The 57,115-nt window shown below is 69.7% G+C and carries 52 protein-coding genes and 1 pseudogene (1 of these 53 cut by a window edge); 15 read left to right on the forward strand and 38 right to left on the reverse strand.

The features are described 5' to 3' along the window. From ACFWV2_RS27205 to ACFWV2_RS27345, 29 genes and pseudogenes are all read right to left on the reverse strand, one after another. A pseudogene (locus ACFWV2_RS27205) lies at window positions 1-471 on the reverse strand (IS5 family transposase); the annotation flags it as partial. Window positions 472-516: 45 nt separating this feature from the next. After that, a complete protein-coding gene (locus ACFWV2_RS27210) occupies window positions 517-1,458 on the reverse strand; it encodes a replication-relaxation family protein (protein ID WP_384408715.1) in 942 nt (313 codons plus the stop codon). Window positions 1,459-1,474: 16 nt separating this feature from the next. Then, window positions 1,475-3,649 carry an ATP/GTP-binding protein gene (locus tag ACFWV2_RS27215; RefSeq protein WP_384408717.1) on the reverse strand — a complete coding sequence of 725 codons (2,175 nt, stop codon included), beginning with the start codon at window positions 3,647-3,649 and terminating at the stop codon, window positions 1,475-1,477. Continuing rightward, entirely contained in the window at window positions 3,646-4,107 is a 462-nt protein-coding gene (locus ACFWV2_RS27220; RefSeq protein ID WP_384408719.1) for a hypothetical protein, read from the reverse strand. Before ACFWV2_RS27220 ends, ACFWV2_RS27215 begins: the two co-directional genes overlap by 4 nt. Before the next feature lie 1,040 nt (window positions 4,108-5,147). Beyond that, entirely contained in the window at window positions 5,148-5,339 is a 192-nt protein-coding gene (locus tag ACFWV2_RS27225; protein ID WP_384408721.1) for a hypothetical protein, read from the reverse strand. Next, a complete protein-coding gene (locus tag ACFWV2_RS27230; protein ID WP_384408723.1) occupies window positions 5,336-6,631 on the reverse strand; it encodes a PIN domain-containing protein in 1,296 nt (431 codons plus the stop codon). Before ACFWV2_RS27230 ends, ACFWV2_RS27225 begins: the two co-directional genes overlap by 4 nt. Window positions 6,632-6,799: 168 nt before the next feature. After that, a complete protein-coding gene (locus ACFWV2_RS27235) occupies window positions 6,800-7,963 on the reverse strand; it encodes a C40 family peptidase (protein WP_384408725.1) in 1,164 nt (387 codons plus the stop codon). Next, window positions 7,960-10,386: a hypothetical protein gene (locus ACFWV2_RS27240; protein WP_384408727.1), complete on the reverse strand. Its 2,427-nt coding sequence runs from the start codon at window positions 10,384-10,386 to the stop codon at window positions 7,960-7,962. The genes ACFWV2_RS27235 and ACFWV2_RS27240 overlap by 4 nt, the downstream gene beginning before the upstream one ends. After that, entirely contained in the window at window positions 10,383-12,926 is a 2,544-nt protein-coding gene (locus ACFWV2_RS27245; RefSeq protein WP_384408729.1) for an ATP-binding protein, read from the reverse strand. The genes ACFWV2_RS27240 and ACFWV2_RS27245 overlap by 4 nt, the downstream gene beginning before the upstream one ends. Window positions 12,927-12,940: 14 nt before the next feature. Continuing rightward, window positions 12,941-13,567 carry a hypothetical protein gene (locus tag ACFWV2_RS27250; protein WP_384408731.1) on the reverse strand — a complete coding sequence of 209 codons (627 nt, stop codon included), beginning with the start codon at window positions 13,565-13,567 and terminating at the stop codon, window positions 12,941-12,943. Further along, window positions 13,564-13,848 (reverse strand): hypothetical protein, encoded by a 285-nt coding sequence (locus tag ACFWV2_RS27255; RefSeq protein WP_384408733.1) that lies wholly within the window; start codon window positions 13,846-13,848, stop codon window positions 13,564-13,566. Before ACFWV2_RS27255 ends, ACFWV2_RS27250 begins: the two co-directional genes overlap by 4 nt. Before the next feature lie 13 nt (window positions 13,849-13,861). Then, the gene (locus ACFWV2_RS27260; RefSeq protein ID WP_384408735.1) at window positions 13,862-14,974 is read right to left on the reverse strand and encodes a conjugal transfer protein; all 1,113 of its coding nucleotides are present in this window, start codon (window positions 14,972-14,974) and stop codon (window positions 13,862-13,864) included. Then, window positions 14,971-15,240: a hypothetical protein gene (locus ACFWV2_RS27265; RefSeq protein WP_384408737.1), complete on the reverse strand. Its 270-nt coding sequence runs from the start codon at window positions 15,238-15,240 to the stop codon at window positions 14,971-14,973. Before ACFWV2_RS27265 ends, ACFWV2_RS27260 begins: the two co-directional genes overlap by 4 nt. A 50-nt stretch (window positions 15,241-15,290) precedes the next feature. Beyond that, window positions 15,291-16,181, reverse strand: a complete 891-nt coding sequence (locus ACFWV2_RS27270; RefSeq protein ID WP_384408739.1) for a hypothetical protein — start codon at window positions 16,179-16,181, stop codon at window positions 15,291-15,293. A gap of 512 nt (window positions 16,182-16,693) precedes the next feature. Next, window positions 16,694-18,373: a DUF2637 domain-containing protein gene (locus ACFWV2_RS27275; protein ID WP_384408741.1), complete on the reverse strand. Its 1,680-nt coding sequence runs from the start codon at window positions 18,371-18,373 to the stop codon at window positions 16,694-16,696. Between the two features lie 303 nt (window positions 18,374-18,676). Next, on the reverse strand, window positions 18,677-20,008 hold the full coding sequence (locus tag ACFWV2_RS27280) for a plasmid partitioning protein (RefSeq protein WP_384408743.1): 1,332 nt from the start codon (window positions 20,006-20,008) through the stop codon (window positions 18,677-18,679). Then, window positions 20,005-21,153 carry a ParA family protein gene (locus ACFWV2_RS27285; protein WP_384408745.1) on the reverse strand — a complete coding sequence of 383 codons (1,149 nt, stop codon included), beginning with the start codon at window positions 21,151-21,153 and terminating at the stop codon, window positions 20,005-20,007. The genes ACFWV2_RS27280 and ACFWV2_RS27285 overlap by 4 nt, the downstream gene beginning before the upstream one ends. A gap of 9 nt (window positions 21,154-21,162) precedes the next feature. Beyond that, the gene (locus ACFWV2_RS27290) at window positions 21,163-21,576 is read right to left on the reverse strand and encodes a restriction endonuclease (protein ID WP_384408933.1); all 414 of its coding nucleotides are present in this window, start codon (window positions 21,574-21,576) and stop codon (window positions 21,163-21,165) included. Continuing rightward, window positions 21,576-21,812 carry a hypothetical protein gene (locus tag ACFWV2_RS27295; protein WP_384408935.1) on the reverse strand — a complete coding sequence of 79 codons (237 nt, stop codon included), beginning with the start codon at window positions 21,810-21,812 and terminating at the stop codon, window positions 21,576-21,578. The genes ACFWV2_RS27290 and ACFWV2_RS27295 overlap by 1 nt, the downstream gene beginning before the upstream one ends. 671 nt (window positions 21,813-22,483) lie before the next feature. Further along, the gene (locus ACFWV2_RS27300) at window positions 22,484-23,176 is read right to left on the reverse strand and encodes a helicase associated domain-containing protein (RefSeq protein ID WP_384408747.1); all 693 of its coding nucleotides are present in this window, start codon (window positions 23,174-23,176) and stop codon (window positions 22,484-22,486) included. Then, window positions 23,134-24,900 carry a DEAD/DEAH box helicase family protein gene (locus ACFWV2_RS27305; protein ID WP_384408749.1) on the reverse strand — a complete coding sequence of 589 codons (1,767 nt, stop codon included), beginning with the start codon at window positions 24,898-24,900 and terminating at the stop codon, window positions 23,134-23,136. Before ACFWV2_RS27305 ends, ACFWV2_RS27300 begins: the two co-directional genes overlap by 43 nt. Further along, window positions 24,897-25,157, reverse strand: a complete 261-nt coding sequence (locus ACFWV2_RS27310; protein ID WP_384408751.1) for a hypothetical protein — start codon at window positions 25,155-25,157, stop codon at window positions 24,897-24,899. Before ACFWV2_RS27310 ends, ACFWV2_RS27305 begins: the two co-directional genes overlap by 4 nt. Then, window positions 25,154-25,501: a hypothetical protein gene (locus ACFWV2_RS27315; protein WP_384408753.1), complete on the reverse strand. Its 348-nt coding sequence runs from the start codon at window positions 25,499-25,501 to the stop codon at window positions 25,154-25,156. The genes ACFWV2_RS27310 and ACFWV2_RS27315 overlap by 4 nt, the downstream gene beginning before the upstream one ends. Before the next feature lie 202 nt (window positions 25,502-25,703). Beyond that, complete coding sequence (locus ACFWV2_RS27320; RefSeq protein WP_384408755.1) at window positions 25,704-26,075, reverse strand: DUF192 domain-containing protein; 372 nt, start codon at window positions 26,073-26,075, stop codon at window positions 25,704-25,706. Window positions 26,076-26,088: 13 nt separating this feature from the next. Then, entirely contained in the window at window positions 26,089-26,889 is an 801-nt protein-coding gene (locus tag ACFWV2_RS27325) for a hypothetical protein (RefSeq protein ID WP_384408757.1), read from the reverse strand. Further along, complete coding sequence (locus ACFWV2_RS27330; protein ID WP_384408759.1) at window positions 26,886-27,137, reverse strand: hypothetical protein; 252 nt, start codon at window positions 27,135-27,137, stop codon at window positions 26,886-26,888. The genes ACFWV2_RS27325 and ACFWV2_RS27330 overlap by 4 nt, the downstream gene beginning before the upstream one ends. Beyond that, window positions 27,134-28,900, reverse strand: coding sequence for a Mucin-19 (locus ACFWV2_RS27335; RefSeq protein WP_384408761.1), 1,767 nt, complete (start codon window positions 28,898-28,900; stop codon window positions 27,134-27,136). The genes ACFWV2_RS27330 and ACFWV2_RS27335 overlap by 4 nt, the downstream gene beginning before the upstream one ends. Before the next feature lie 18 nt (window positions 28,901-28,918). After that, window positions 28,919-29,341, reverse strand: coding sequence for a hypothetical protein (locus tag ACFWV2_RS27340; RefSeq protein WP_384408763.1), 423 nt, complete (start codon window positions 29,339-29,341; stop codon window positions 28,919-28,921). A 55-nt stretch (window positions 29,342-29,396) separates the two neighbouring features. Continuing rightward, complete coding sequence (locus ACFWV2_RS27345; RefSeq protein ID WP_384408765.1) at window positions 29,397-29,813, reverse strand: hypothetical protein; 417 nt, start codon at window positions 29,811-29,813, stop codon at window positions 29,397-29,399. 183 nt (window positions 29,814-29,996) lie between these two features. Here ACFWV2_RS27345 and ACFWV2_RS27350 point away from each other — a divergent pair, with 183 nt between their 5' ends. Further along, entirely contained in the window at window positions 29,997-30,818 is an 822-nt protein-coding gene (locus ACFWV2_RS27350) for a hypothetical protein (RefSeq protein WP_384408767.1), read from the forward strand. A gap of 583 nt (window positions 30,819-31,401) precedes the next feature. Here the strand turns inward: ACFWV2_RS27350 and lexA are convergent. From lexA to ACFWV2_RS27365, 3 genes are all read right to left on the reverse strand, one after another. Then, window positions 31,402-32,088: a transcriptional repressor LexA gene (gene lexA / locus ACFWV2_RS27355; RefSeq protein ID WP_384408769.1), complete on the reverse strand. Its 687-nt coding sequence runs from the start codon at window positions 32,086-32,088 to the stop codon at window positions 31,402-31,404. Between the two features lie 652 nt (window positions 32,089-32,740). Continuing rightward, on the reverse strand, window positions 32,741-33,631 hold the full coding sequence (locus ACFWV2_RS27360) for a hypothetical protein (RefSeq protein ID WP_384408771.1): 891 nt from the start codon (window positions 33,629-33,631) through the stop codon (window positions 32,741-32,743). 100 nt (window positions 33,632-33,731) lie between these two features. After that, entirely contained in the window at window positions 33,732-34,739 is a 1,008-nt protein-coding gene (locus tag ACFWV2_RS27365) for a hypothetical protein (protein WP_384408773.1), read from the reverse strand. A gap of 310 nt (window positions 34,740-35,049) precedes the next feature. On the opposite strand from ACFWV2_RS27365, the gene ACFWV2_RS27370 reads away from it, so the two are divergent. The 3 genes from ACFWV2_RS27370 (at window position 35,050) to ACFWV2_RS27380 (ending at window position 37,941) form a co-directional block, all read left to right on the forward strand. After that, window positions 35,050-37,035, forward strand: a complete 1,986-nt coding sequence (locus tag ACFWV2_RS27370) for a hypothetical protein (RefSeq protein ID WP_384408775.1) — start codon at window positions 35,050-35,052, stop codon at window positions 37,033-37,035. A 105-nt stretch (window positions 37,036-37,140) separates the two neighbouring features. Then, the gene (locus ACFWV2_RS27375; RefSeq protein ID WP_384408777.1) at window positions 37,141-37,416 is read left to right on the forward strand and encodes a hypothetical protein; all 276 of its coding nucleotides are present in this window, start codon (window positions 37,141-37,143) and stop codon (window positions 37,414-37,416) included. Between the two features lie 105 nt (window positions 37,417-37,521). After that, window positions 37,522-37,941 carry a hypothetical protein gene (locus tag ACFWV2_RS27380; RefSeq protein WP_384408779.1) on the forward strand — a complete coding sequence of 140 codons (420 nt, stop codon included), beginning with the start codon at window positions 37,522-37,524 and terminating at the stop codon, window positions 37,939-37,941. 281 nt (window positions 37,942-38,222) lie between these two features. On the opposite strand, the gene ACFWV2_RS27385 is transcribed toward ACFWV2_RS27380, so the two are convergent. Continuing rightward, on the reverse strand, window positions 38,223-38,906 hold the full coding sequence (locus ACFWV2_RS27385) for a hypothetical protein (protein ID WP_384408781.1): 684 nt from the start codon (window positions 38,904-38,906) through the stop codon (window positions 38,223-38,225). Between the two features lie 2,044 nt (window positions 38,907-40,950). On the opposite strand from ACFWV2_RS27385, the gene ACFWV2_RS27390 reads away from it, so the two are divergent. Then, window positions 40,951-41,412 (forward strand): hypothetical protein, encoded by a 462-nt coding sequence (locus ACFWV2_RS27390; protein WP_384408783.1) that lies wholly within the window; start codon window positions 40,951-40,953, stop codon window positions 41,410-41,412. 20 nt (window positions 41,413-41,432) lie between these two features. Here ACFWV2_RS27390 and ACFWV2_RS27395 read toward each other — a convergent pair whose 3' ends face one another. From ACFWV2_RS27395 to ACFWV2_RS27415, 5 genes are all read right to left on the reverse strand, one after another. Beyond that, window positions 41,433-41,876 carry a hypothetical protein gene (locus ACFWV2_RS27395; protein ID WP_384408785.1) on the reverse strand — a complete coding sequence of 148 codons (444 nt, stop codon included), beginning with the start codon at window positions 41,874-41,876 and terminating at the stop codon, window positions 41,433-41,435. 8 nt (window positions 41,877-41,884) lie between these two features. Then, complete coding sequence (gene dnaB, locus ACFWV2_RS27400) at window positions 41,885-43,324, reverse strand: replicative DNA helicase (protein ID WP_384408786.1); 1,440 nt, start codon at window positions 43,322-43,324, stop codon at window positions 41,885-41,887. Between the two features lie 83 nt (window positions 43,325-43,407). Next, entirely contained in the window at window positions 43,408-44,511 is a 1,104-nt protein-coding gene (locus tag ACFWV2_RS27405) for a hypothetical protein (protein ID WP_384408789.1), read from the reverse strand. 678 nt (window positions 44,512-45,189) lie between these two features. Beyond that, on the reverse strand, window positions 45,190-45,765 hold the full coding sequence (locus ACFWV2_RS27410; protein WP_384408791.1) for an AAA family ATPase: 576 nt from the start codon (window positions 45,763-45,765) through the stop codon (window positions 45,190-45,192). Next, window positions 45,762-46,520, reverse strand: a complete 759-nt coding sequence (locus ACFWV2_RS27415) for a GntR family transcriptional regulator (RefSeq protein ID WP_384408793.1) — start codon at window positions 46,518-46,520, stop codon at window positions 45,762-45,764. Before ACFWV2_RS27415 ends, ACFWV2_RS27410 begins: the two co-directional genes overlap by 4 nt. Window positions 46,521-46,838: 318 nt before the next feature. On the opposite strand from ACFWV2_RS27415, the gene ACFWV2_RS27420 reads away from it, so the two are divergent. The 10 genes from ACFWV2_RS27420 to ACFWV2_RS27465 form a co-directional block, all read left to right on the forward strand. After that, window positions 46,839-47,678 carry a hypothetical protein gene (locus ACFWV2_RS27420; RefSeq protein WP_384408795.1) on the forward strand — a complete coding sequence of 280 codons (840 nt, stop codon included), beginning with the start codon at window positions 46,839-46,841 and terminating at the stop codon, window positions 47,676-47,678. Window positions 47,679-47,781: 103 nt separating this feature from the next. Then, entirely contained in the window at window positions 47,782-48,204 is a 423-nt protein-coding gene (locus ACFWV2_RS27425; protein ID WP_384408797.1) for a hypothetical protein, read from the forward strand. Between the two features lie 145 nt (window positions 48,205-48,349). Further along, window positions 48,350-48,787, forward strand: a complete 438-nt coding sequence (locus ACFWV2_RS27430; RefSeq protein WP_384408799.1) for a hypothetical protein — start codon at window positions 48,350-48,352, stop codon at window positions 48,785-48,787. 79 nt (window positions 48,788-48,866) lie between these two features. Further along, window positions 48,867-49,058 (forward strand): hypothetical protein, encoded by a 192-nt coding sequence (locus ACFWV2_RS27435; RefSeq protein WP_384408801.1) that lies wholly within the window; start codon window positions 48,867-48,869, stop codon window positions 49,056-49,058. Window positions 49,059-49,263: 205 nt separating this feature from the next. Further along, window positions 49,264-51,009, forward strand: a complete 1,746-nt coding sequence (locus ACFWV2_RS27440; protein WP_384408802.1) for a DUF2637 domain-containing protein — start codon at window positions 49,264-49,266, stop codon at window positions 51,007-51,009. Between the two features lie 187 nt (window positions 51,010-51,196). Continuing rightward, complete coding sequence (locus ACFWV2_RS27445) at window positions 51,197-51,715, forward strand: hypothetical protein (protein ID WP_384408803.1); 519 nt, start codon at window positions 51,197-51,199, stop codon at window positions 51,713-51,715. Further along, complete coding sequence (locus tag ACFWV2_RS27450; protein WP_384408806.1) at window positions 51,712-51,951, forward strand: carbohydrate ABC transporter; 240 nt, start codon at window positions 51,712-51,714, stop codon at window positions 51,949-51,951. The genes ACFWV2_RS27445 and ACFWV2_RS27450 overlap by 4 nt, the downstream gene beginning before the upstream one ends. A gap of 153 nt (window positions 51,952-52,104) precedes the next feature. After that, window positions 52,105-54,921, forward strand: a complete 2,817-nt coding sequence (locus ACFWV2_RS27455; RefSeq protein WP_384408807.1) for a hypothetical protein — start codon at window positions 52,105-52,107, stop codon at window positions 54,919-54,921. 35 nt (window positions 54,922-54,956) lie between these two features. Then, window positions 54,957-55,346, forward strand: a complete 390-nt coding sequence (locus ACFWV2_RS27460; protein ID WP_384408809.1) for a conjugal transfer protein TraB — start codon at window positions 54,957-54,959, stop codon at window positions 55,344-55,346. A 91-nt stretch (window positions 55,347-55,437) separates the two neighbouring features. Then, window positions 55,438-57,115, forward strand: the 5' portion of a protein-coding gene (locus ACFWV2_RS27465) for a chromosome segregation protein ParM (protein WP_384408811.1). Its footprint extends 476 nt past the window's final position; 1,678 of the gene's 2,154 nt are visible here — the first part of the coding sequence; the start codon lies at window positions 55,438-55,440; its stop codon lies beyond the right edge, outside the window.

The following is a 57,115-nucleotide window of genomic DNA, read 5'->3' on the forward strand; positions in this document are numbered from 1 at the left end:
CCAGGGGCAGGCCCCGGCCGTCGCAAGCGAGATGGATCTTCGTGGTCAGCCCGCCGCGGGACCGGCCGAGCGCCTGGTCAGCCGACGGATGTGCCGGATCTTCCAGTTCGTCCCCCGCCTCCGCCCCCTTTTGCGGGCACCGGCGGCGTGCTGGTGGGCCCGGCTGATCGTGGAGTCGACCGACACGGTCCACTCCACGGCTCCGACGGAGTCGTCACGGACCTGGACCTGTTCGAGCAGACGGGCCCAGGTGCCGTCCGCTTCCCAGCGGGCGAACCGTTCATAGGCCGTCTGCCACGGCCCGTAGCGTTCCGGCAGGTCACGCCACGGAGCACCGGTCCGCAACCGCCACAACACCCCGTTGATCACCTGCCGGTGATCCCGCCACGGCCGCCCACGACCGTCAACACCCGGCAACAACGGCGCTATCCGACCCCACGCCGCATCCGTCAGCTCACCACGACCCACCACAAGATCAATTATCAGACAGGGCCTAGGAGTAGCCCTGAACGCGTCTCAGGCAACTGCTGCAGCAGGTGCCCGGATCCAGGCGTCGACCGGTTCGGCCGGGCCGAGGACGGGCGTGAAGACGGTTTCGAAGGGGCCGCGGGCACGGAGCTGGTCGAGGGTGGTGGCGCCGGCCCGCAGCGGGCTGGAGGCGAGTGCCGGGTCGCTGGCGGCGAGACTGCGCAGGTCGGCGATTCGGCGGGCGAGGCGGTCTTCGGAGGCTCCGGTCAGGACGAGCAGGAGCCGGGGGAACGCCGGGTATCGGTAGCGCCAGGCCGGCATGGCGGCCTGGCGCCGGGGCCCGCGTTGGCCCTTGGCCGTCTGTGGCTGGGGCGCGTACTCGTGGTAGGCGGCGTAGGCGTGGAGTTTCTGGGCGAGGCGGGCGATCGTCATCTGGGTCCGGTCGACCTCGACGAAGAAGGTGAGCAGGGTGCGCTGCTTGCCGGCGGTGTGGACGTAGTTGAGGACGGCGTCCGGTACAAGGCACAGTTCCTCCCCCGGCCGGGCTTCGTCGCGGTAGTAGTGGGCGATCTCGGGCGACCAGTCCAAGGGGCCGCACTCGTGACCGAGGCGGAGGGCGTGCTCGACGAACGCCGCGCCGGATTCGACCACCGCGAGGGTGTGCTCCTGGAGCGGGCCGAGGGCGGCCTCTTGGCTCATCCGGTACGCGCGAGGCTGGAGCAGGCCCACGGCTTCGACGGCCTGGGCCCCCTTCTCCGTCAGCCACCACAGCAGTTGGGTCTGCCCGGCGCTGCGGCGCCCTACGGCCTCGGCGAAGCCGGCCTGGCGGAGGGTGTGGAGCTGGCGGCGCAGGAACTCGGAGCGGGTGTGGTGCGGGGTGACGAGGCGGTGAAGCTGCATGGTTGAGACCAGACGGTGCTGGTAGAGGACCTGGGCGGCCTGCTGGGCGACCTGGCCCAGCCCGGTGGGGGCGGAGTGTGGATAGGGCATGGGTGCTCGCCTTGTTCTAGTCGATGACGCTGGTGGGGTCGCTGGCACTCGGGCCGCCGGGGCGCCGGCCGGTGTGGTGGGCGAGGACGACGGCGTCGAGCTCTTCCAGGTCGGCGAGGATGTCGCCGAGCGGGCGGCGATTGAGGTTGCTGTCGATCGCCTTGTCGAGGTCGGGGATGCCGCCCGGGTTGTCGTAGTGCGCGAAGACCTCGTCCACGGGCAGACCGCGGACCCGGAAGGGCGTGGTCCGGGCGCCGTTGAGGTTCACGGACATCACGTAGTGATACTTCGGGAGTTCGGTGATCGTCTCTGGGCTGACGTGCCCATTCCAGCGCTTCGCGACGAACGCGGCCTCGTCGTAGTCCGCGGCGCAGGTGCTCAGCCAGCTCTGGTTCTGCAGCAGGGCCTGGCGGGTGATGGCAGAGAGGCGCAGCGCCATCTGGGTCATGCCGATGAAGCGGACCTCGTACTTGCGTAGCTGCTCGGCGATGGCGGCGAGGAAGCCCTTGCTGCTGCTGTCGAGGGCGGTGAGTTCGTCGCCCCAGGCCCAGAAGGTCTTGCGCCCCTCGCGCGGGGTGTCCTGGCGCGAGAGGCCTGCGCGATGCAGGTCGTGGATGAGGAGACAGCTGACCAGGGCGTCGCTCTCGCTGCCGGACGGGCAGACGAACACCACCTTCGAGGTGTCCATCGCGTGCCGGACGTCGTACGCGGAGCGCGGGCTGCCGAAGAACCCCTGCAGGGACTGGGAGGTGTCGAGGCGGTCGATCGCGTAGGTGACGGTGGGCACCGCGTCCGGTCCCAGTTTGGGGAAGGTGTTCTCCCAGTACGCGCGGACGCGGTCCGGGAGCTTGGGCAGGAGCCGCTCGCGCCAGTCCTCGTCGGTGAGCCAGGTGCGCAGCTGGAAGAGGGTGCACTGTGCCTCGAGGTGGTCGGCCTGGACGGCCTGGAGGTTGAGCAGCGCCAGGGCCTGGGAGGCACGGGCCAGGATCGTCCGGGCGCGAGGTGCGTTGTCGCCCCAGTCCTGCGCCGCGGCGATGCCCTCGGTGACGGAGCGGACGATGTCCTGGACGTCGGAGAGGGTGCGGCCCTCCATCGACAGCGGGTTCCAGGAGACGACCGGTTGGTCCGGGGCGGCCTTGGCCAAGTCGATCTCCCAGAGCCGGTCGGCGATCTCCGGGTGCGCGAGGTAGGGCTTGGCCCGGGCCCAGCCCTCGCCGTGCGGGTCGAGGAACCAGCAGCCGTAACCGGAGTGCGCCATCGCGATGCACTGCACGAGGGCCTCCTCGGTCTTGCCGTGTCCGGCCTTGCCGAGCTGGAGGCCGAAGAGGAGGTCCTGCACGCGGGCGGCAGCGATCCGCTCGCGGCCGTCGGGGTAGACGACGGCGCCGAGCGGGATCAGGTCGCGCTGCCCGGTGTAGACGGGGAGGTCCGCCGGAGCCGGCGGGACCAGGCCGCCGGAGCGGACCACGCTGGACGCGGTGCACTTCACCGTCGGCGGCTTGAGCCATCCGGCCAGCTCGGGCACCGTCAGCCACTGCCGACGGACCGGCGCGAACTCCCCGCTCGCGAAGCGGCGCTCGAACCGGCCGATCGACCAGCTGCGGGGCCGGTGGACCTTGAGGTAGTTCTCCCCCGAGGTCATCGACAGCGCCGCAATCAACTGGTGCATCCGCGCCAGGGCCAGCTGCGGATGGGCGGCCTCGGTACGCAGCAGGATCTGCACGGCGAACACCGCCCCCTCGGCGGGTTCGAGCTTGCCGACGCCGTCGCGCAGGTCGGTCTGCCGCGGGATTCGCTCGGAGCGGCTGGAGGCGCGGGCGCCGCCGGACCAGGCGGAGGTCGTCGAGCCCCAGAAGCCGCCTCCGCCCAAGCCGCCGGTCAGGCGCTCGCCGTACGCGGACGGGCCCCGGCGGGCGGCCCGCGCCATCAGGCGGCGCCGGCGGCGGGCCAGGCGCCGTTCACCGACCGGCACTAGGTCGAAGACCGCCTCCGCCTTCTCCCCGTCCTCGGTGCGCACGGAGGCCATGGCGGCGGCCAGCTGCTGGAGCGGGTCCGGGCTCAGACCGAGGGAAGCGAGGGCTTTGTAGTCGGGCAGCCCCAGGGCGAGCTCGGCACGCTGCACATACCGGCGCGCTCTGGGGTAGGCAGCGGACGCCTGCGCCGTCTTGGAGAGGGAGATGACGGCGGTCACGGCGTTCCTCCCGGGCCGTTTAAACGGACAGGGCGGATGTCGGCCTGGCCGTGCTGGGTGCGGATCTCGACCTCGGCGAAGCCGGGCATGTTCAGGATCGCGGCCGCGGCGGCGGGGCCTTCGATGTAGCAGCGCATCTTTCCCTCCACGGCGGTGTACCGCAGGCGCACCGCGGATCCGCGGGCCGGGACACCGTCGGTGGCGTAGTGCACGCGCCCAAGCTGGCGGGCCCAGCGGCCGACTTCGCCTTCACCGGGGTCGAAGGTGGCGGTCGGGATCACCTCGACCTGAACCCGGTCGGCGAGCGCTCCCCGAACGAGTGCCGCGCGCCGGATCGTCCACCACACCCAGACCGCAGCCCCAAGAACGCCGAGGGCGACGAGGTACGGCGTGGCCGCGCTCAAGACGGCCTGGAGCTGGGCGAGGAGCTCGTCGACCGGCAGGCCCGGGAGACTCATGTCGGCCGGGCCGAGGTCGACCGGAACGGGGCGGTGTGGTGCACGGTTCCTCCAGGATGGTGGGAAGAGGCCTTTCACCTGGACCAAGTAAGAGCTCACGGCCAATCCAGACACCATGCCTGAACGCTTTGCCATCCCTTGACGATTGAGGAGTATCCGCCTGCTTTGCTGTCCCGTCTCAGCGAAGCCAGTCGTTGAGACGGCCGCACCAAAGCAGAGCCACTTACCCCTGACCTGCGGCGACTGGATTGGATGAGTCGGGTCGGTGGACGACTGGGTTCGCTGAGACGGGACACCTGAGGAGGTCACTGGAGGCTTGCCATGAACGGCACGCTGTCCAGATGACCTACGACTTCACACGGCACATGGACGAGATCGCCACGTGGTACCACAGTGTCCTGAGCGACCTCTACCCCGCTGGCCCCGACCGGGACGCGAAGAGGCTGCTCCTGGCCCATCACCAGGAGTTCGCCACGCTGGCCGCCAACGACCCGTCCCCCACCATCGGCGCCGCCGCCGTGCAGTGGGCCAGGGCCATAGTGGTCCTGGCCGACGCCGAGCGAGACCTCGGTCGACCGGGATGGCAGCCTGAGTGGACCGAGGTGTACGAGTACTACGTCTCCGGCAATGACCCCGTCCTCGGGCCTTCGGCCCCGCAGGGCCCGAGTGAACTCCGCCCCCTCTTGGTGAATTGGCGGTGCAGAACAACGGCCAAGCAGACCGGGTGCGCGGCCGGACCGCGGTCTACCGGAAGACGACGCACCCGATCCTCCCCAAGTCCCCCACCCGCACACCGGGGGCAACTGGTCGTTCCTCCTCACCCTCGCGATGCCCGGCGACTTGAAGGAACGCCGACAGGAGTCCAACCAGCTCAGGAGCCGCACCGACGCCGAGCAGGCGTCGCGCAGCGCCCGGCGGACGTAGCCGTCGCCGACCCGGAGAAGTCTGTCTGTGTGCAGCCCCCCGGCCGGGCGAGGATAACCCCGGTCGAGACTGCCACTGCGCCCTTCCGCGCGCCGTCGGCGCCGATCAGCAGCCGATCAGCGCCGTCCGCTGTGGGCGGCGGCCCACTGCGCCCCGTCGGCGTCGAGGAGGGCGTCCACGGCCGTCACGAGCGCCGCGCGGCCGTGGACGGAAGCAGGGTCTGGAGTCCGGGGGAGCTCGGCAAGGCCGTGGGGGGCCTCCTGGGGGGCAATCTGGCCGGTGCCGGCACCGGCCAGACGTCTTGTCACTCCTCTTCGTCCTCTGGAGCGTCCTCGAGGGGCGCAGGGCCGTGGAGGTCTTTCGCCTCAACCTCCAGGCCGCTGGAGTCTGTCCAGTCGCGGTGTGCCCGCATGCTTTCGATGAGTTCCTGCCGGTCGGCGGGCGACATCGTCATGGCCTCGAGGACAGCCAGGACAGTCAGGCCCAATTGCTCCTTGCGGCTCGCGAAGTGCTTGTTCTGGAGGAGCTCGAGGGCGCTGCTCTTCTCCACCGGGACGAGGCGCGGCGGCCAGGTCACCTTTGCTGCGTCCTCCACCGGCACGGGCGTCGTCTCGCGGAGGATGTGGATCAGCTTTCCTTCCGGGTTTCGCGGGACGATGAGTCGGGTGTCCCAGTAGCACGCGCCCAGGTTGAGACGATTTCCGGTGACCACAGGCCCGGCGATCTTCCAGCTGACCGTAGCGACGAAGTAGGTCTCCGCGCCGAGCCGGTATGCCTTCAAGTCGGTCACGTCCGCGAGCTCGACCAGCGAGGCCCTCCCATCCACCCAGCCCTTAGCCAGTTCGACCGTGCCGGCCTGGGTCATGGTCTGGAAGTCTCCCCGGGAAGGAGTAATGCCCCAGTACTTGGTGAGCATCCACTGCACGAAGTCGGCGCCCCTCTCCGCCAGCAGCGAGCGCACGTCCGGCTCGTCAGGCGCCTCGACCTCGACCTGAGGGGCGACCAGGTCGAGGACTTCGTCGAGGTTCGTCAGGTGCCTGAACCGGTCACCCAAGCCCTCGACGTCAGCGTCCATCGGCGAGGGGTACGCCCCGGTGCCCTTGGTGAAGTCGGTGTGGTTCTCGCTGACGAAGTAGACGGTCTCCTTGGGGTGATTCTGCGCATACTCGACGGCGGTCAGCCAGATCGCTACGTCCCGTGCGCCGACCTTCACGCCCTTGGTGACGTCGCCCTTGCGCCGGGCCGGGTGAAGGACATTGGCCTCGCGGTACATGCCTTCGCGGAGCGCGTTCTCGCTCGTCGGGAGCACTTCCAAGATCTCGCGGTACTTCACACGCCAGAGAGCGCGTACGCCCTCCGGGTCGGCCGCGCCTAGTTCCGGCTCCGTCCTGTAGCTCTTGCGTTGCAGCTGGGCCAGCGCGGAGGCCGCCGCCTCGTGCGCGCTGTTGTACTCGAGAGCCTTCTGGGCCACGAGCTCCTCGACGACCATCCACGGGGCGCCGACCCGCTCCGTCTTGGTCCGCGCGATGGCCCGCAGGAGCTCCGCCTTGCTGTCCTCGAGGCCCATGCCGCGTATGACGCAGCTATCCAGAATGATCAAGTTCTCGCCTTAACTCTCGCGGTACGAACAGCAACGAGTAGCACCCCGAGACGGCACCGTGCACGCAAGTTCCCGGTTCCCACCGGCCGATACGGCAAGGGCCCCCGGGGCGGGCATCCCCGGGACCCGCGAGGGCCCCCCGAGGACGTGCGAGCGGAAACGGCCGTTTCAGCCGATGACGCGCACGACGAGCAGGATCGGGCCCAGGTTGGCCTGCTTGACGACCTCCACGACGCGGCCTGGTTTCGGCGCGTGCACCACGTATCCGTAGCCGATCGCCATGGCGACGTGTTCGGGGCGGGAGGCGGAGCCGACAGCGAAGAGTAGGTCGCCCGGCTGGATGGCGCTGGTCGGGACCACGTGGCCGTCGCGGATCTGTGTGTATGTGGTGCGGGTGATCTCCTTGCCGGCCACTCCGTACGCACGTTGCATCAGGGAGGAGCAGTCGCACCTCTCGGAGGGATCGCTGCCGTGAGGGTTCGTGCAGCTGCCGCCCCACTGGTACATCGTGCCCAGCTGGCCGAGGGCCCAGCGGATCGCGGTCTGTACCTGCATCGGCGCGGCGGCCGGGAGCTGGTAGCCCTCCGGTAGCGAGCCGGGCGGAAACTGCCCGAAGTCCACATTGCCGCTGCCCGGCCCGGCGCACTCCCCCGTGCCGACGCCGCCGCGGCGGCTGGGCTGTCCCGGCATCGGACCGATTGGAGTTGCGCCGAGGGTGGGGGCGATGGCCTGTTGGAGTGCGGTCGCGAGAGGCTCGTGCTTGGCGTACGCGTCAGGGAAGCCGGACCGCTGGACCTTCTGCGCAGCCACGGTGACGGGCATCTGCTCCCAGTCCTTGAGCTTCACCAGCCTGTCGTAGAACTTCCCGGAAGAGTAGACGGGGTCCATGAGTTGCTCGCGGGTCCCCCAGCCCTGCGAGGGCCGCTGCTGGAACAAGCCGAGCGAGTCGCGATCGCCGTGGTCGAGGTTGATCAGGGTGGACTCCTGGAGGGCGGTGGCAAGGGCGACGACCTGGCCGCGGGCCGGCACCCGCTTCTGAACGCCGGTCGCGACGATGACCTTGGCGTTGGGAATCTGCTTCTTGGGCTCGGAGAGGCCGGGCACGTTCACATCCCCGCTCCCGGCGAGCATCTCCTCGACCTTGCGAGCTGTCTCGGCTGTGTCCGGGTCGAGGCCGGGCTGGCCGCCGGGGCAGCTGGCTGCCGCTGCGGCGGCCTCGGCCTCGCTCTGGCCGAGGCCAGCCACATGGGCTCCGACTGCGGCGAGCAGGACAAGCGCCAGGCCGAGCAGGCCTGCGACGCCGGCCAGCCACCCCTTGAACTTCTTCTTCACGAGCGGCCCTGCCGACGGCGCCGGATGTTCAACTCCCGCTCCTCGTTACGGCTGAGGGAGGCGTCACTGGGCCGCCGCGGGGGCAAGGGCTCGGCGGGTGCCGGTGGTCGGGCACTGTCCGTACGCGCCGGGCCGTCCCCGTACGCCGTGCCCTCCCCGTACGCCGTGCCCTCCCCGTACGCCGGGCCCGCCCCGTAGGGGGCCTGCGCGGGGTGCCCCATCACCTGCGGTGCCTGCGGGGTGGGCTGATCCGGGACAACGTCCCGCGACGGCGGCCGAGTGGGCGGGGTGGGGGGGCGGGCCGGAGGCCGAGTGGGCGGGGTCGTCACAGGGCCAGTGGGCGTGGTCACCGGCGGCCGAGTGGGCGGGGTCCATGGGGGGCGGGCCGGAGGCCGAGTGGGAGGGACCGAAGGCTCAGTAGGCGGTGGCGGCGGGTCGTTGGGCTGCGGCAGTGCCGGGTCCAGGTTGCCCGCGTTGCCGAGCTGGGGCTGGGGCTGGGGCTGGGGCTGGGGCTGGTGGCCGGATCGGGCGGGCCGACGGCCGCTGCTTTTGACCCCGGTCTGGAGCCGGTTCATCAGCGCGACGGTGCTGACGCCGGAGCTCGTGGCGTAGCCGAGGGCAGCGATCGGATTGCCCGAGGCGATGGAGACACCGACCATCGCGGTGCTGACCGCTCCGCGGGTGACATTGCGGGCGATCGACTGGTTCTTCGCCACCGGAGTAGAGGACGGAGTGAAGACGGAGCCGTGGGTCCCGCCGATCCGGGCCGAGGACATCTTGGCTCGGAAGTTCGCGGCGGCCTGCTTCGACTTGACCGTGAGGGCCTTGCGCTTCTTGATCGCGCCGATGCACACGATGTCCACGGCGAGGAAGCGCAGGGTGAGTTCGTTGCCCCAGTCCTGCTGAACGGGGTCGAGGACGGCCTGGATGATCAGGATGAGGACGGCGAGGCCGATGATGGAGGCGAGGAGCTGTCCTAGGGAGTGCAGGACGGATGCGGCCCAGTCCCACAGGTAGCCGCGGCCGGCGCCGGGCAGCAAGCCGGCCACGAGGGCGGGTTCGGCCCGTACGGCGTCCCAGGCGATACGGCACTGTGCGACGAGGAAGCTGCCGGCGAGACCGGCGATCAGAACAGTGACGATCAGAGCTGCGACGAGAAGGAACATCGCGCCGCCTACCTTGTCCATCGACGCCCGCTTCGCGGCCTGTACATCGCCCTGGACGCAGTCCTTCTCGAACTGCTCCATCGGCGGATCCCCGAAGTGGTCGACGGCCCACTGCTTGGCCACGGGCAGGGTCCAGTCGGTGATCGTCGCACCGGAGGGGTCGATCCACGCCCGGTACTGGTTGAGCTTCTTCAGCCGGTCCATCTGCTGGTTCATGGCCCGCTCGACAGCGAGCTGCGAGATCTTGCTGTCGCTGTACTTCCTGGAGCAGTCACCTTCGAAGACACGGCCGTACTGGAGCAGCATGGCCGGCTTCACGATGAAGGCGTCCGTCAACGCGTTCGTGAGCGGGCGGGAGAGCGCACGGGAGCTGGCCGACTCCTCGTCGCCAGGGGCCTTCTCCTTGGGACCGGGGTTGGCGTCGAGGATGACGTCGGCGACTTCGAGAGCCAAACCACGGGCGGCAGCGATGGCGCCGTCCTGCTCCCCCAGCAGGAGTTGCGGGGGTGAGGACAGCAGCGTGGCGGTGAGCGCGGCGATCAGGATGGACAGCGCCGCGTCCCCCCATCCCTTGGCCCGGTCCCCGAAGAAGATGTGGACGACGGTGATCAGGGCGCACACCGACAGGAACAGGGACGGCAGGCCCATGTGCAGGATGACCTGGGTGTGCAGGGAGTTGGCGACGGACAGCACCGGTGCCAGGAGCAGCTTGGCGAGGCCGAAGCCGAGGGCCCAGACGATGAGCCAGCAGCAGAAAGCGATGACCCATTTGGTGATCATGAAAGCCAGCTCGGTGATCAGGTTCTGGATGCCCAGGTCCCAGTCGGTCAGGCCGCCGGTGTCCGACTTCACGGTGTAGGCCGAGATCGGCAGGTTCCGCTCGTCGGTGACGTTGAAGACAGCCAGGACGCCGCCTTCGTCGGGCAGGAGCTTGTGCAGGCGCTCCTCCTCGGCTTTGAGGTAGGCCTCCTGCATGTCCTCCGAGACGCGCTTGTTGAGGTCGGCAATGATCTTTTCGATCTCGGCGAGCTCCTCCTCGGTGGGCGTACGCGCCCCGGGCGGGTTCGGCCCACGGGGGCTGGTCGTCGGAGGGCTCGTGGGCGTCGGGGTCGCGGACGGGCTCGGCTCGGCGAGCGCCGGCAGCGAAGTGAGCATGGTGAAGGCGGTAGCGGCGAGCGCCGCCACGAACAGGACGAGTCGCAGGCGGACGGTGCCGAGCAGACGCAGCCGCTTCCAGGGGGCGTGCAGGGTCCTCATGCCGCCGCCTGCTGGCTGGTCGGGGTGGTGTGGATGACCCGCTCGATCGCACGGTCGAGGGGGATGAGGACCCGCATGAGGCCGATGCGGCCGGCCAGGTCGCGGTAGAGGCACTCCCCCGCGCGGGCCCGGCGCTGTTCGTCGGGCAGGCCGAGTGGCGAGAGGCCACCGGTCACCAGGTCCAGGAGGTCGGTGTCGGTGGGATCGACTCCGAGAAATTCGAGGCTGCGTGCGGCCAGGGGGCGGCTGGTCTGCCGGAAGACGAAGCGGTGCGGGATGAGGCCACGGACGATGGTGCCCTTCTCACTGTCGGCCGGGCCGATGTCGTCAGCGTCGTGCGAGCCGACGTACGCGGCGGCGTTGCGCTTGCGGCCGTCGCGCAGCAGCTCCAGGAGCAACTCCAGGCCCTCGTCGCTGGAGGTGAGCCACCAGCACTCGTCGAAGACGGTGACCGCGAACTCGTCCCGGCTGCGCATTGCGGTCTCGCGGGAGACCGCGGCGATCAGGTACATCAGCGCCCGGCCCAAAACCTTCTCGAACTCCAGGCGCTGGATCCGGTGCTCGCTCGCGAGCTCGGACTTCTTCGGCAGGGCGAGCGAGGACACCAGGAAGACCACGCTGTCGGCGCGGTGGGTGTCGACGACTGGCAGCGTCTCGTCGAACACCACCCGCGCCAGGTCCTTCCGGGCGACCGAGGCGAGCTTGCGGGCCAGGCCCTGCGCGGCCGCGTCCCCGGCGCCGCGCGCGGTGAGCTCCTCCATCAGGGCGCGCATCGACGGCTCCGGCCGGGCCAGGACAGCCTGGACGGCCTCCGACAGGGCGACGCCCTCGAGGTCCATCGGCCTTACCCCGAGGAGGAGGGTGAGGAAGGATTCGGTGAAACGGGCTGCGACCTGCGGGCTGTTCTCCTTGTAGAGGCGCAGCGGGTCGAGGGAGACCTCGGCGGTGTGGTCGATGCGGATCAGCTGGGTGGTGCCGGGGCAGGCCTTCGCGAAGCGGGCCCATTCCTGGTCGGTGGTGCGGTCGACGATGACGGCGCGGCCGCGGCTGCCGGGCCGGCCGAGCTGGTGGCCGCGGGCGAGGACGTTGTAGACGGCGCCCTTCATTCCGACGGACTTGCCTGCGCCGAGCTCGCCGAGCCAGGCCATCGACGCGGACGCGTTCTCGCGGGGGCCGCGGGCGGGGTCGATCAGGACGGGGCGGGCGCCGCCGGAGGCGACCTGGAGGCCGTACAGGCCGCCGCGCTCGTCGCCGAGCTGGGAGCCGCACCAGGGCATGGCCATCGCGAAGTCGCGCGCGAGGAGGATCTGCGCGTAGCCGGCCATGACGCGGGGGGTGCGGCATCCGGGGAGCATCGCCTGCCAGAGGCTGGCCTGCTCGCCTGCGGGCCGGGAGAAGGTGTAGTCGGTGGAGCCGAAGTCGGAGGCGAGGGCGGCGGCGCGGTCCATGGCGTCGTCGGGGCTGTCGCCCCACACGGCGAGGGTGACCATGGCGCGGATCTCGACCTCGCGCCGGTTCGCTGTGAGCCTCTCGTGGTACTCCTCGTTGTCGGCCTGGTTCCGGGCGACGGCCGCTGGCGGGCCGGCCGGGTCGCCTTCGTACTCGGCGGCCTGTGCCTTGAGGTGCCGGGCGCGCTTGCGGACCTTCGGCTCGGCCTTCGAGCCGGGCACGGTGACCAGCCGGGCGGTCCAGTCGACGGGGTAGGCCAGGTCGTCGAGTTGCTGAAGGTAGGCAGCCCCGGGCAGCGCGAACGCTTCGGGCATTTCTGAGAGGGCCAGGAGCGCCTGGTAGGAGTCGCCCCACTCGCTGGAGACCTGGAGGAAGCGCCGTGTGAACGGGTTGGCCGGCAGCGCGGGGCCGGAGTTGAAGTCGGCGCCGCCCTCGCCGACGAGGATCTCCCCCAGCGCCGCGATGTTCCGGCCGCGGCCGCGGACCGGGGTCTCGGTGCTGTCAGGGAGGAACGGCTCGACAAGTCCGCGGCGCGCGCTGTGGCCGTAGATCCACAGGATCTCCGCCTCGGACGCCGGCCGCATCGACACTCCGCTCGGCCACTGAGCCTGGATCCGCTGGGCCTGCTCCAGTCGCCGCTGCACCTCTGTGTCGGTGACGGCGGCGGGCATCAGGCCGAGCTGCAGGGAGACTTCCGCCTTCGCCGCCCGGAACGCGGACATCACCGCGTCCTTCTGCGACAGCGGCGGCAGCGGGAGCGCGAGCCAGTCGGTGCGGCCGGTCAGCTCCATGGCCTCCAGCTGGTCCAGGACCGCATGCCCGAGGCTCGCGTAGCGCGGCGCGCGCGCCAGGTCGATGTCGTCGACCATGGCGCGCACCACTGCGGTCGGGTCGATCTGCGGGCACAGCGACAGCAGCATCGGCTCGCCGGTGAGCGCCTTGAACAGGCCTTCCAGAGCCTTGAGACGACGCTTCTTCACGACGGCCGGGGCGTGGGAGTAGTTGGTCGCGGCAACGCGCCACACCGCCCAGACAGTGCCGTGGGTGGTGAAGATCAGGTTCTGCTGGACGTGCCGGATCGGCAGGCGCATCGTCAGTTCTCCAGTCAGGTGCGGGTCGTGGGGGCTCGGCGGGCGAGGAGGGCCTGCACCCCCGAGGCCACTGGCGCGGCGGGCGCCGAAGGCCTGGCGGGTGCCGGCGGCTCGGCGACGGGCCTCGCGGGCCAGGGCCGGATCTGTTTCGGCAGGGGCTCAGGTTCGGCGGCGGCAGGCGTCGCCGGGACGGTGGCTTCGGCGGCCTGTTCGCCGCTGGGCAGGTGGATGCGGGTGTCGCCGCGGGTGGGCCGGGCCGGCCGGTAGGTGCGGCCGCGGAGCTGGCCGCGCCGTGGCGCAGCCAGCATCAGGACGATGCTCAGCAGGGCGGCCGCGGGGTTGCGGCCGTCGATGTGCAGGTGGCGCAGTACGAACGCGACCACGGCGGGCAGGACCAGGAGGGCGGCAACGTCGAGCCAGCCGTGGCCGCCCCACAGCGGGCGGGTCAGGATCAGGGCGGCCACGGTGCCGACGATCCCGGCGAGCTGGGTCAGGGTGTAGGGGCCGCCGGGCAGCCGGATCCCCCGGCCGCCGTTGACGTCCCGGATCACGCCGTGGACCAGGGGCGCGCGCCGCGCCTTGGTGTAGCAGCGGCCGATGAGCTCGACGTCCAGCTCGCTCTCGGCGCCGTGTGCGCTCACTGGTCCATCCGGGACAGGCTGTTGCCGCTGTTGTAGTTGGTGATGTCCTCGGTGGTCTTGTCCTTGAGCGCGCCCATGTTCGAGGACAGGCCCCAGACGATGCCGGCGAAGATGACGGCCATGATCGTCGGGCCGGGCGCCTTGGTCTTCCAACCGACGACGATCACGAAGATCCCGCACAGGACCGGGATGGCCACGTTGAAGATCAGGCTCTTGATGTCGTTGCCGAGGCCGGTGCCGGTCTGGATCCAGCCTGCGGCCAGCGTGATGGTGCCAGGCATGCTCGTGCTCCTTCTAGGAGGTGGGGGTGGTGGCCGGACCCGGTGTGCCGGAGGCGACCGGGTCCGGAGGCGGCGGGGTGAGGGCGGGGGCGCCGTCGAGGCTGGCGATCTCCCAGCGGCCGGCGCGGGCCTTGAGGGTGAGGGCGTAGGTGAGCGGGAGGCGCACCCCGTCCCGGCCGGTGGCCCGGAGGGTGACGAGCAGGCGCAGGGTGGTCCCGTCGCCGGGGACGGAGACGACCAGCTCGCCGCCGGACTCGCCCTCGGCGGCGAACTGGTCCACCGCGATGCCCGCATACGGCGCCGGGGACGGCGCGGTCAGGCGGGTGCCGGGGGCCAGGTAGCGGTCGAGCTCGGCGCCGGCCTTCGTGAGGTAGGCGGTCAGGAAGCTGGTGACGGCCTGGGTCCGCGGGTCGGTGGGCAGCGCCGGGTGCATCGCGCCGTAGACCAGCTCGGGGGTCGTGGCCCTCTCGGGTGCGGCAACTTCAGCCGGCAGCGCGAGCGCGGTGTACGCGGTCGCTCCCCCGCCGCCGGGCGCCGTGGCCACGGGCACCTGGAAGTAGCGCAGCGCGCCGGTCGTGGTCGCAGGGCTTGCGGAGACGCCCGGTTGCATGGGCGGCGTGGCCGAAGGCGTCGCACCAGTGACGCGGGCTGCGACTGTGACCGACCAGACCGAGGTGTCGATCTGGCGGAGCCGGACGACGGTCAGCTGCTCGCCCCGGCGCCCGTTGGAGACGCCGTCGAGCTGGAGGTTGCCGGCCGGCGGGTAGTAGGCGGCGAGCTCGGGCTCGTCGCCGCGCCCGGCGGACAGATAAGCGGCGAGGAAGAGGCTCGCGAAGCCCGCCGCGCCCTGTCCGCCGCTCGCGGCCGGTGTGGACGGTGCGGTCTTCGATGCCCGGGTCGCGGACGTCGTGGGGACCGAGAGGTAGGCGAGCGTGCCCAGCAGCGGGCCGAGCGCGATCAGGGCCCAGACGAGCCAGCGCAGCAACGCAGTGGAGTTGGCCTGGGCGCCGGTCGACCAGCCGCCGACCCATCCGGCCTCCTGCTCGGCCTCGGCTTCACGGACGGCCGGCGTGTGCGGGTCGGCTGATGGGGCAGGCTGCCGACGGCCGGTGGGGGCGGGGCTCATGCCGTGCCTCCCACCGCGCGCAGGGTGTGGCCGGCCAGCTCCGCGATCCGGTTGCGGAGTTCCGCTTCGGGTCGGCGGCTCAGCGCGGCGAGCGAGGCGAGAACGGGCTCGGCATCCTCGTCGAGGAAGGCGCGGAGCTTGTCGTGGGTGCCGGTGTCGAAGGGGTGGGCGACGAGGGCGGCGCCAAGGTGGATGAGCAGACGCTGGGCGCGGGTGACGCGCTCCTCATCGGCGTCCAGCGACGTCGAGGCGGCGGGTGTGGTCAAGACGCATCTCCAAAGGGGGGAGCGGACGGTGGCCGGGGCGGGGGTCCGGTTCATGCCGCGGCCTGGGGCCGGAGGGAAGCCGCGAGGCGGGCCCTGGCCCGCGAGCGCCGGCGCTGCCAGGCGCCGTCCGTGCACCCGGCGCGGGCGGCGGCCTCGGCGTCCGGGATGCCGCCGCTGATGTGGTGCCAGGCCAGTGCCTGCGCGTCCGCGGTGGACAGCGCGCCGTCGCGCATCGCGTCGAGGAGGAGCTCCAGGAGCTCCAGCCGAGCCGGGGCGGTCGCGGCGTCTTCGGCCGGGCCCGCGTGGAGGCCGGCTTCCATAGCGGCCGCGCGCACGATGCGGGCGCGGGCGATCTCGTACGGGCCCGGCGAACGGTCGGCGATCTGCTCCGCAGCCGCGAGGTCCTCCCCCACCGGGCCCTGCTCGGCGGCGAGCTCGGCCAGGACCTGGCGCAGGGTGTCGAGCGCCAGGTTGGCGGCGGGCCGGCCGGGGCGGAGATGGATGCGGCCGGAGCGTGCGACTTCGTAGAGAGCGGTCACGGTCACGTGACCGACGGCGTCGCGGGTGCGGCCGCCGGTGGCACGGACCTGTCCGCGGGTGATGCGGACGGCGGCGGGGAGCATCGCCTGGACGATGACGCGGCCGGCGAGGACGGCCGATCGGTCACGGCCAGCGGCGCGCTGGAGGAGGGCACGCAGGACGGCATCGGTCAGCGCATCGGTCACGCCGCCGGTCGGACGGAGCGCGGCAATGAGCTGCTCGGGCGTCAGGGAGCCAGCCCAGGAATCGGTCACGGCCGCGATGTCGTCGACGAGGTGGCCATCGGTCACCCAGTCGGTCACCGCCTGGCGGAGGGTGGGGTCCGCGCACAGAGCGGCCCAGTCGGCATCCAGCCGGTCGAAGTACCCGCCGCCGGTGGCGCGGTGCGAAGCGTCGTGCACGGCACGTCTCCTTTCGGATCTCGTGCCGTACACACTCCTCAGGCCGGCTTGCCCGAAGGCTTGCCCGCAGCCCTAAAAGCGCAGATGGGGGGCTTGCCCTCAACCTGGGCAAGCCCCCCGTGACCGATTGGGCAAGCCTGACGTGGGCTGGGCAAGCCCCCTTGTGACCGGTCCATGCAACTCTGGGCAAGCCACCCCTGGGGGTGGGCAAGCCCCAGGATTTCGGCGGCAAGGCTTGCCCATGAGGAGGGTGTGCAAGCGGTGCGGGATGGATGACCGATGGCCGCGGACCGGTCATGACCGGTGACCGATGGGGCCCGGATCGGTCACCGGTCACTGGGCCCGGTATCGGTCACGAGCGGGTTTGGCCATCGGTCACGGGCCCCGCATGGGGCGGGTCCGTTCCTCGGTCACGGGGTCGGCCACGCTCGGATCGGTCACGTCCGAACGGCTGTCGGTCCGGTCGGTGCCAGTGGCTGGTGCCGGTCACCGAGCGCTAACCGGAACGTTGGTCAGCTGCTGCCGACGGAGCGGAGGTGTGCCCGGCCCTGCTGCCGGCGCTGCGCCTCCAGGTACTTCTGAGCATCAAGCACGCGACGCTGACCGGTCTTGGGTGAGACCTCCAGTCGCCGGGCAACCTCAGCTCCCGACAGCCGCTTCCCGGACTCTTCGGCCTCCATGAGCCAGGAGGCCACCAGCTCGATCTCCCGCTGGATCGGGGCCGCCTCGGCCGGCTCCTCATCGGCCTGCTGCCGGGGTACTCGCGCGGTTGCCTCACGAGACGCGGTCACGTCGGCCACCCAGTCCTGTCCGTCCGCGCCTGTCGGCGCCGCGAGGACGGGCTGCTCGAAGGAACGGCCCGCGGAGGTAGATGGGCCGGCATCGGTCACTGAGGCCGTCGGCGTGGGAATCGCTCCGGCGGGCAGTGGTGCAGGCTCGACCGACAGCTCCGACAGGCTGCGGATATCGCTGTGTTCCCCGATGAAGGCTTGCGGCTCTTCCGCGTCGGCCGGCTGCTCCTCGTTCGTCGGCGCCGGGGCAGCCGGAACATCGGTCACCGACTCCTCGGCTGCCGGTACAGAGGCCGCGTGCGCCCCCGCTTTGAGCTCTGCTGCCCGGAGCTCGGCGAGCACCGGTTCCAGCAGGTCGTCGGGCAGGAGGTTCCCAGTGTCCTGGTCGGTCAGAGCGTATTCGTACGCGAGGTACGTCCCGAAATGCTCCGCAGACGGGACCGTGCCGTACCGCGCCACGAAGTCCTCTGCGGCCTGGGCCAGGTCGACGAGGGCGGGCTCGGGCGCCGCGCTCCAGGCGTCGCGAGTCGTGTCCGCGAGCTCGGCCGGCAATTCCGCTTCTGTAGCGGGGGCGTCCGCGCCGGGGGGCTGAGCGGTCGAAGGCAGTTCGGTAACCTCGGGCGCCACAGCCAGCAGCTCCGGCTCAGCCTCAGGTTCGCGTACGGATACAGGATCGGGCTCGGGGTGAGAGAGCAGGACCGGACTTAGACCGGCTGCTGTGAGGCCCGCGGCAGCGGTCTGCGCGAGAGGGACGCCGATCCGCGCCAGGCGCAGCGGCATCAGGGCCTCTACCGGAGCCTTCCGCCGCCAGTTCCGCCCGAACCGGGCGTGCAGCCGGGCTTGGTAGATCATCCGCTCCTGCTCCAGCTGGATGACCTGCTCGTACGAACGCAGCTCCCACAGCTTCATGCGGCGCCACAGCTTCAACGTCGGGATCGGTGAGAGCAGCCAGCGTGTGAGGCGGACGCCTTCCATGTGCCGGTCGGCGGTGATGTCCGCGATCCGGCCGACTGCGTGTCGGGCGGCCTCCACTGTGACCACGAACAGAACAGGGATGACCGCGTGCATGCCCACGCCGAGCGGGTCGGGCCAAGCGGCTGCACCGTTGAAGGCGATCGTCGCCGCGGTCAGAAGCCACGCCGTCTGCCGTAGCAGCGGGAAAGGGATCCGTAGCCACGTCAGCAGGAGATCCAGGGCGAGGAGCACGCAGATGCCCGCGTCCACGCCGATAGGGAAGACCAGGGAGAAGGCGCCGAATCCCTTCTTCTCCGCGAGCTCGCGAACGGCGGTGTATGACCCTGCGAACCCGATGCCGGCGATCACCACGGCACCCGCGATGATGATCCCGATGAGGATCCTGTGCGTGCGGGTCAGCAGGATTGGTGAGGTGCCTGTCGTCATGCCCGCCTCCCCTGTATCTGCAGCAACTTGGTTCACACTTTCACGGTCAGTCACCCGGGTAACTGGTTCGACGAAGTACGCCATGCTTCGTCAAGTCTCTGGATCACCAGGTAAGGCGGGAAGTTCGGCTCACGTCCCCCGGATGGCAGGGGACGGCCTGTGCCGACCTGCTCGACATCGGTCGGCACAGGGTGTCTTTTGCACTTGAGGGGACCGGGAAGAGCGCTCATCGTCCGTAGGACGGTTGTTGTCCGCGGACAACAACCGTCGGTGGCGGCGCGAGGGCTCAGCTGCAGCAGGTACTCAGAGTCCTGCCACATCGGAGGGGAACTGACCCAGGGCCTGTTCGATCTGCTCGCGAATGGCGGTGAGCATCTTGTCGGCGGCCTCGCGGTCCACTTCAGCGGCCTCGCGATGAAGGGCGGTGATGTTCTGCAGTCGCGCAGCAAGCTTGGCCGCGTCTCGCGTGTGCCTTTCGAGCACGATCAGGGCTGCGTCCTTGGCTGTGACCGGAGAGGGGTCGCGAGACTCGGCGTCGTCCAGACTCGTAGCTTGCGATGGCACGGAAGGTTCTGGCAGGCCGCTTCCTGCGGGTGTCTGGCTCGTCACCTCAGGATCTGACGGCGCTGCCGGTTTGTTGTCCGCGGACAACAAAGCTCCGGCAGGTGCCTCGTTCTCTGTCGGCGCGGAGGTGGGAGCCGGGGGGAGGTGGAGGTCGTTGTCCGCGGACAACAACGAGTCCTTGGCCGTCCCGTCTTCTTCTGTACCGGCCGGAGAGGGGGCGGCGGGGGAGGGTTCGTTGTCCGCGGACAACAAACTTTCGGCGTTGTTCCGCTCCAGGGCCTGACGGCCGGCGTCGATCAGTTGCTGCTGATTTTCGCGCTGCCGGCTCGCGGCCTCCTTGGTGGACGCGAGGTGCTCCAGCAGAGCCGCAGTGTCCAGCCCCGGGTTCTTATTGAGGTGCCGGGCCAGGAAACGGCCATCCCGTTCGGACACTGTCCCCGAGCTGAGCTGCTCCTGAAGAGGGACCGGTAGCGTCAGCAGAGCCAGCTGGTTGGTCACCCAGGAGCGGTCCTTGCCCAGGCGTTCTGCGGCACGGCTGCGGGCTCCTCGCTCGCCCTCGTTCTCTACACACACATCGACCAGCTGCTCGACGCCGCGAGCCCGCTCGATCACGTCGAAGTCCTCGCGCTCGAGGTTCTCCGCGAGCAGATGGTTGACGAACTCCTCCCTCGAGGAGGCCAGGTCGTCGCGGATCACGAAGTCGAGCTGCTCGATACCCACGTGCAGAGCGCTGCGGTAGCGGCGTTCTCCGTTGAGCAGCACATGCTCGCAGTCGGCGCCGATTACATCCTCGTGCGAGGGCCACTGCCTCAGGTATGCCTCGCGGCTCACAGCGACACAGGCGGCGAGCTGCACCTGGCGCAGTTCTTCGCCGAACCGGGTCATCTCCTCCTTCGTGCCGAAGTTCCGGCGCGGGTTCAAGGGCGTGGGGGAGACCTTGGCCAGGTCGAGCCGGATCAGTTCGTAGGAAGGGATCGTTCCCTCGGTGATCGCCTTAGCCCGCCCGCGGTCGCTGCGCCGCGACCGACCATTGAACGAGGAGCTCTGCCCGACCTTGTCGGCGATGCTCATCCCTTGATCCTCCTTGCGATCTTGCGCATGATCTGGGCCTGCTCGCAGTTTGGCTCGTAGGCGAGCAAGGGTTCCTTGCGGCGAACCGCTTCGCGCTGCTCCTTCAGTTCCGGCACGACGCCGAGGACGGGCTCGTCCATGTTCTGCCAGGACTCAAGGGAGGAGGTGGCGATGAATCCATTGCGTGCGTCGTAGAGGTTGACGACGAATCCGATGACGTCGATTTCAACCTTCAGGTCTTCGCAGAGGTCGTCCACCTGGTCGGCGAGCATGTCGTATGCGTCGCCAGAGGTGTCCTCGGCCTGGACCGGGACGACGAGACCGGACTGGCCGGCCTCTTCTCCTTCGCGGGTCCGGCCGTAGTACAGGGCGGTGTCCATCGTGTACCCGAGGCTCGGGGGACAGTCGATGATGATGAAGTCGAAGTCCTCCTCGACCTGGTTCAACACTCGCTCCAGCGCGATCTCCTTGATACGCACGGCGCGGGTGGTGGCCAGCTTGGCGTCCAGGAGGAAGGCGTCCTTGCAGGCCGGGAGCAGCCACAGCTGCTCCTCGAAGTCGCCGCCCTTTATCGGGACGAAGAGTTCCCTCAGGTCACCTTCGGTGTCGCCGAGCATGTGCTTGGCGAGACTGGGGGCGTCGATCTGCAGCATGGTGTAACCGAGCTGCTTCGTCAGGTGGCCCTGCGGGTCGAAGTCGATCAGCAGGACTTTCGCGCCCATCTCGGCCAGGGCCTGGGCGACGCCGGCGGACACGGAGGTCTTGCCCACCCCGCCCTTCTGATTGCCGAAGACAAGCCGTCGCGCTCCTGTGGTGCGGGGAGCCGGATGGGACGAGGGGTGGGTGTCCAGCCAGTGACGGATCGACTGGGCCATCCCCTGGTTGTAGGAGATGTTGCGCGACGAGCTGGCGGCCTTCAGCTTCTCGTACAGTCCGGCCGGGAGGTAGGTCGAGAAGGAGGCCCCGCCGCTGGTGTCGACTGTGGGGTGGCTCTTCAGCTTGATCCAGGAGGTGACGCCGGCGGTCACGGCGTCCTGGATGTCTTCACTCAATTCCGCGGCGCGCACCTTGAGTTCGCGTCGCAGATCGGTCGGCAGCTTGGCGACTACCTTTTCCCGATCGTCAGGGCTGTAGGGAGCAGTCATGACGCTACCTTAGTACCGTTCGTGTGAGGGATCGCTCGGCACCCGCGGATTGTGTCGACGATTCCTTCGAGGCGCTGGTAGGTGAGGGAGGAGCTCCCACAGGGGAGAGGTGCCACTGGCCCACTCACTCAGCACGGCTCGGTCCACCAGGTGCAGCTGCTGGCTTCGGGCAAACTCCCGCGCCGGGCGAGTGAACCGCCCATTGGTGACGAGGACTACGACATCCCCGCCGTGGACGGGGCGACCCGTCCCGTTGAGTACGTGAAGGTCCGGACTGCCAACCGCGGCGCCGGCTGCACCGTCGCGCCGATGCTTGCACTGAAGGACCCAGCGGCGACCTGCCGGGTCCGTCCCCTTGACGTCGGCGCCGTTGTCGCCGGCGCCACCTACCCGGACGGCGTCGTGGGCCCCGTCGCGGCGCATCAGGTCCCGTACGGCTTCCTCGAACTGACTGTGATGCAGGCCGTCCAGGAAGCGGATGCCCAACCCTCCGGTCGCCTGCGCCGGGCGGCCCACGCGGAGGCGCCGCACCGCGCGGTCTTCGCGAGCAGCAGCGTCAGTGCTCCAGCGGCCAGGACCGCGACGGTGACAGTGGCGATGCTGCCGCCGTGGAGCTGGAGCCATTGCCGGGCCTGCGGGATGAGGACGGGCACGAACACGGCGGCCGCGAGGAGGCCGGCGGTATCAGCCCCTCCTCTGCGACGGTGTACGGGTCGGCGTCCTCGTTGTGGCCGTCGCCGGGCAGGGGTGCGGGTCGGGTTTCGACGTCCGGGCATGCACGGGCCTTCCTGAAGCAGGTCGTCGCGACCACCGGCCACGAAGGGCTGGCGGGTGAGCGGCCGCCTCCCACCGGATGGTGGGAAGCGTGAAGCGTCACCCACCTTCCTCGGGGCGGCTTGCCCGAAGGCTTGCCCAGTCCCCGAAGGGGCGAAGGTGGAGGCTTGCCCACCGGAGGCGTCCGTGGTGCACGCGGCCGCCTCGGGGTGGGCAGGCCCCGTCACTGCGGCCGCTTCGCCACCCAAGTCCCCCATTTTCAGTAACTGGGGGGCGGCTCAGTGGCCGACAAGGCCACGAGAGGCCGCCTGCGGGCCTGTCAGGTGATCGCAGGTCGATCCATACCGGGCGCGCCGAGTTCGGCGACTGGAGGGCCCATTCTTGGCGTCGACTTTCTGTGAATATGCGCGAATTGGCGGGTTGAGCCCTTCAGAGGGGCACGCGAAGCCACAAGCTCCCCTGTGGGGAGTACAAGCTGAGAGTGGGCGGCCTGCCCGATGAGGGAGACCGCCCACTCTCTACGCCCGCGCGCGTGACGGCCGGGCGCTGTTCTCCTTTACGACCAGCGCATGCCCAGAGCCGACAGTTCCTCGACCCGCTGGACCGACAACTTCCCGGCCTTCACCCGCTGCTGGCTGATCCACGCCCCGAGCCGAACGACCGCGCCGTCGACCTCCTCGGTGTGACTGCGCGGTACGTCGAGGTTCCCAACGCGGTCGTGGTACTGGGCGGCCGCCCGCAGGTTGTGCGCCCACATCTCCCCGCGGGTCCGCCTGGCAGCGGCGGGGGCCTGCGTGATGCCGACCGTGGCGAGCATCGCCTGCTGCTCCTCCGACAGCTTGCCGAATCCCTGGCGCTGCGCGGCGGCCCAGCGGCCGAGGTCCTCTCCGTCCTCGACGAGGATGCCAGTGTCCTTCGGGAGCGCACCGCCGGCGCTCACGTGTCGGTGGGCGAGGCGGAAGGCCCTCTGCCAGTCGATGCTCCACTCGGGGCACCAGTCCGGGTCGATCTCCGCGAGGGCGGTGCGGCGCTCGGGTGCGAGCGGCGCTCTCGTCCTGCGGGCGGCCGCGCGCTGGTTCTTGAGCCAGCGGCCTACGGGGTACCCGTCGAGCTCCGCATCCACGGGTGCGGCCAGACCGACGCCGGATTCGGCGGCCCAGGCGGCGGCCGCGGCGAGCCCGCCGTCGAAGCGGGCGTCGAAGAGGCTCAGATCATTCCGAGCTTCTCCAGCTGCACGATCCTGTCGCATGCGAGGGCGCCGGCCTTGTAGTGGCGGCGGCAATCGGCGATCCAGACACCGAGAGGGAAGCCGGCGGGGGACCAGTCGGCGGGGGTCCGGAAGCCGTAGGGGACGCGAAGTTCGTCCTGCTCGGCGCGGTAGCGCTGGGCGGCCTGAAGGCCGCTGCGCCACTGGACTCGCTCGGGGTTGAGGACTCGCAGCTGGACGAAGCTCGCCAGCTGGTGGGCGTCGCGGGGCTTCGAGAACCGCAGGAGTTCGCGGGCCCGGCCGCTCACCGAGGCCTGCTCGTCCTCCGGGGCTCCTTCGCAGTCGGCGGGCCCCGAGCCAGGGGTGTCGGTGCGTGCGGGGCTCGGGTTGCCCGGGTTGGTGAGCTGCTCGATGCGGGCGTCGTGTGCGCGGAGCGCGGCGAGGAGCTTGGCCAGGCCCGCGTACGCGGGTGAGGTGAGCATCGACGCCGTGGTCTCGCCGGTGGCGAGGAAGGCTGGCACCAGGAGGGTGGCCATCTTGCCCTCGCCGGGGTGCATCCGCAGGGCGCGGCCGACGGCCTGGACCAGGTCCGGCATCGAGCCGCGGACGTCGCAGAAGAACACGCCCTCGCACTCCCGGGTGTCGACGCCCTCGCCGAGGACCTTCACGCTGGCGATGAGGGAGAGCCGCGCGTCCTGTCCGCTGTCGGTCAGGCCGGCGGCGAACTGGGTGAGGACGTTGCGCCGGTGGGCCGGCTTGTGGTCGCCGTGCAGCCACTGCGCCCAGACGCCGGTGTCCTCAGGGGGCTCGGGTTCGCCGTCCTGGCGGCGGAGAGCGCGGGCTTTTCCGGGCAGGCCGACGGCGAAGGCCTCGGCCTCGGACACCCGCTGGTGGAAGGAGAGCACGCGGCGCAGTCCCTCCTCCTCGGCGGCCTTGAGGGTTGCTGCCTGCAGGGCGCCGAGGCGCAGGCCTCGGACGGTGTCGGAGTCCTGGCCGGCGGCCAGCATCGCGGCATTGAGCTGGTGGTCCTGTACGTCCACGACCACGACCTGGTACGGCGCGACGATTCCGGCCTCGATCGCGGCGTCCAACGGCAGGCGGTAGGCGACGCGGCCGAACGGGCCGTCAGGGTCATCGGTCATGGAGGCGACGAGCTCTTCACCGCCCTCGACGTCGCCGTCGCCTGCGGTCCAGATGCGGGGGGTGGCGGTCATGTAGAGGCGCGCGGCGGCCGGAATGCGGGCGTTGTCGTGGACGATGGCCCAGGGCTTGCCAGCCCGGCCGCTGGTGCGGTGCGCCTCGTCCACCACGATCAGGTCCCAGGGGGGCAGGCCGGCCTCGTGGGCGGTCTCCAGGATCCCGTTGCCGAGGGAGGCGTACGTAGCGAAGACGGTGACGCTCTCGTGCCCGGCGGTGAGCCGTACCAGGGTGTGTGGGTCGGTGGTGTGCGGAAAGCCGGTCTCGTGGGAGTCGAGGGAGGAGACACCGACGAAGGCGCCGGTGCGGCCGCCGTCCCGCCAGGCGCGGGCCGTCTGGTCCAGGAGGTCCAGGGAGGGGACCAGGACCAGGACGCGCTCGCCGCCGACCTGTTCGGCAGCGCGTACGGCGACGAGGGTCTTGCCGCTGCCCGTGGCCATGATGACCTGCGTGCGCAGGCCGGTGGCCGCGGGCTCGGTGGGGGAGCGGGGGGTGAGTTCTTCGACCGCGCGGGCCAGGGCCTCGCTCTGGTGGGGACGCAGCGGGGGAGCGGTGCGAGTGTCGGTCATGGGCTCGCCTTGCTCTCGGGGTCCGGGCCCTGGGGCCGCGGGGCGGTCGGGGTGGAGGCGCGGTGGGCGTGGTCGGGGCAGAGGTCGCGGCCGTCGCGCAGCCTGCGCCATCCGCGGGCGCGTAGCCAGGCGCGGAGGGCCCGGTGGTGGGGCATCGGGACCGGAGCGAACCATTCGCGGTCGCACGCGGCGTCGCCACCGGCCCTGGTCGTGCCGGTGTAGTCGCACCTGATGGTCGGGATGTTTCCGGCGGTCACGGCCGCAGGTTCCCAGTGGCCCAAATCGCGTATTCCTGGCGGACGTAGCCGCGGGGGTCGGCCGCCCGGGCGGGGTGGTCGGTGGCGAGAGGGCCGGCCGTCGTGCCGTTCGCGGTGTCGAAGGCGATGAGCTTGTCGACGCTCGTCCGGAGCGCGGTCTGCGCCTTGCCGTCGGCGGGGTCGGTGCCCAGGGTCTGCCGGTCGGTGAGGGCCGCGTGGCGCAGCAGCCAGTCCCGGTCGCTGATCCGGCCCGCGCGTCGCAGGCGCATGAGCTCCTCGGTCTCCTTCTGGACGTGTGGGGCGTTGATGTAGGCGGCGTCGAAGGGAGGCGGGTGGTCGGTCATCGGCTGCTCCGTTTCGTCAGGCTCGCGGGGGAGTTGGGGTAGTCCAGGAGTCCGTTGGTCATGCCGGTCTCGGGTGGTCTGGGCGATGCGAGTGCACCGCCACCACAAGTATGCATTCTTTTTAAATGCATTTCAAGAGAATGCATACTTGTGGGTGGAAGGGCCCCGGGCAACGGCCGGGCCGCCACACCTCTACACCTGGCTAGGGGGTGTCCACCCGTGCAGGACCCTGCTGTAGCTCCAGCACGCTCCCAACGCGCAGGCCCCAGGCGGCCATGGCGCCGGCCTCGGCCTCCAGGACATGGCGGGAGCGGAAGCGCGGGAGGCCCAGGCGGTTGGGAGGCATGGTGGTCATCGCGATGACGCGGTGACGCCGGTCCAGGAAGGCGACGTCGATGGCGAACCGCATGCGGAAGGTGTGCACGCTGCCGGCTGGAGTGAGCAGCAGCGCCCCCTCGATCCCATCCCGCCCGAGCAGCCCCCGTGTCCGGGCCCGGTAGGAGGCGGCCACCTCCAGCTCGACCTCCACCGGGCCGCTCCGCAACTGCCCGCTCCCGTCGCGCCACTTCGCCATGCGGCCACCCTAGCTAGGGCTTCCAGGCACGAATCTCCAGGCTCACGATCGCCGTACCGGGCTCGATCCGGTCGTTGTCGACCAGCCACTTCTGCACGGCGGCCGTGACGTCACCGCCAGCCGCGTCGACCCAGGCCTTGAACTCGGCGCCGTCGAACCCTTCCGCGCCCGAGCCCGGGCCGCCGCGGTTGTCGGCGTAGGCCCGCTCCTCGGTTCCATCGCGGCGCTGGACGACGTTACGTCGGACGCCGGGGGAGTCGGCCAGGCGGCCGGCATCGTGTTTGAAGGACCCCCTACGGGCCCGGACCGTGAAGGCGATCTTCCCGCCGCTGGCAGCCGCGTCTTCCACCACGGGCCGCAGCCGACTGGCACCGGAGGCGATGTGCTGCTTGCCGGCCTTGGCCAGGGATGAGGACCAGGTCTTGACCGGCTTTCCGTCGGAGCCGATGACCGCCTTGCCCTTGGCATCCTTGACCGTCTTCTCCGCCCGTAGACGCGTCTTCCCGCGGACGCGGGCCTTGTAGCCCTCGCGGTTCAGGCGCGGCTGGATGTGCCCGGCGGCCAGGGCCTTGAGGCTCGCGATGTTCCGCGGGCCGCCGGCCTGCACCTCTTGGACCACGGCCCGCAGCGCTTCCACCATCGATGCGCCCTTGTTCTTGGTGAAGAACTGGCTGACCAGCGAGGGGTTGCGGCCAAGGATCTCGCCGACCTGCTTCCGGCTGAACCCGGCACGTTCCAGCTCCGAGGTGAGCCGGGCGGCCTCGTTGCGCTGTGCGCCCCGCCCGCCCGCAGCCCTTCTCCTGCGCGGCGTCACGCTGCTGCCTCCTCGTCCTCGTCGCCACATTCGTGGTCGGCGTACGCCGGGCTGTCGTCCTCGAACTGGTCGTCGCCCCCGTCGCCGCAACCGTGGCACTGCCACTCCGCGCTCCACACGACCCCGCCCTCGCGGCCGCAGTCGTGCTCGGAGCGGACGGTGTCCTCGTCCTCCCACGTGGCCTCGCCCGAGGCACCGCAAGCCGGGTGTTCCCACTGGCCTCCCCAGGCCACGTCAGTGCTGCTCACATGCCCTCCGATTCGTAGGCCTGGCGGCCGAGACCTTGCAGGTTGTAGAACTCTTCGTCCGTACGCGGGGTGGTCTGCTCCCAGGGCATGCGGCCCTTCAGGAGGTAGTCGCCCGGCTCCCCGCCGTACTCCCAGTCGACCGGCGCCGAGGTGTAGATGGCGTCAGTCCGGAAGGCCAGGATGCTCCCTGCGGGAAGGTGCAGTGCGCCGGCCTTCACAGGCTTGCCGGTCTGCGGGTCCTTCGAGCTGGTACTCACCGACAGCAGGGCCGCCCGGGCCGCCGACCACACTCCCGCTGCCCACTCCGGGTGGGCGTACTGGTCCCGCGCGAACCCCTGGTTGCGCTCCCACCTGACGTGGGTGTCCGAGATGCCGGTCAGCCGCGCACCGTCCGGCAGGTCGGGCACCTCGCCGCCGGTGTTCAGCTCCAGCGAGCCGGTCGTGATCCGGGGGCGCTGGGCGAACGTGCCGATGCCGTACAGCAGGATGCTGCGCACTGCGCGGGAGGCCAGACGGCAGGCCTGCTTCTGCTGCTCGTCACCGTGGAGTTCGGAGGCGGCCCGCAGGGACTGCCAGGTCTCGCGCAACTTGGTGCTCCAGCTCTTGAGCGGGTCGCCGGACTCCCACAGCAGGCCGTCGAGGATCTCGATCCGCCACGGCGCGATCGGGTTGCGGAGCGCGAGGTTGACCTCGGCGCCGCCCGCCCAGGTGGTGAAGGTCCGGCCGCCCTCGTACGGGTAGTGCCAGGCCCGGTCCCCGGGCGCCGGGGCAGGGAGGAGCCCGACGTGGTTCCAGTCCTTCGGGATCGTCACCCGCACCTGCCAGTGCGACGGCGCGAACAGCGCGTTCGTCTGCTCCTTCTCGGTCATGGCCGCGAATCGGGCGGCGGTGATCCGCTGGGGCACGCCGACACCGGACGACCAGGTGTGCTTGGCGTACGCGAAGGTCCGGTCGACCTCGTACCAGCCGGGCACCCGTTCCGGCAGGCGCGGCGGCGTGATCAGCTCGGTCCGACCCTGCCCGGCGGTGGCGTGCAGCAGCCCGCGGATCTCCTGCGACATGACGGGGAAGCCGTCCGCCCAGCGGGCGCCGGCCTTCGTCGGGATGGTCCGCGACCAGAGGTCCCGCCCGGTCTGCGACGGTGAACCCATGAGGACGACGTCCTCAAAGTGCGGCCGCAGCGCCTTCCACAGCTCGACGAACGCGGCGCGCACCGTCGCCGGGTCGGCGCCCTCAGGGTCGAACCACTCGCCGACCGAGCGGATTTCGGTGTGCTGGTCTCCGCGCTGCCAGCGGCCGACCGGGTTGCGGGGGTGGACGAGGTGGCCTGCCTGCCGGTCCCGGCCGCGCGAGGCCTCCACGGTCCAGCCCTCCGGGAGCGGTCCGTTCAGCCAGGCAGCGACGGCGTCCTTCAGGAACTCGTGCCGCTCCGCGCCCTGGTGCCACGGGTCACCGGCGGTGATGTAGATCCGCTCGACGGTGGCCGGGGCCTCCGCGTAGACGGCGGTGAGGATCTCTGCCACTGAGGCCCGGCCGAGGTTGAGGCGGACGGTGCCGCCCTGCCACACCAGGACGCCGGTCGTGGTGTCGAGAAAGGCCATCCCGCGCGCGGCCTGCTTGAAGTTCGGCCGCTTCGACGCCAGGTCACGCTCCGCGTGGAACCAGCGGTCTCCGGACTGCCCCGCGGGGATCGACGGCAGCGTCCTCTCCTCCCTGTCGGCGGGCGACATCACGGTGGTGGGGGAGGAACCGGCCGAAGCCACGACGGTGGCGGGAGCGGCCTAGGGGTCGGAGTCCTTCTCGGAGGCGGTCTTGGCGACGGGCCCGGTCGGCTGGCCTGCGGGTCGCAGGTCAGGCGCCGGCGTTCCGGCCTGTTCCTTGATCGGCTGTGCGGCCGCCTGCGGCTCCGAAAGATCAACGGCGGGACCGGCCGCCGGAGCGTCCACAGGACCGCTGGGCGCCCCCTGCGGGCCGAGAGAGGGCACGAGAGCCACGACGTCGATCACGGAGACTCCCGCGGACGTGGCGATCCGGTCCGCCTTGGCCTTCTCGAACGCGCCCAGAGCCACGATTCGCTGGTCCCGGCGGGACTCCAGCTTCGCCAGTTCCGCCTGCAGCTTCGCGAGGTCGCGCTGCAGGGGCTTGATCTCGTCCCGCAGCCCGCGCAGCTCTGCCAGGCCACCGCTGTATGCCTTGCTGTCCATCAGAAGGTGTCCTCCATGAATCGGTTGAGGCGATGGCTTGCCGGCCGCCGTGCGGTCAGCTCTGCTTGGCCCTGGCGTCGACGCGGAGCTCATGAAGCGTCTTGCCGGTATCGACGTGGGTGTACTGGCCCCAGCCGTTGATGTCGCTGCCGGTCTGCGCCTTGAGGGCGGGGGAGGGCTGCGCGAACGCGCGCCCGTCCGGGAGCTCGACCCAGCCGTCGGCCGTGACCTTCGCTTCGTGCGTCCGTTGACGTCGGGGCTGGTGGTGCATCAACCGGTCATCGGGCGCGATCAGGCCGGCCTCGAGGAGGAACATCAGGCCGCCAAGCCCCCTCTTGGGGTCGGCGCCCCCGCTGCTCTTCCCCTCGCCCAGGAGCTCGCGGCGCAGCACGTCGTTAGGTGTGTCCACGAGGGGCTCGCTGTGCCTCTGCAGGTAAGCGAACACCTCGTCGTCGATCTCGATCTTCCGCATGAACGCCCTCTCCACTCTTTTGTCTTTGTATTCTGGCGTGCCTAGAGAGCAGAGTGCAAGTGGTTCCACATCCGGGTCATGTGGGAGCAGCGTCCCTGAACGCGGCTGCCCCGCACGACTGTTGCCCGCAGCTCCGCCTCGTGCGCGGTCGGGGACAGACCCGCGTGAAGGAAGGATCTGGGCATGCTTCTCAACTTCGACGACAGCACCCCGTGGGACGCCCTGTACAAGCAGACCGCCGACGAACCGAACGACCTCGTCTCGGAGGTGCGCACCGCTGTCGAGTACGGCATGTGCGATCCCCGGGACTCGGCGGAGATTGCCTGCGCGGCGACGGAGACCGCCGAGGCCGTGGTGGCGGCCCTGTCGAGCCCGTGGTCTCTCTACACCCCGCAGGACGCAGCGACGGTCGCCTCGGCGTTCTTTGTCCAGCTCCAGCAGAACGCCGACGCACTGAAAGAGCTCGGACAGGCGGTCGGACGGATCGTCGAACGCGGCGAGGCCGAGCTGCCCGCCCCGGCCGGCGCCGGACAGCCGGCGAACCTGACCGACGCCCTGGAAGCGCTGCGGTCGGTGTCCGAGCAAATCCACGGCCTGGTCGCCCGGCACGCTTCCACCACCGTACGCGCGCTCCACGACGCTCCCGGCTCGGCTCCGGTGCCGGCTGACGTGCACGAAACCGTGGTGGCCGTCGCGGACCTGCTCGCCGAGCAGCACGACCAGGCGGTGACGCTGACCCGGCGTCACGAGGACGGCACGTACGAAGACTCCGACGACGGGTTCGGGTGCGGCTGCGACGTCACGGTGCTGGCCGACGGCGAAGAGTACAACTTCCACCGTGGCGACTCGGAGTGGTCACTCACCAGGGAGTCGGACGGCCGGAAGCTGTCCGACGGTTCCACGGTCTACAGCGCCTACAAGACCCTGAGCACCTCCTTGAAGACGGCCCATCCGCAGCAGCTCGCCAACGACGTCCTGCACATCATCACGGCCGACCGCACCTGACCAGCAGAAGAGAAGGAGGCGGGGCGGGGCTCACCATCGTGTGAGGAGCCCCGCCCGCCTCCTGGAGCTACACGGGGACGGTGCGGGCAGGGTCACGGGAGATCGGACGCTCCCGACCCCTCGAGTGTCGGACAGCGTGGGCCCCGACCGTCCCACAGCCTGCAGGCCCAACCCCTTGGCATCCGTCCTGTCCTCTACTGCCAGCCGCTGAGGGCCGCGGAGAGCTTCCGGCGCCACTGATCGCGCCGCAGGCCGCCCTGGGCCGCGGGCTGGGCGCGATGACCTGGTCGGTGACGTCGTAGGTGATGCGATAGGCCATGACCTGAGTGGCGAGGTCCATCCATTCCTGTGGCTTGTGCGCGGGGGCCACGGGGGCCGAGGGCGGTGACGAACCACATCGACCTGATCGGGCCCTTGGGAGTCTGGGACACGAGGGCCGTCGAGCCGCTCGGGCGGGGGCTGCTCGTTCGGCTCAGTGTTCGGCCGCGTTCACAGTGTCTCGGCCGAAGCGGGGCAGCATGGTGAGCGGAGTCCGCCTGGGAGTCCTTCGCACGTCGACCAGGCGGACTGCTTTTGTGCCGGGCTACAGCGTGCGCAGGACGGCGACGACTTTGCCGAGAATGACCGCGTTATCGCCCGGGATCGGATCATACGCGGGGTTGTGGGGCATCAACCATACGCGGCCGTCGTCACGACGCAGGCGCTTCACGGTGGCTTCGCCGTCGATCATGGCAGCGACGATGTCACCGTGGTCCGCTGAATCGGCCTGCCTCACGGTGACGATGTCTCCGTCGCAGATCGCCGCGTCGATCATGCTGTCGCCGACCACTTTCAACGCGAAGAGCCGGCCCTCGCCGATCAGCTGCCGCGGCAAGGGAAACACGTCCTCGATCGATTCCTCGGCAAGGATCGGTGCGCCGGCTGCGATCCGGCCGACCAGTGGAACAGCGGCCATGGCCGGGTCGGCCGATGTCGGCGCCTCGGGGTAGTCCTCGGTCCAGCGGGCACGAACACGGTAGGCGCGCGGCCGGTTCGGGTCGCGGTAGAGCACCTCTTTGCGTTCGAGGGCCAGGAGCTGGTGTGCGACGGAGGACGTGCTGCTGAGCTTGACCGCCGCGCCGATCTCTCGCATCGAAGGCGGGTAGCCCTGGCGGCTGACCTCACGCTCGATGAACCTGATGATCGCGACCTGCCGGGGCGTGAGCCCGTCGGAGTCGACGCGGATACCGGGCGGCCGCCCGGGACGACCTGCAGTTTCGGCCACGTACATGTGGTGCTCCCCCCTTGCGGGACCTTGCTTGAGGGGGACAGTAACCCGCCAACCACCACATAGGGAACAGTTAATCGATCACTGGTTGTATGGGCACTTCTCCGCCCGGCAGGCCTGCACACGAAAAACTCCTGCCGTATCGCTGGTTGGCGACTCTGCGGCGATGTGATCACCGAATCAGGTAACCCGGCGGCTATCCCCTGGTCGCTCTGTACGGCGCCGACGACAGGTTCAGCCCGGTGCCGAGCTCCCGAGCGAAGACACAGTCCACCGAATCGCCCTAGCGGGTTCCGGTCAGGAGGCGAGCAGCGAGGGTCGGCCTGACAGCACGAGCCGAGGGAGGAGACTACTCCCGACTTATCAACAACTCTGCACACTTTTACGATTCTTAGGGACTGAGCAGCAGGGATTGTCGCAGATCTGGCCGTCCAGCTTGATCGCCCGGCAGTACTGCAGGTGCTCCTTGCAGCGGTCGGCTCCGGGGGCGGGTGCCGATAGACAGAGTCGCTGCGGCTTACCGGGAACAGCTGTTTCGAATAGGTGCACTGGCCGAGCTCCGCGGTCGGGCTGGGATGTTGCGAAGTGCAGGCACAGCCGTATCCACGCAGCCGTCTGAGCCACACTGCGTTCAGTGCCAAGACCGCGCGGTCTTTCAGGAGTGGACGGCAGGGTGGTGCGGGTCTCCGAATTCCCCGTCGGTGAGCCAGCTGAACTGCGGAGACCGGTATCGGGGCGGTTCCGAGCGCGGTTCGAGGCTGCGCGCGCACAGCGCACCACCGTCGCTGTCCAGGCTCATCCATGTTCCCGTCCAGCGCGGGTGCCGGTTCGTGATCGCCTCACCGCATCCGGCACACAGCACCAGGGGCACGCAGTGCTGGCGCAACAGGTTCGCGAGTGGGACAGGTTCCAGCTCGGGAATGGCGTATTCGCCGTCCCAGTTGTCGAGTACGACCGAGCTGTTCCAGGCCGCTGTGTCGATGGCCTCCATCCAGGCGGTGTCCGGTTCGACGGCGTGAAAGGTCCGCCATCCGAACACGGGGATGCCGGTGCCGTGCGGTTCCGGGGCCTCGCGGAACGCTTCAAGGGTCGCTGCGGTGTAGTCGGGACGGAACTTGCGTACCTCTGCCTCGATGACGGGCCGGATTGCCGAGTGCAGAAGGTCCAGGGCGGCCAGAACGTTCTCGCTCATCCGGTCCTGCCCTTCGGTGCCGGCCTGGTGCCAGGCGCAGACCAGCATTCGTTCCAGCGGCCCGGCCACGAAGATGGCCTGCTCGATCGCTCCTCCGCCGTCGCTGCCCGGGACAACCTGGTGCCGCATCCGCGCCCCGTCTACACTGCCGATCCACTCCACGGTGACGCCGTCCAGAAACGCTTTCACGGCGTCCGCGGGTGTCGCGTATGTGGCATCCAGGTGCAGGATCTCCGAGACGTAGTCCTCAGGGTCCTCCCAGTCCTCGTCCCGGTCAGGGGTCGGAAGCACGCTCGACGGCTGTCGGTGGGCCCGCAGGGAGGATGTCCGGTCCGTCTTCCGCTTCTTCGGCATAGTCGCTGGGCTTCCTCGGTCTCGAGCGTTGACTTCTTCGCCGGCCGCTCCGGCCGTGCGGCATGGCGGGCGTTCTGGCAGCTCTCCCAAACTCCCGGGCTCAGGTGGGTTCGGTGCTCGTCGTCTCGGTGTCTTCGTCGGCCGGGTCGGGTGCCGTGTGGAGGAAGAAGGGGCCGCCGAGGTCGGACAGGAACGTCGGCCGGGTCGTGCGTGCGAGGACCTGCTGCCGGTACCGGACTCCTGTCCCGTACCGAGCGTGATCCACACCCTGAGGGTTCGTGTCCCACTCCTTCACGTGTTGGAGGACGTCGGCGAGGAGGCGGGCATCGGGGCCTTCCGTCTCTGCGGTCTGCAGCGCCTTCAGCATGGTCACGCTGGTGGGAAACGCGATCCAGGTGTTGGGCTTGGCCTCGGTGACGCTGGTGGCCAGCCGGACCAGCGTGGCGTCCAGCGGATCGTCTCGCCAGGCCTGCGAACTCCGGGTGGTGCCGCTCGTCAGCCACGTGTGCAGGAGATCGCACTCGCGCGCGTTGAGTCCCACGGCCGAGGTGTTGAGCAGGTGGTGGAAGAAGCGGATCAGAAGATCTCGGCGCCTAGGTGTCTCGCGGCGGTCGAAGAGGCAGTGCCGGCACAGCCACCCCATCATGGGGAACCCGCCGTTGCGGGGCTTCTTCAACGGCCGCATCCGCCCGATCTCGTCACCCGGCTTGATCGGGTCTGCGCACAGTCCGCAGGCCTGGGCGACCAGCGCCTTCTTCACGCACCGCGGGACGGGCAGTTGTCCCACGCCCGTCGGCCTGTCGAACCGGGAGCGCCGGGCCTGCACGGGTTCTTCCGAGGGCTCCCGGAGCCAGGAGTCGAGCACCCGGAGCGCCTCGCGCAGGTCGTGCTCGTCCAGGTCCCGAAGTTCGTTCAGGCCGATGGCGCGTGCCACCTTCTGCTGAGGGGCGGGGCGCTGACGGATCGCCTGACGCATCGCGAGCCCCTTCTCCAGGAGATCGCAGAGCCGCTTGCGGCGGAGCCCGTCGAGATCGATGCCGAGGAGGAGGTCGATGCCCAGGTCGAAGCTGCCCTGTCCGAACTCAGCGTCGTCGCTGCCGTCGCTCACACGTACCTCCCGAATGCGGCCTGGGAGCGCCCACAATGCCCCCTGGCTCGTGGCGCCGGACACTTTCTTCACTCCCAGGTGGTCGGCTCCGCCTGAACGTGTCACCGCTCATCCGGCGTTGACAGGCGCTATGCGCCTCTCCGCCGCACTCAACGGGAGGGCTCTCCTGCGGGCTGGGTCATGGTGCTGAGAAACCCGTACCTCGGCGGAGGGACGCGATTGGGCTGCTCCAGTGACGGGTTCGGGTGTGTCGCTGCCGCCGGGTGGAGGGTGAGGCAAGCAGCCCAGGTGCGGCGGTGGGGAGCGTTCCGTGGCGTACGAAGTGATCAAGGTGAAGTTCCAGACGGAGCTCCATGCGCGCTGGTCGGTGTTCTTCGACAATCTGCGGGTGCCATGGGCGTACGAGCCGGTGACGTTCCACGACGACGAGGGATCACCGTGCACGCCGGCGTTCTGGCTGCCCGAGCAGCGGATCTGGTTCGCGGCCGAGGTGGAAGCCCCGGTGTGGTGGGACCGGTTCGCGATGGCGGCCGAAGGGCAGGACGAGTGGCTGGACAGGGGCGGCGAGGAGCCCGACTGGTGCCCGCCGGTGGAAGTTCCGAAGAAGTGGCGCGGCATGACGCTGCTGGCTGAGGGGCCCTTCTTCCCCGACGACGTGCCGGGCGTCGACTCGTGGGGGCGCCCGACCGCGTGGGACGGGCCTTGGCGGTTGTACGAGAAGAACGGGATGAGCGCCTACGGCGACTCGCCCTATCAGTGGTCGATGTGCCCTCAATGCGGTCTTTTCGGTGCCGAGTTCTGCGGGTACGCCGAGCGTCTGAGCTGCGACTGCCTCGACGGCCACGAGCACCGCAAGGTCGCCAGCGGCGGCGACGAGCGTCTGCTGGCCGCCTACCGGGCTGCGCAGGCCGAGACCTGGCAGCACGAGGCCCTGGCCGGCACCTGCTCGACCGCGCTGTGGCCGACCGTGCGCGAGGCCCTGATCCGACAACCCGGTGCCGTGGCGGCCACTGAGAACTGCTTGGGTGCGTGCTGGCCGATCGCGCAGCAGCTGCGCCGGGACCAGCGGCACCCGCTCGCCCCCGAGGAGAGCAAGGCCTTCGGCACGCTGTGCTCGGCCTGCCCGGGATTCGTCTGCGGACAGTGCGGCGAACAGCCGGCGGCCGCGGCCGATGTCCCGTGCTGGACCTGCGAACCACTTGTCCTGCTCACCGAGGGCCAGGCCAGGCAGCGGCTCAACGCGATGGTGACGAAGCTGTCCATCGCGACGCGCACCCATGGGCGCCGCATCAACACGATCATCAACGATTCGATCGGGGTGAAAACGAGGGCAGGGGCCTCGCTGGCCCAGCTCGGTGCCGCGCTCACCAACGCCGAGCGGTGGCTCGATGACCTGTCGTCCATGCCGGCCGACCTCCACTCCTCCTTCGACGAGGATCCCGACACGCTGCACGGTCCCGAGCTCCGGAAACTCCTCGCCACCTGCGTGGGGCCGCTGTCGGGCATGTCCGGCGAGCCGATCCCCGCCGTCCAAATCCGGCTGAACGACTGGATGGGCGTGTCCAGGCGTGCGGAGGCGACCGACGAACAGCTGCGTGACGCCATCGTCCAGGCCCGGGCCTGGCTGAAGGACCCCGACTCGTACCGCGCCTTCACCCATCCCGCGCCGCCGGAGCCCGGCGGCCTGGCTGCGCCGGTCCACACGAAGAACGCCGCCATGGACTCCTCCTGCAGCCTGTGCGCCACCCCGGTGCAGGCCGGTGGACTCATCGGCCGGATGCCCCGCCCGCGGGAGCCGTACCTGCCCATGGCCTGGCTGTGCACCCACTGCCTGTATCACCGGCGGGCCACGCCCCGTCTCACCGACGTGTTCCTGCGGGTCTTCCACCACACCTTCAGCGGCAGCAGCACCACTCCGCTGAACACAGCCGAGGCCACCCTGCTCCTGGAAGCACTGCTGCCCCTTCCCCTGACAAACGACGACGAGCACTTCCAGGAGGCGATCACTGCGCTCCGGCAGGGGATCGACGCCGCGGACCCTACGGTGCCGCTGAGCTACTACCCGGCCCGCGCCGCCGTGGCCACCCTCCATGCAGCGGCGAAACCGCAGGAGACACCGGACAGCGGCACGCCTGTCCTCGCCGCCGTCGCCCAGCACCTGGCCGAGTGGCACCACAACCCTCAGGACATCGACAAGGCCTCCTACCGCAACCGCACCCTGTGGCGGCAAGCCGTCCTCGAGGCCACCCCCGCCCCTACCGTTCTGTCCCAGCGCGGCGGTCCCTTCTGGGTATGAGCGGCAGCTGGCGCCACCATCCACGCCGCTCGCGCTCTGCCTCTGGCGACAGCCCGAGCGCAACGGCCTGATCCGTCTCATTCGACCAGCTTGGAGAACCACCCGATGCCGTACGACGTCACCCGTGATCTCACCGCCGGCTCCCTCCTCCTGCCCGGCGTCGCCGGATCCGTTGGCGCGGTCTACTCCAAGCACCGCACGGATAGGCCGGGCTGGGGCGCGGCCGTCGAGCTCCCCGCTGTACTGGAGATCCTCGCCGCCATCGCCGCCGGCCAGATCACCGCGGCCCAGGCAGAGACGGCGTTCGCCCCGCTCCTTGCCCGGCTCGAAGAGTTCGACCGGGAGATGGACCGGTGCCAGGCCCACTTCGACTACAGCTGAGCTCCCGTCACCGGTCGGAACCGGCAGAGCAATCGAACGTCCGCAGCACTCGGTCCAGGCCGGTCCTGCCTTCCTGTAACAGCACACCCCAGGAGGAGAGCTCCGATGATGCCCAAGAACGCCGGGGGAGAGGACGCGGACAACATCCCGTTCGCGTCGCTCTACGACTACGCGCTCGCCCACCCCTGCCCCACCTGCAAGGCTGCCGCCGGGACACCATGCGACGCGCCTCGCAAGCAGACCGCTCTCCAGCGCGTGGACAAAACCGTGAGGCTGCTCGGACGAGAGCCGAAAAGCCATGACCCGCTGCATCTTCTGCACACGCGTCGCCAGGACGCCGGCGCCCGGCACCTCAACCGGGACATCGGCAATGCCCCCGAGGAGGATCGCGTCCCGGGACGGAGCTACAGCACACTCAGCCGGACTCCCGTCCCGGGCGCCTCCCGAAAGAGGAAAGCGGGCTCGCAGGACACGGACCATCCGACGAGGTGGTGGCCACGCCGAGAGGACCCTGCGGCGCTGTGAGGTGGTCCTACGGACTGATGACAGCCGCCCGCTTCTCCTACGCGTTACAGGACACGTAGGAGACGGCGGTACAGAACTCGCTGAAGACGCCGGAGTTGCTGATCGCCTGGGCCGAGGAGCACAAGCTGCGGCGAAGCTCGATAGACCGCTCTCACGATGGCTGCAGCGGTCCTCGTCTCGGTGGTACACCGGCTCCAGGGGCACACGTGTGACCGACCTGGGCACGGGCATTCATCGACGTGGGAACCTGTTGCCAGTCCGTCCGCGAGCCGCTGGCAGCTTCAGAGGCTCCCTTCCGCGGCCATCGCGACATCCACCCGCTGAAGGTGGACTTGTCTGTACTTCCGGACGCTGCCCGTGCACGGCGCTTGGGGGACAGCGGCGCACTGTGGACATGAGACCGCTGCAACAGTCTCGTCACGAGGCTCGGCCGCCAGCCAGGCGGCACGCCGAAGTTCCTGCAGTTTCCGCTCTGAGTCCGCCTCTTTTCTCTTCACGTACGCGGCGTTCATCTCCGCCGTACGGTCCGTCAGCGGGTCATCCAGTACCTTACGAAGATCCCCATCGAGCGGCGGCGGCACTTCTTTCGGCCGGTCATACGCGTACGACTGGAGCTCGTATTCCTTTGGCCAGTCGCAGTCAGCCAGCTGTCGCCGGGCCTTGTGGAATCCCCGTTGGAGCTTCCCCGTCGGGTTCATGCACAGCTCCGCCGCCGGCGCCTCGCAGTGAGGGCAGGACACCGAAAGGATGTCGATCAACCCCCTCCGACGCTCTGCGCGATCCTCAGCGACTCTCACCCGCTCCCGTTCTGCCTCTTCTTCCTTGCGGAGCCGCTCGGCCTCCTTCTCCTCGGGCGTCAGGTGGAAGGGACACCGCGACTCAGCCACCACCCACCCGCAGGGCGTTCCGTCCTTCTTCGGATGCCCGCACAGGTCCGTGTTGTGCCATTCGACGGCGCGTCCCATCTTCCAAGGCCCGGTGTACGTGCCACCGCAGCATGCGTATGACGGCAGATGGCTCGGCTCCAACGGGACTGCGGCGTACAGGTGGCCGGCTACCTCGACCACGAGCTGCGGGGCGGCGCACGCGCACCCGGGCGCCTCGCTTTGTGTGCTCACGAACGGCCTAACGCGAGAAATGGCTGGCCAGGGTCTGAGTTGGCCCGTCTTCACTCACTTGGGTCAAAGTACTGATGCTTCGCCCTGAGACAGGACTGCGTGGGCGTCTTCGCTGGCCCGTGCGACGCTCGAGGGGTGGCAGTCGGGGCATCGCGCCATCCGGGAGGTGTCCTCTCCTGGAAGGGTGACTGACACCCATCGGAGACCGACATCTGGTCCGTCACACCGGCCGCACCAATCAGGCAGAGACGCCAAGCGTGCCGTCGGCAGAGACGGAGGTTCCGGGAGGATCTGACCGCGTGCGAGGGCGGCCTTCACGAATCCCGCGGCCAGCAGACTATAACTGTCCGCAGCCCGATAGCGGCCATCACCGAGAAGCGCGCGGGCTTCCATGAGGAGTTCTTCTGCGGTGGTCAGGTGCTCGTAGGGGGAGGGCACCGGTTTTACCTCTCGTCAGGGAGCACGGGTAGGTCGCGTCGCGGTGACCGAGGCACCGAGCGCCGCTCACGATCACGGATCTGAGGCGGTGGAACTACTGGCGCCGTTCGTTTTTCGCCGGCGACGCAGAAAAGACAGCGCGGTCCTCCGCTCGCAGCGGGATCGACCGGGGCCCCGGGATGCTGCCGGCATCGAGAGTACGAACGCGGTCGCGACAGCTCACGCGCGATGATGAACGCGCCATGCACGAGGTCGGCTACACGGGAGAATTCCTCCCATTCCGACCGGAAGTGCAGATCGAAACTCAGGTCGTTGATCTGCCTCATCCTTTCCAGCAGTCCCTCGTGCGTATAGGGAGGCGGCGGAATCTCATACACACCTGGCTGCCTGGGAGCACCACGGCGAGCCCGCGGGTCACCGACACGTCGGTTGCTGTTGCAAAACAGGCACTGCCCCCACCCCTCTGGCGGCTCAGGATCGACCGGTCCGTTGGGATGGATCTCGCAACCCGTTGAGTTCCGAGGCAGACCGAGATTGCGGACCGTGACAAACACCTTGTAGAGCGAGTCGGCAATCTCGTCATACTCCGTTGGATCTCCGTGGCCCGTGATTGCCCGGATCCGGTCGTCCACGCTCGGGAGACTGGAGCGCAGCTCCGCGAGGAAGAACGGCCGCTTCGTCGGCACGCGATAGGTGGAGTGAGGCGGAAAGTCCACGGGGGACAGAGCACCGCACCAACTACCGCAGACGCCAGTTCGTAAGCGCAACTTCACCCGCACGATGAAGGATCCGACACCATCGGGTGACGGTCAGTCCAAGGGCGATGGGTGTACAGCGGAGATACCGGGAGTCTCCATCCTCACCCGGCCTGGGGCACCCGCCGTAACGACGCCAGTTGATGGCCGGACGCCTTGTCGGTCCGGAAGCTAAGGGGAGGATTCATCTTTCCACCTGGTGGGCGAATTCTCCGAACCGTGCCACGGACCGCCCTCGGCGCACCGCTCATCCGCCTGACGAGCCCGGCCCCCCAAGTGTCCTTCCAGGGGCTCCAACGGCCCCCCTAGCGCCCTGAACGGGCTCCGGCGGTGATCTTCCGCGACTCAGGCGTTTCGGGCCCGTAGGCGCCCACCCGGGGCTTCCCGGCCCCCGTCGGGCCGATCGGCTCGGGATAGCTCGTGCAGTCCGGCCAGGATGCAGGCCTGAGCTGTGCTTCGTACCGTCGAAGATGGCATCCGACAGGACGGACCGCCTGCAGGCCCGCGACCACGCCCCCTGGTCGCGGGCCTTGTTCATGCTCAAGGCCCGTCCACGGGTACGCCAGGTCACGGGCGGCACTCATCGGTTGCGGTCCGGCAGGGCCTGGTCCGTGTGATGGAGGTAGGCGGTGTAGGCGGCCTCGGCGAACCACCAGCTCTCCGGAGTCGCCCGAGGGTAAGGCCGCGGCCGGGCCAGTGTGACGGTTCCGATCGTCGTTGCTGAGAAAGACTCCGATGCCGGCGCGGACGAAGCGCTGGAGCCAGTCGTCCGTGCGAGGGCGCCGGCGCGCGATGCGCACGGCAGCCCCCGCGAACTGCCGGTAGCGGCCGGCGGAGTCGAAGGCGAGCTGGCCGAGGGCGGGGACGGCGAGTTCGGCCAGGGTGACTCGGCACGCCCTGATGGCATGTCGGGTGACGTGCCCGCGGGAGACGGTGCAGATTCCGGCCGGCGTCTGGGAGACGTAGTCGCGTTGGGCCGGGGTGAGAGCCGCCAGCAATACGGGCAGGTCCGCGGGGAGGGTCCCGAGGGTGGCAAGGCCGCCGAAGCCGTAGACGGTCACGGCACCGATGCCAGCCGCCTGCCGGCGGGCGTGCTCGGCAGGGTCGATCTCCAAGTGGAGAACAGCGCTGGGCAAACCGCCGTACGCCACGGTCTCTGAGGCGATCGCGTGGGTGAGGGTCACCGGCTTGCCCCCGTCGCGGCTGGCTTGCCCAGGGCCTTCAGCTGTTCCTGGACAGCGGTGAGGACGTCTACTGGCGGCGTCCACAGTCCGAGGGCACCGCGTGCCGGTACGGGCCGGGGGAGGGGGGTGACGTCGCGGAGGATCCAGTGCCGGTACCCGGGGAACCCCCAGGGGCCGCAACAACCGTCGGTGGCCTGGTGGCAGAAGTCGAGGACGGCGGTGGCAAGGACGGCGCCGCGGGTGCCGGGCCAGGTATGCCCGCCGAGGTGGGCGGCGGTGACGCCGGAGGCGTGGGTCTGCTGCGCGGCGTGGATGAGGATGGTGGTGCCTACGGCGGCTCGGGGGATGGGGCGGCTGCGGTTCTCGCAGCGTTTGGTGCCATGGGTGATGGCGTCGGCGTAGGGCTGACGCACCGTAAGTGCCCGAAATGTCATGTTCATGGTAATTTTCACGTGTGAGCCATGTCGACGAAGCGGGAGTAGTGCAGCTGCGAGGCGAGGGTGATCGTGGCGGTCGCCCCGTTGCGGTGCTTGCCGACGATGACGTCGACCTCGCCGGCGCGCGGGGAGTCGGGCTCGTAGGCATCCGGGCGGTGCAGCAGGATGACGATGTCCGCGTCCTGCTCAAGAGACCCGGACTCGCGCAGGTCGGAGACCTGCGGCAGCTTGTCGCTGCGCATCTCGGGGCCGCGGTTGAGCTGGGCCAGGAGCACGATGGGCAGGAAGAGTTCCTTGGCGAGCAGCTTGATGGAGCGGCTGATCTCGGAGACTTCCTGCTCGCGTACTTCCTGGCGCCGCTTGGAGCCGCCGGTGATGAGCTGGACGTAGTCGATGACGATCATGCTCAGGTTCGGGACGCGGTGTTTGAGGCGACGGCACTTCGCCTGGATTTCCGGGAGCGAGCGGGCCGATTCGTTGATGTACAGCTCCGCCTCGCCGTAGTGCTGCGCGGCGTTCGCCAGCCTGTCCCAGGCCGGTTCGTCCAGGTGGCCGCCGCGCAGGTGGTGCATCGCCACCCGGCCCTCAGCGGACAGAGCCCGCATGTTCAACTCGTCCACGCTCATCTCCAGGGTGATGAAAGCGGCCGGCCGTCCGGCGCCCTCGATGCGCCGGCCGGCGGAGTCTCGCGGCATGGTGCAGGCACGCGCGAAGTCCATGGCGATGGTCGACTTTCCGTGCCCCGGGCGGGCCGCGACGATGATGACCTGGCCGGGCTGCCACCCCTGAGTGAGGCTGTCAAGGTCGGTGAAGCCGGTCGGGACGCCGGTGATGCCTTCACGGGTCCCGGCCGCCTCGATGGCGTCCAGGGTGCCACCGACAGTGTCGCGCGGGAGCAGGAAGTCGTCCTCACGACCGCGGGTCTCCACCACGCCGGCGACCTCGGCGGCCGCGGCTGCGGCGATCTCGTCGATCTCGCCCTCGCCGGCGTACCCCATGCCGACGATCTTGGTACCGGCTTCCACCAGGCGTCGCAGGACGGCTTGGTCGCGTACCTGCTCGGCGTAGTACGAGGCATTGGCGGCGGTGGGCACCGACTGCACGAGGGTGTGCAGGTAGGAGGGCCCGCCGACGCGGTCCAGCTGGCCGCGCCTCTTCAGCTCGGCGCCGACGGTGATCGGGTCGGCGGGCTGCTGGAGCTTGAGCAGGTCGAGGATCGCCTGGTGGATCGTGCCGTGCACCGGCCGGTAATAGTCGTCCGGCTGCAGGATGTTCGAGACTTCGACGCCAGCCTCGGGGGACAGCAGCATGCCGCCCAAGGTGGCTTCCGCGGCAAAGTTGTCCTCCGGCCGAGCTCCGGGCGGAACGCGCTCGAAGCCGCCGGTCTTCCGGCCCTGGTCGTCGTCGGCCCAGTCGGCCTCGTCCGGGCTCGTCTGGCTGGGTACGCTCATGTTGGTCCTTCTGTGGATCATGCGGCCGCCGGGCCTGGCGAGGTTTTCCGGCGGCCGCGCTGCGTGTATGGGCGGCGAAGCGGTCAGATGCTGGGCTTGCGAAGTCCCGCCAGCAGCGCGGCGATCCCCGGCGGAGCCGGAACCGGCTTGTAGTCCGGGTCCGCTTCGGGCATCTTCGGCGGCTGGCTACCGGACCCCTGCGCGGGAACAGCCACGCCGGCCACGATCTCGAACAGCGGCAGGTTCGGCACCCGGTCCCGCTCCAGCACCGAGCCGTAGTTCTTCACACCGGTGGGGTTCTTCGTCAGCTGCTCGACCAGCAGCCTGCGGGTGCGAGCGTCGAGGTCCCCCAGCTTCGGCCAGCCCTGGTCCGCCATGGCATCCAGAAGGACGGGGGCGAGGGCCTTGGCCTTCACCCGTCCGACAGACCACGGCGGCGGAAGCATCTGAAGGAACCGGGCAGCCGCTTCGGTTTCCCCGGAGTCGAAGACCCTCCCCTCCTCCTCCGGCGCAGCCGGCTCGAGACCGGTGGTGCCTGCGAGGGGGTTGGGGGAGGAGGTAGTTACCTCCTCCGGGGGGTGTGGGGGGGACGGCCTTCCGCTTCTCCTGTCAGGAGAAGCTGTCTGACCTGCGGAAACGTCTCGTTTCCCGCTTCGCCTGACAGCGCGTGCCTTGTCAGCGCGTGCCTTGTCAGGAGAAGCGGTTTGACCTGTGGAAATATCATTACTGGCGGGTAGCGTGGGAGCCGCTTCTCCTGACAGGGGAAGCGGGACATCCTGTGGTGAATCGGACGCAACTGGAGGGGCCCAATTCGGGTTCAGGCTGGGGAACTCGTAGAAGGTGTATTCGACCGCGCCGAAGTTGCCGCCGTTCTCCTGGGTGCGGTGCAGAAAGCCGGCGGCCCGCAGCCGGGCGACCGACTCGTAGACGGCCTTGCTGCCGATCAACCCCTTGCCGTTCGAGCTGCGGACTCCCTCGTGGCGCAGCGCTTCCACCAGCTCATCCACGCTGAAACTCTGACCGTCCTCGCACAGGAAATGGATGTGGGCCAGGACCAGAAAGTCGAGCGCGTGGGTCAGGCCGGAGCCGTAAAGCATGTGCCGATACAGCGGCACTGATGGCCGCAGCGCTGGCGCCCGGCCGGTGACCCGAGCCGACCCCGGCTCCTGCAGAAGGTCCCCGGTCACAGAACGCCTCCCTTTCGCCGAGGACCGCGCACCGTTTCGGGGCGCATGGCCGTCAATCGGGCGCCGGTGGCGGACTTGTTGATGACTCGGGGCGTCATCTGGCTCGCGCCCTGCCCCTCCGTAGCCGGAAAGGCGGGGCGGAGGCCGTCGGATAGGGGACGCACGGGGTAGACGTGCACGGCACACCTCCAAGTGGATGTTGTGCCGTGAACACTGCTCAGACGGGCTTGCCCGAAGGCTTGCCTTGGCATCGTGTGGGGGACGGGCTCGGCTTGCCCGATGCTGGGCAAGCCGCCTGGGTCCCGGCTGGGCAAGCCGACGCCGAGGCGGCTGCTCCTGGAGGCGCGGGTATGGGAACTCGCGAGGTTGATGCGAATTGACACGGTTGTCCCTAAAAGAGGGAGCCGTCAGTCAGCGATCAAGGGTGACGCGGATCACCGAGCGTAGGCCCGTGCTGGGCTTCTGCCGGTGCATCTGTCTATTCTGATGGGTAGGTGACTACACGGGCCTCGTGTCCAAGGCACCCGGCGCGGTCACCGCGCTGACTACGACTCCGTGTGCTTGCAGGCTGGGGAGTCGAGCTAGACGGCCGTTCCTGTGTCAGCAGGGCGGCCGTCGCTGTATCTACGGCGGCATGTGCTCTTGCATGAGGGAATCTTCCTCTTCGGGGCTAAGTCGTTAGTCGCGACTCGCAGGCATGTGTCTGCCTGCTACGTCAGCTGGGAGTGCCTCAAAAGCCCTGAGTACGGATCTCGGATCGCCGTTGAAGACGATGTGCAACTCGTCGGTGGAGGGCGGTATGAAGCGGGTGGCGAAGCGCTGCAGGTCGCTCTCGTTGAATTCGATTGAGTTGGCGTCGATCAAAGCCTTTGCGTTCCGTGACTGGATCCGGCGCCAGCGTTCCTCGTGAGGCACAGGTAGGAAGATCAGCAGGGGCGTTCCGCTCGCCTCTCGGATGGCCGAGATCCAGTGAGAGCGCTCCTCAGGTGTCCAAAAGCCGTGGTCGATAACCACATCGTGCCCAGATGCCAGTTCGCGTCGAAGCTGCGACTCGATCTCCCGCAAGATAGGGGCCTCGCGGATCAAAAACTGACCGCGGGGAAAATCTCTCCCGTAGTGGCCGTGGCGACGGAACATCTCCTCGTCCGGGCAGAGTCGCTTGAAGCCACAGGCCTCCAAAGCCCGTGCAAGCGTGGTCTTACCCGCCCCCGGCATCCCCGCCATAACCACTCCGCGGGGTCGACGTGGAGTCATGCGACTACCTCGGACACCTTGGTCCGTGTCCGGCCCGGCGCGCCAAGGTCGACACCGTACTCCAAGACTTGATCGTCCGCGTCGAGGAAGCGCGACGTCAGTACCAAGATCGCCGCCACCGTGTGGGGTGGCAGCTCGAGCGCTTCCAAATCGTCGCCCGTGGCGATGCGTGCCTGCTCTTCGTCGATCCGGCGGACAGTGATGCGGTTCGTCGCCTTGGCGATCTCGTTCAGAGAAGAGCCGTTCGGTAGGCGTTCGCTGCGTAGCAGAGCCGGCACGACTGTGGCGAACTCAGTCGGCAGCCATGAGGTCGAGTAGGCCACGATGCCGCGGGCGTCGCGGTAGACCCGGCTCCGGCGAATGACGTCATCTCCGCCGGCAATGCCGAGTGCAGCTGCTACATCTGAGGGCGCAGCCACTATGGCGGCGCGGTGACCAGATGACTGCTCACCATCGCCCCAGGTGGAGTGAGTTAGCCCGCTTCGATCGTGCCGCTCAGATCCGGAGGATAGGCCGACAGGGCGACCGATTACCTCGGTTCCTACACCTGGAATGCCTTTCACGATTCCTTCGTCGCGGAGGAGTCGCATGGCCCTATCCGCGGTGGCAGTGCTGACTCCGAACTCGCCAGCAAGGGCCTTGATGCTCGGCAGCAGGTCACCGGGGCGAAGGTCTCCCGAGCCGATGCGTTCCCGGAGCTGTTCCGCGATGCGCATATAGGGCGGCCTGTTGTCCGCCCGACGCTGCCCTGTCACGGGGTGTCCTCCTTCCGATCTTCTTTTCCTGGCTACCTCACTGTACCGCTTGACACCTGAGGGTACCTGATGCAACCTGATGTATGTCAAGGAGCTCGCAAGGGCCCCTAGACCAGACGAGTCCTTGCCCTGAGAAGGGCAGGGCCGGGGTTGATAGCTCCATCAAATCCCCCGGATCGGCCCCCTGGCCGAGCGCTCCTCTGCACGTCGCAGCGCTGATGTGCTGCCCGTCCTCCAGGACGCGGCCTTGCCCGTGCACCTGGCGGTCGGAGAACACACCGCGACGCAGTCCCTCTCTTCTGGAACGAGGAGTCCTCTATGTCCACGACGCTCGTGACCCCTGAGACGCCGGCGGCCCGCAAGCGCCGCCGTAAGACCCGTACCAAGAACGTCAGCCACCTGCCGCCGCTCGTCGCCTCCCAGCTCAAGGCCTCCCAAATCGACCTGACGCCGGGCAAGGAGCACCTGGTCTGCGCCGCCTGCGAGCGCTGGACGCCGATCACCGGCGTACAGGGCACGCCCAAGCTCGTTCCGCACCACACCGGCCGCGCCGGCACCGCCGAGCCGCGCCGCTGCTCCAACACCAACCGCCGTGTCGTCATCGACATCGACATCACGCAGTGGCGTACCGAGTGGACCGAGGCGGCCGCGACCGCCGCCGCCCGGCGCGCCACCAAGGTCCTGCGTAAGCCCAAGGCCATCGCGGCTCCGGCCGTCAGCCAGATCACGCCCGCCCCTCTCAGCGCGGTCAGCGCGCTCGACGCCTACCGCGCGCACCTCAAGAAGTGCCGCAAGAGCGAAGGGATGGACCACTGCGGCGGCGCCCGTCGCTGCGCCGACGGCGCTCGCCTCGCCGCCCTGTACGAGCAGCTGCTGCCCAGCCACTCAGTCCACGACCGGGTGCGCACCCGGGAGGCTCAGGTCGACAAAGTCCTGGCGCGCGTCCGGACGACGAGAGCCTCGAAGACGGCGGCGGCCGAGTGGACGAAGCATCACCAGGCTACGACCGCGCCGAAGACGGAGCTGGCCAAGCGCTCCGGCACGGCGGTCGAGGAGGCGAACAACACCCGCAAGCTTCCCCCGCCCGGCACGATCTCGCATCTGCGCGGCATCGAGGTGCCGTTGAAAACCCTACGTCCCAAGCGCCCCGCCCGCTGACCAGCTCCCGCACAGCCACTGCGGCCCCGGACACCCCGACGGCGGGGTGTCCGGGGCCGCGGGCCGCTCCCGCCCAGCCAGACTCACCGACCCGGAGAACCTGATGCAGACCACCCTGGCCCTGACCGTCCGGCTGACCGCCGGGACCGACTACGACGAGACCTTCGACACCGAGGCCCTCGCCCTCCTAGACGCTCTCGACGTCGACCTCCCCGCCATTGACGACACGACAGTGGACCTGGACGTCTACTACGGCACGCCGCTGGAGATGTACGAGCCGGCGGGCACGCTGCGGGAGATGCGGCAGCACGCCGCCGCGATCGTTGCCGCGCCGGTCGACCAGCGCTACCAGCTGTCCCTTGCCCACGGCGCCGAGATCAGGGCTCGCGTGGACGCCGCCCGCGACATCGCCGCCACGGACCCGACAGTCATCCCCTTGGTACGCGAGCGACTGGCCGACGTCCTCCTCCACGCCGCACAGCCGCACGTCATGCGGACGGCCGCCGTGACGCCGCTCGCGGCCTGACACTCGCACGAACGACCACGGCCTCGGCCGCCCCGCACCATCCGGGGCGACCGAGGCCGTGGCTGCTCGTACGACAGCCGACCAGAAAACAGATCGGCCCCCGGATGCACCCGGGGGCCGATCGAGGACCTTGTAGGAGGCCCCCTTGAACCGCTCCAGCATCGCACACACCCTTCCCCGGCTCACCGGTAACTGCCCGAGCTGCAACGGCCCGTTTGAGGCCTGCCGCTGCGGCGCGCGCCCCACGGTTCCGACCGGCCTGTCCGTACGGGCTGGGACCGTCGATGACATCGAGCGCGAGGACGACGCGAAGGGCTACGAGCCCGAGAACGCCTTGAGGCTGCACCGCCTCGTGCGTCACCTCGTGGCCGACAGCGACCACCGCGCCCAGCAGGCCGGCCGTCAGTCCCGGCGCACCCTGGACCAGATGGTCCCGGAGCGCCAGCGCCGCGAGTTCCTGTCGCTGGTCGGTCCGGCGCGGGTCGCCGACGACGTCTGCCCGATGTGCGAGCACTGGCAGTGCCGGTGCAACAACTCGCTCGCCCCGGCGTTCGCCGGGGCCGGATCGGTCCGGGGGGAGTGAGCGCGGTGACTGACGCCGAGCGCGAGGAACTGTCCCGGAAGGTCGCCGAGGCCAATCGGCAGTCCCGGGAGAACCCGAAGTGAGCCGTCAGGCCGACGACCTGTACCGCCGGTACATGGCCGCCGATACCGCCTACCGCACCCACGCCGCCAGCTGCGACGCCTGCACCTGCACCGCCCCCGGCACGGACTGCCCGGCCGGGACGCGGGCGTACGAGTCGTTCTCGACCCTTCAGGCGGCCTACCTCAACAAGCTCAAGCCCCGGAACTGACCTGCGCGGGGCGTGCGGAGTCCGCACGCCCCGCGCAGCACCGCTTCTTCCCACTGCCCCCGGCGTCCGGCCGGGGGCGGTCCTTGTCTCCGAAGGCCTTCCTCCTTCTCCGCCTGACGGTGACCCGCAGTGACCGGCTGCCGGTTGCCTGATCCGCCCTGCCCGGCCGCCAGGCCGTCCGGCACGACCGACCAAGGAGTACACGATGACGATCAGCACCGATTCTTCCCGCCCGGCCGGGACTCCCTTCCCGCCCGGCCCCTACGACCCCGACCTCCACCCCGACGCCCAGGAGCACGACTTCGCCGACGAGCCCGACGACCCGGGCGACGAGCAGCCCGTGGAGCGCGTCTATGCGAAGTGGGAGCTGTGGCTCGCGGGCTTCGGTGTGTTCCTCGGCACGGGCGTCGCCGTCCTCGGTCTCTACAGCAGCTTCGGCGCCCTGTACGAGAAGGCGAAGCTGCCCGCGGCTGAGGGCGGCTGGGGGTGGGACGACCCGTGGCTGCTGCCGGTCGGCATCGACGTGTCGATCCTCGCCTTCGGCATCGTCAACCTGCTGCTGATCCGGTCCGGCCGCCCGCTGTGGTGGATCAAGTGGGTACCGCGCGGCGGCACGATCGCCACGATCTACCTCAACTGGGAGGCCGCCAACACCGTTCCGGCGCAGATCGGCCACGCCGCCCTCGCCGCCCTGTGGGTGATCTTCTCCGAGATCGCCGCGCACCTGTACGCCGCGCACATCGGCGAGGCCGGCGGCGCGCGCCGGATGGGCAAGATCCGGCTGTCGCGGTGGCTGACCCAGCCGCGGACGACGTGGCAGATCTGGAAGCTGATGCGGCAGGAGGAGATCACCTCCTACGAGGGCGCGCTCGCTCAGCACCAGGCGTGGATGGTCTACGCCCAGCGGCTCGCCTCGAAGTATCAGACGCGCCGGTGGCGCCGGCGGGCCACTCAGGAAGAGCTGGCGCCCTTTCAGCTCCGCAGGGTCGGCCTTTCAGTCGAGGAGGCGCTCGCGGTCCCGCTGATGGAGGAAGTCCGTGAGACCCAGCGTCTTGCCGAAGCGGCTGTTCAGCGGGCCGAGGCCGAGATTCAGAAGGTCGGTGCGGATGTTCAGATCCAGACCGCCCAGCTTCAGGCGGAGGTCGACAAGATCCGTGCCGAAGGCCGTCTGAAGATCGCCAAGGCGGAAGCGGAACGCGAGGCTCAGGCGGAGATTCAGCGGGCTGAGACCGACTTTCAGATCCGCGAGTCCGAGCGTCAGCACGCCCTCAAGCTCCAGGAGGACCAGGCCGAGGCAAAGGCCCAGGAGCTCGCCGACGAGACCGAGGAGCGCCGCACTCTCGCCCGTATCGAGCGGGAGAAAGCGCAGGCCAACTGGGCCCGGGAGAAGCAGCGGATGGCCTCGGAGGGCACCGAGGAGGAGCGCCGCATCCAGGCCGACGCCGCCGCCCGCGCCGAGCGCGAGGAGGCCGCCCGGCAGGCCGGCATCGCCCAGGAGCTGGAGCGCGCGGCCCGCGCCGAAGCGGACCGACTGAAGGCCCTCGCGGTAGCCGCTGAACACGAGCGGCTGGAAGCTGAACGGCGCGCTCAGGCCGTGAACGCGGCTAAGCAGGAGCAGCTCGACAGGGAGGAGATCGCCGCTTCCGTCACCCGCGAGGAGAAGGCGAAGGAGGAAGCGGCTGAACGCCGGGCGCGGGCCGCTGAACATGAGGCGCGTGCGGTTGAGCACGCGGCCCTGGCCCGGATGAACCAGGCTGAGTGGGACGCCCACCGGGTCGCCGCGATGATCCATGCCCGCGGCGAGAGCGCGGTCACCATCCGCGTGATCTCCGAGGAACTCGGCATCTCCACCGGCTCCGCCCACGACCGCAGGACCCGCGCCGTCCAGCTCCTCAAGAAGCAGACGGAGAAGGGCGACCAGAGCGCCGAGTCCGTCCTGCGCGCGGTCTGACAGGCAGCTGACCTGCTCGAACGAACCAGTTTCGACGGTTCCACCGGCCCCCGGGACGAGGAAAGCGCCCCGGGAGCGCGGTGAAGGCGCCGAAGCGCCGCCACCACCCTGCCACGGCCACGCCCCGGAAAGAGGCGAATCCGCAGGCGGACAACCCGATTCACCTATCCCCTTGGAGGACGAACCCGTGAATCCCGAGCCCCGTCCCGAGGCGGCCCCGCAGGGCCGGCCGCCCGGGCACAACGCCCTCAACCCGCTGCAGGACGTGGCCGCCAACGCGGCCGCCACCGCCCGCTACCTCGCCGACATCCAGCGGGTGGTGCGCGACACCGAGCGCCACCTGGCCACGCTGACGGACGAGACCAGCGTCCACCTGCGCGGAACCCACCTGGAAGGCGACCATTTCTGGCACGCCAAAAAGCGCGCTAGGCCGGTGGAAAAGGCCCTGCAGAAGGTGCTGAAGGACGCCAAGAATCTCGCCGCCGACCTCGAGGCCGCCGCATACAGCCGCCGCGCTTTCGACGAGAATTGCGCGAACACGGTGAAAGATCGGAAGGAAAAGGAGTTGGAAAAGCAGCGGAAGAAGAACCCGCAGCAGATCCCGCCCATGCCCGCCGCCCCGCCCGGACTTCACAACAAGCCGGAAAGCAGCTACGCTTCCCCCGTGTCGAACATTCACGATCTGCGAGGACGTGAATCGGCGTGAGCAACGCAAGCCGCCCGCTGACCCGACACGAAGTCAAAGCGCAGAACTCCCGCGCCTATCTCCTCCAGCAGCGGGACGACTACATTCGCCGGTACGGCGAAGACCTCGGCGCTTTTCACTTCCTGATGATGCTGCTGAAGACGCAGGGCACCAAGGCCCACAAGCGCGGCGACATCCAGGCACTGCGGGCGTTGGCAAACGATCTGCACGCCGTCTACGTCAAGCACACCCAGTAGCACCCACCCACGAGGCCCCAAGGGGGCCGGCCGCCACGGCCGGCCCCCTTCGGCTTGCCCCCAACGCCCGCACGCCCGCCCACCCGCATGCCCGCCCGCGTACACGCGTGTACGCGAGGCACCCCGACCCTGTCAAGGAAGGAGCCCGACACGGTGTCCAGCACCTCCGACGGCCCCGGTGACGGCCCCGGCCGGCTCATCCCCTTCCCCCCGGGAAGCGATGTCACCGACCGGCCCGTACCGCTCGCCGATATCGACCGCCTCATTCCCCCGCCCAGCGAAATCCCTCCGGAAAGCGCCATGGAGCGGACGATCGAACTACCGCCCGTGCGGGAGCCGATCGCCCCGGAACGCGTGCTGCACGCCGAATCCGCCCCTGCTCATTCCCCGGTTGAATCGGAATCCGGCATGGGAGAAGAGAGCGGTGGTGAATACGAATACGAGTCGCGGCGGACCGTTATGGAAAGGATCGGCGACTGGCTCGAATACCGTATCGCCCGGGGAAACGCCGCTCTCGAGGCCGAAGGCCCCTACCGGGAAGCGGTCATTGAAGCGAAAGTCGCCCGCCTGAAATCGGAAAGCGAACGCGAAATCGCACTGCTTAAGGCGCACAACAAACTGCGCCAGGCCGGTATCCAGGCGGCGGCCGACAAAAAGACCGCTCAGGGAAAGGGTGATGCGGCCGTGATGAAGTCCAGCTCCGGCCCCTCCGGCGGGAGCTGGGGCGGTTCCGGTAGCGGGCGCGGCGGGTCTGGCGGCGGCCTGGGCGGAGGCGGCAGAAACGCCCCCGGGCCGAGCGGCGGCCGGGGCGGCGCGGGGTCCGGGGCGGACAAGGGTGGCCGTAAGGACGTCAGGTCCTCCGCCGCGCAGTCGCCGACCTTGGCGAGGGCGGACGACAAGGCCCGCGAGCAGCGGACCAGGGCGAAGGCGGACCAACGGGCCGCGGCCGTGAAGGCTAACGAGGACAAGCGCCGCCAGAAGGACCAGCCCCGCCAGGAACGGCAGCGCGCAAAGGAGCAGTCCCCGGCCGGAAGTGGCCGGAGCGGAGGCGATGGCGGCCGAAACGGCACCAGAAGCCCCGGCGCCGCTTCGCCGCGTCAGGAGCGGATGGCCGCCCGGCAGTCCGCCCGAGCCGAGCGGCACGCCGAACGCGGCAAGGCCAAAAACCAGCGGCAAGCGGCCGAACACGCCTCCGCTCTGAAGGACCGAGCCAAGGACCGCGACCAGGCGCGCGCCGAGCGGCAGCGGGCCCGGGACAAGGAATGGGCGGACCGCGAAGCCCGCGAGGGTCAGGAGAAGAAGGACCGGGCCGAGCGCGCCGCCGCCCGCGCAGCCAAGCGCCAGGAGCGGAAGACCAGACGCGAGGAGAAAAAGGCGGCCGGCGCAGGGCGTACGACGTTGGGCGAGGCAGTCGGGGCGGAGGCGCAGCGACGGTTCGACAAGCGCCGCCAGGCCGCCGAGGAAGCCCGTACCGCCAAGGACAAGGCCGGCGATGGCAAGGCCGGTACGGAGAAGGACAAGGCCAAGGCCGACACCAGCGAGCCCAAGGAAGGAACCGAGGCCAAGAAGGCCAAGGAGCAGGCCGACTCCGGAAAGCCGGGTCCGGACTCCGAGAGCGTCACGAAGGATGACGGCAAGGACGAAGTCGGCAGCAAGGAAGCCGAGGAGGCCAAGAAGGCTGCCAGCGACAAGACGACGGAGACCGGCGGCCCGGCAACAGACAAGACAGAGGAGGAGAACCCAGGCGAGCCCGGCACCGACAAGGCTGCCGGGAAGGAGGAGAAGGGGCCTGGCAGCGACGACGGCAAGACCGGCAAGTCCGCCGGCCCCGAGGAGTCCGCCGCCAAGGGCCCTGGAAGCCCCTCAGAAGTCCCGGCGGGTGCGCCTGCGGGTACGGAGTCGGAAGAGGCCGAAATCGTCGAGGAGAAGCCGTCTGGCGGCTCCGAGGAGACGGTTGCCGACGAGGAAACGCCCCCGGGGAAGCGTTCGTTCGGTGAACGCGTCAAGGACCGGCTCATCAAAAACAAGCCCCCCGTCGAGGAGGAGCCGCGGACTCCGCTGTGGATGGAGGCGGAAGGAGAGCGCGCCCGCCCTCCGATGCGGCCGCAGCCCAAGGACGACATTGTCGACGCCCAGGTCATCAGCGAGGGCGACCGCCTCGACGAGGGGACCCGGGAGGCTTTCGAAGCTGCGGCCCCCCGCAGCCGCGAGAACGCCCACCCGTCCGAGGAAGTCTCCCCGAAGGGTGCCGCCGAAGAGGGTCGGGCGGCATCAGGGGAACCCCCCAGCCCCGGTACACCGGCCGTCAAAGACGGCAAACCAGCTGAGAAGGCCAAGCCGTCCGACGCCGGCGAGGCGACCGGCGGCGAGCCCGACCCGTTGGCGGACCTCACCGACGCCCAGCTCCTGGGATTCCTCGTCCCCGGGCACTCCCGCCCGCCCGCGCCTTCAGCGCCCGTTTGGGACGACACCGCCACCCCGGCCGGGAGCGGCCTTGAGGCAGGAATCCCGGCGCAGTCCGCACCACCCGACACCACCCGCAAGGAGGCCCCGCCGATGGGCAGCACCTCGGCCGGTTCGCAGCTGGCTGCGAAGCACCAGACCGACATCACCTTCGACCAGTACCTGGTGGGGATGACCAACATCGCCCTGGCCGCCCTCAGCGACAAGGAGACGGCCGAGGAGATGATCGGCCGTCTGCTGGCCACGGCCAAGGCACTCCAGGAGATCGCCGACGACCTGGCCGACGACCACAACATCGACAAGAAGATCGTCGCGCAGATCAGCGAGCTGTCCGAGGCGCTGAACGCGATGACGGCCCAGGCCACCCGGTGCGCCCAGGAGTGCGCGGACGCCGCCGAGGCCGCCGTGCAAGCCGCTGGCGGCGTCGCCCGCGTCTACGGCCAGGACATGGACGCCAAGCGGGAAGCGGGCCTGGTCCACACCTCGGCCGCCGCCCACCACAACTGACCCGGCCCGCGCCACCGAGAGAGGACACCAGCCTGATGAGCAGTGACGAGATTAAGAGCGACGACAACGGCTACCAGGACATCCAGGCCAAGTTGACCAAGTTGTCGAAGGCGCTGGACGACAAGGCCGTCGAGCTGGAGGCCCTGCGGCGTCGGATGCAGACCAACGCGAAGAAGGCCGAGGACACCGCCAAGGCCATCGAGAACGGCGACCTGGACCCGCGGTTCGTGGAAATGACCTTCGCGGTTGCCACCGCGCTGGGCGGCGCGGCCGTCCAGATCCGACACCTGATTGAGGACGCGGTCGCGGGCGCGGCCCACTCCCGCGTGGTCCAGGGATCCCACGCCAAGCTCTACGGCCGGCTCGACGAGATCCGCTCGGGCCGCCGGGAGAAGACCCCCAAGGCGGGTTTCTTCGCCGAGTAGCTCCCGCCACACCCTCCCCCTCTCGTCCCTGTCAGGGGCCGGACCGTCATCGCGGTCCGGCCCCTGACACTGTTCCCCCAGGAGAGCCCCGATGGTCCTGCCGCGCAGCGTGGCGCTCGAACGCCTCGCCTACACCCTCACCGCCCCCGCCCTGGCCCTCGCCCCGAACCTCACCCCCGACGGCCCGGCGAACATCGCCCTGCTCCTTCCGGGCGTCGTCGGCGCCGGGAACATGATCCACGCCGCCACCAGCCGCCTGCCCGGCTCCGGGCAGCGCATCATCCGCTCCTTCCCGTTGGCCTTGGCCGCCGGGGTGGACCTGGCGGCGGTGTGGACGCCCGGATATGGCCCGCTGCAGACCGATGTACTGCTCGCCGCCGGATGGGCCCTGTTCTGCTCTGCGCTCGCCCCCCTCTCCCGTACTGGCCGGCGCGGCCACCGGCCCGCCGCGGCCACGGAACTCCCCAGCGTCCCGGCCGCGTCCGCCTTGGCGGCCCTGCCCGCCCCGGCCGAGCCGGTACGCGAGCCGCTGCACCCCGAGGACGGCGCCACGCTCTACACCCGCAGCGCCCGCGAGCTGTGGGAGCGGGCCGGTCTGCCGGGCGGCACGCTGCTGGTCAAGGCGATCCCGGACCGGGACGCAAAGCGGGACCTGACGATCCTGCTGCGCTCGAAGGACCCGGGGCGCCCGATCCGGTCCCTCTCCCCCGCTGATGTCGCGGCCGCTTTCGCGGTGCGCGAGGAGGAGGTCGTCTTGGCGCCGGTGGAGCAGCAGAAGGACGGACGGCAGGGCGGACCGGGCTGGCTCCAGGCCCACATCACCCCCGACGCCACCGCCCGCCGCACCAAGACCCCCACCCTGGAGGAGCGGTGGGCCGACAAGGTCGCCGGACCCAAGGGCGGCGCCCCGGGCACCGAGCTCGTCGGCCGCATCCGCGACGACGAGCGCGGAGTGACCTTCTACCGGGCGAAGATGCTCGACGAGACCGAGGTGCCGCAGATCGACCTGGCCAAGGTCTGCCGCGGCCTGGGTATCCCGGCCGACGACTCCTGCGTCTTCGTCATCGTCGACGGCCACGAGTTCCTGATCAGCGTCTTCGACACCCCGCCGCTGTCGCAGACCTTCCTTGCTACTCGCGAGCTCCTCACGCCCGATGACAAGGGCATGTACGTGTGCGGGTACACCACCACCGGCCAGCCGGTGAAGAACATGATCTTCCAGCACGATAAGAACGCGGCACGCCACGGCCTGATCCTGGGGGTCTCACGTTCGGGTAAGACGCAGTTCTTCGCCATCGACATGGCCGCCATGTCGCTGGCCGGTCAGGTGGTGTGGCTGGGCACCGTCCGAAAGGACGAGAAGACGAGCACGCTCGGCCGGTTCATCGACCGGCAGGGCTCCAACGCCCTGTGGATGGCCCGCTCCCTGCGCGCGGCCAGGGCCCTGTGCGACATCCGGGCGGAGATGCCCTGGTCGCACGACGGCCAGCCCCACGACTACAAGCCCGGCGACCCGCGCTGCCCCTACCGGCAGCTGAACGTCTTCGGGGACGAGTTCATGACCTGCACCAAGGACGAGGAGTACGGCGAGTTCATCCAGACCATCGCCGACGACCTGACCGTCACCGGCCTGAAGTACGGCGTGGGCTTCAACCCTGCCGGCCAGTCCCCCTTCGCGCACGACGGGTTCTCCTCCGGCATGAAGGCCAACCTCAGGCAGAACTCCCGCGCGGTCGTGTTCAACATGGGCAACCCGAGCTCCACCCGGA

This window comes from Streptomyces sp. NPDC058671, assembly GCF_042716475.1.
In the GTDB taxonomy this organism is placed as follows: Bacteria; Actinomycetota; Actinomycetes; order Streptomycetales; family Streptomycetaceae; genus Streptomyces.

Coding starts and splice junctions, on each gene's coding strand:
- ACFWV2_RS27260 (WP_384408735.1), bottom strand. CDS start 14,974: ATGAGCCCCGCCCCCACCGGCCGTCGGCAGCCTGCCCCATCAGCCGAC.
- ACFWV2_RS27420 (WP_384408795.1), top strand. CDS start 46,839: ATGTCCACGACGCTCGTGACCCCTGAGACGCCGGCGGCCCGCAAGCGC.
- lexA (WP_384408769.1), bottom strand. CDS start 32,088: ATGTACGTGGCCGAAACTGCAGGTCGTCCCGGGCGGCCGCCCGGTATC.
- ACFWV2_RS27240 (WP_384408727.1), bottom strand. CDS start 10,386: ATGAGGACCCTGCACGCCCCCTGGAAGCGGCTGCGTCTGCTCGGCACC.
- ACFWV2_RS27460 (WP_384408809.1), top strand. CDS start 54,957: ATGAGCAGTGACGAGATTAAGAGCGACGACAACGGCTACCAGGACATC.
- ACFWV2_RS27280 (WP_384408743.1), bottom strand. CDS start 20,008: ATGAGCATCGCCGACAAGGTCGGGCAGAGCTCCTCGTTCAATGGTCGG.
- ACFWV2_RS27255 (WP_384408733.1), bottom strand. CDS start 13,848: ATGCCTGGCACCATCACGCTGGCCGCAGGCTGGATCCAGACCGGCACC.
- ACFWV2_RS27315 (WP_384408753.1), bottom strand. CDS start 25,501: ATGACCGACCACCCGCCTCCCTTCGACGCCGCCTACATCAACGCCCCA.
- ACFWV2_RS27210 (WP_384408715.1), bottom strand. CDS start 1,458: ATGCCCTATCCACACTCCGCCCCCACCGGGCTGGGCCAGGTCGCCCAG.
- ACFWV2_RS27440 (WP_384408802.1), top strand. CDS start 49,264: ATGACGATCAGCACCGATTCTTCCCGCCCGGCCGGGACTCCCTTCCCG.
- ACFWV2_RS27345 (WP_384408765.1), bottom strand. CDS start 29,813: ATGCGGAAGATCGAGATCGACGACGAGGTGTTCGCTTACCTGCAGAGG.
- ACFWV2_RS27220 (WP_384408719.1), bottom strand. CDS start 4,107: ATGAGTCTCCCGGGCCTGCCGGTCGACGAGCTCCTCGCCCAGCTCCAG.
- ACFWV2_RS27245 (WP_384408729.1), bottom strand. CDS start 12,926: ATGCGCCTGCCGATCCGGCACGTCCAGCAGAACCTGATCTTCACCACC.
- ACFWV2_RS27320 (WP_384408755.1), bottom strand. CDS start 26,075: ATGGCGAAGTGGCGCGACGGGAGCGGGCAGTTGCGGAGCGGCCCGGTG.
- ACFWV2_RS27410 (WP_384408791.1), bottom strand. CDS start 45,765: ATGACTCCACGTCGACCCCGCGGAGTGGTTATGGCGGGGATGCCGGGG.
- ACFWV2_RS27275 (WP_384408741.1), bottom strand. CDS start 18,373: ATGACGACAGGCACCTCACCAATCCTGCTGACCCGCACGCACAGGATC.
- ACFWV2_RS27340 (WP_384408763.1), bottom strand. CDS start 29,341: ATGGACAGCAAGGCATACAGCGGTGGCCTGGCAGAGCTGCGCGGGCTG.
- dnaB (WP_384408786.1), bottom strand. CDS start 43,324: ATGAGCGTACCCAGCCAGACGAGCCCGGACGAGGCCGACTGGGCCGAC.
- ACFWV2_RS27375 (WP_384408777.1), top strand. CDS start 37,141: ATGCCGTACGACGTCACCCGTGATCTCACCGCCGGCTCCCTCCTCCTG.
- ACFWV2_RS27300 (WP_384408747.1), bottom strand. CDS start 23,176: ATGCGACAGGATCGTGCAGCTGGAGAAGCTCGGAATGATCTGAGCCTC.
- ACFWV2_RS27395 (WP_384408785.1), bottom strand. CDS start 41,876: ATGAACATGACATTTCGGGCACTTACGGTGCGTCAGCCCTACGCCGAC.
- ACFWV2_RS27425 (WP_384408797.1), top strand. CDS start 47,782: ATGCAGACCACCCTGGCCCTGACCGTCCGGCTGACCGCCGGGACCGAC.
- ACFWV2_RS27350 (WP_384408767.1), top strand. CDS start 29,997: ATGCTTCTCAACTTCGACGACAGCACCCCGTGGGACGCCCTGTACAAG.
- ACFWV2_RS27290 (WP_384408933.1), bottom strand. CDS start 21,576: ATGCGCCGCGACGGGGCCCACGACGCCGTCCGGGTAGGTGGCGCCGGC.
- ACFWV2_RS27305 (WP_384408749.1), bottom strand. CDS start 24,900: ATGACCGACACTCGCACCGCTCCCCCGCTGCGTCCCCACCAGAGCGAG.
- ACFWV2_RS27285 (WP_384408745.1), bottom strand. CDS start 21,153: ATGACTGCTCCCTACAGCCCTGACGATCGGGAAAAGGTAGTCGCCAAG.
- ACFWV2_RS27385 (WP_384408781.1), bottom strand. CDS start 38,906: ATGGGACGCGCCGTCGAATGGCACAACACGGACCTGTGCGGGCATCCG.
- ACFWV2_RS27380 (WP_384408779.1), top strand. CDS start 37,522: ATGATGCCCAAGAACGCCGGGGGAGAGGACGCGGACAACATCCCGTTC.
- ACFWV2_RS27360 (WP_384408771.1), bottom strand. CDS start 33,631: ATGCCGAAGAAGCGGAAGACGGACCGGACATCCTCCCTGCGGGCCCAC.